The 57,542-nt window shown below is 62.8% G+C and carries 47 protein-coding genes (1 of these 47 running past the window's edge); 27 read left to right on the top strand and 20 right to left on the bottom strand.

The window, feature by feature from the left end:
• Positions 1–29 precede the first annotated feature (29 nt).
• Both CKO11_RS07945 and CKO11_RS07940 read left to right on the top strand, forming a co-directional pair.
• Complete coding sequence (locus CKO11_RS07945; RefSeq protein WP_223635954.1) at positions 30–2,927, top strand: ATP-binding protein; 2,898 nt, start codon at positions 30–32, stop codon at positions 2,925–2,927.
• Between the two features lie 139 nt (positions 2,928–3,066).
• Positions 3,067–3,864 carry a hypothetical protein gene (locus CKO11_RS07940; protein ID WP_223635951.1) on the top strand — a complete coding sequence of 266 codons (798 nt, stop codon included), beginning with the start codon at positions 3,067–3,069 and terminating at the stop codon, positions 3,862–3,864.
• Positions 3,865–3,879: 15 nt separating this feature from the next.
• Here the strand turns inward: CKO11_RS07940 and CKO11_RS07935 are convergent, their stop codons facing one another.
• Genes CKO11_RS07935 through CKO11_RS07925 form a run of 3 tightly spaced genes read right to left on the bottom strand, consistent with a single transcriptional unit; the run spans position 3,880 to position 6,956 of the window.
• Positions 3,880–5,076, bottom strand: a complete 1,197-nt coding sequence (locus CKO11_RS07935; protein ID WP_223635947.1) for a DegT/DnrJ/EryC1/StrS family aminotransferase — start codon at positions 5,074–5,076, stop codon at positions 3,880–3,882.
• Positions 5,069–6,289 (bottom strand): MFS transporter, encoded by a 1,221-nt coding sequence (locus CKO11_RS07930; protein ID WP_223635944.1) that lies wholly within the window; start codon positions 6,287–6,289, stop codon positions 5,069–5,071. Before CKO11_RS07930 ends, CKO11_RS07935 begins: the two co-directional genes overlap by 8 nt.
• Positions 6,282–6,956 carry an HAD-IA family hydrolase gene (locus CKO11_RS07925; RefSeq protein ID WP_223635941.1) on the bottom strand — a complete coding sequence of 225 codons (675 nt, stop codon included), beginning with the start codon at positions 6,954–6,956 and terminating at the stop codon, positions 6,282–6,284. The genes CKO11_RS07930 and CKO11_RS07925 overlap by 8 nt, the downstream gene beginning before the upstream one ends.
• A 93-nt stretch (positions 6,957–7,049) precedes the next feature.
• Between CKO11_RS07925 and glmU the strand changes: the two genes are divergently transcribed.
• The 3 genes from glmU to CKO11_RS07910 are packed head-to-tail and all read left to right on the top strand — an operon-like array spanning position 7,050 to position 11,044.
• Positions 7,050–8,396, top strand: coding sequence for a bifunctional UDP-N-acetylglucosamine diphosphorylase/glucosamine-1-phosphate N-acetyltransferase GlmU (gene glmU, locus CKO11_RS07920; protein ID WP_223635938.1), 1,347 nt, complete (start codon positions 7,050–7,052; stop codon positions 8,394–8,396).
• Entirely contained in the window at positions 8,397–10,211 is a 1,815-nt protein-coding gene (gene glmS, locus CKO11_RS07915; RefSeq protein ID WP_223635935.1) for a glutamine--fructose-6-phosphate transaminase (isomerizing), read from the top strand.
• Positions 10,211–11,044: a DNA alkylation repair protein gene (locus tag CKO11_RS07910; protein ID WP_263298423.1), complete on the top strand. Its 834-nt coding sequence runs from the start codon at positions 10,211–10,213 to the stop codon at positions 11,042–11,044. The genes glmS and CKO11_RS07910 overlap by 1 nt, the downstream gene beginning before the upstream one ends.
• Positions 11,045–11,048: 4 nt before the next feature.
• On the opposite strand, the gene CKO11_RS07905 is transcribed toward CKO11_RS07910, so the two are convergent.
• Both CKO11_RS07905 and CKO11_RS07900 read right to left on the bottom strand, forming a co-directional pair.
• Positions 11,049–11,819 carry a gamma-glutamyl-gamma-aminobutyrate hydrolase family protein gene (locus CKO11_RS07905; RefSeq protein ID WP_223635932.1) on the bottom strand — a complete coding sequence of 257 codons (771 nt, stop codon included), beginning with the start codon at positions 11,817–11,819 and terminating at the stop codon, positions 11,049–11,051.
• A 90-nt stretch (positions 11,820–11,909) separates the two neighbouring features.
• On the bottom strand, positions 11,910–12,338 hold the full coding sequence (locus tag CKO11_RS07900; protein ID WP_223635929.1) for a SufE family protein: 429 nt from the start codon (positions 12,336–12,338) through the stop codon (positions 11,910–11,912).
• A 137-nt stretch (positions 12,339–12,475) separates the two neighbouring features.
• Here CKO11_RS07900 and CKO11_RS07895 point away from each other — a divergent pair, with 137 nt between their 5' ends.
• Positions 12,476–12,973, top strand: coding sequence for a hypothetical protein (locus CKO11_RS07895; RefSeq protein ID WP_223635911.1), 498 nt, complete (start codon positions 12,476–12,478; stop codon positions 12,971–12,973).
• Positions 12,974–13,068: 95 nt separating this feature from the next.
• Here the strand turns inward: CKO11_RS07895 and CKO11_RS07890 are convergent, their stop codons facing one another.
• A complete protein-coding gene (locus tag CKO11_RS07890) occupies positions 13,069–14,949 on the bottom strand; it encodes an elongation factor G (RefSeq protein ID WP_223635908.1) in 1,881 nt (626 codons plus the stop codon).
• 145 nt (positions 14,950–15,094) lie between these two features.
• On the opposite strand from CKO11_RS07890, the gene metZ reads away from it, so the two are divergent.
• The 3 genes from metZ (at position 15,095) to CKO11_RS07875 (ending at position 20,249) form a co-directional block, all read left to right on the top strand.
• Positions 15,095–16,273 (top strand): O-succinylhomoserine sulfhydrylase, encoded by a 1,179-nt coding sequence (metZ, locus tag CKO11_RS07885; RefSeq protein WP_411741997.1) that lies wholly within the window; start codon positions 15,095–15,097, stop codon positions 16,271–16,273.
• A gap of 310 nt (positions 16,274–16,583) precedes the next feature.
• Positions 16,584–17,675: a GTP cyclohydrolase FolE2 gene (gene folE2, locus CKO11_RS07880; protein WP_223635902.1), complete on the top strand. Its 1,092-nt coding sequence runs from the start codon at positions 16,584–16,586 to the stop codon at positions 17,673–17,675.
• A 216-nt stretch (positions 17,676–17,891) separates the two neighbouring features.
• Entirely contained in the window at positions 17,892–20,249 is a 2,358-nt protein-coding gene (locus CKO11_RS07875) for an ATP-dependent helicase (protein ID WP_223635899.1), read from the top strand.
• 7 nt (positions 20,250–20,256) lie between these two features.
• On the opposite strand, the gene CKO11_RS07870 is transcribed toward CKO11_RS07875, so the two are convergent.
• Positions 20,257–20,643 carry a cell division protein ZapA gene (locus CKO11_RS07870; protein ID WP_223635891.1) on the bottom strand — a complete coding sequence of 129 codons (387 nt, stop codon included), beginning with the start codon at positions 20,641–20,643 and terminating at the stop codon, positions 20,257–20,259.
• The gene (locus CKO11_RS07865; protein WP_223635887.1) at positions 20,636–21,238 is read right to left on the bottom strand and encodes a hypothetical protein; all 603 of its coding nucleotides are present in this window, start codon (positions 21,236–21,238) and stop codon (positions 20,636–20,638) included. The genes CKO11_RS07870 and CKO11_RS07865 overlap by 8 nt, the downstream gene beginning before the upstream one ends.
• A gap of 251 nt (positions 21,239–21,489) precedes the next feature.
• Between CKO11_RS07865 and tkt the strand changes: the two genes are divergently transcribed.
• Both tkt and CKO11_RS07855 read left to right on the top strand, forming a co-directional pair.
• Positions 21,490–23,508 (top strand): transketolase, encoded by a 2,019-nt coding sequence (tkt, locus tag CKO11_RS07860; protein WP_223635884.1) that lies wholly within the window; start codon positions 21,490–21,492, stop codon positions 23,506–23,508.
• 104 nt (positions 23,509–23,612) lie between these two features.
• Positions 23,613–24,545, top strand: coding sequence for a DMT family transporter (locus CKO11_RS07855; RefSeq protein WP_223635881.1), 933 nt, complete (start codon positions 23,613–23,615; stop codon positions 24,543–24,545).
• On the opposite strand, the gene CKO11_RS07850 is transcribed toward CKO11_RS07855, so the two are convergent.
• Positions 24,523–25,476: a DUF1223 domain-containing protein gene (locus tag CKO11_RS07850; RefSeq protein ID WP_223635878.1), complete on the bottom strand. Its 954-nt coding sequence runs from the start codon at positions 25,474–25,476 to the stop codon at positions 24,523–24,525. The genes CKO11_RS07855 and CKO11_RS07850 overlap by 23 nt on opposite strands.
• Before the next feature lie 226 nt (positions 25,477–25,702).
• Here CKO11_RS07850 and acnA point away from each other — a divergent pair, with 226 nt between their 5' ends.
• From acnA to CKO11_RS07830, 4 genes are all read left to right on the top strand, one after another.
• A complete protein-coding gene (acnA, locus tag CKO11_RS07845) occupies positions 25,703–28,456 on the top strand; it encodes an aconitate hydratase AcnA (protein WP_223635875.1) in 2,754 nt (917 codons plus the stop codon).
• A 166-nt stretch (positions 28,457–28,622) separates the two neighbouring features.
• Complete coding sequence (locus tag CKO11_RS07840) at positions 28,623–29,642, top strand: methyl-accepting chemotaxis protein (protein ID WP_263298422.1); 1,020 nt, start codon at positions 28,623–28,625, stop codon at positions 29,640–29,642.
• Between the two features lie 153 nt (positions 29,643–29,795).
• Positions 29,796–30,392 carry a CAP domain-containing protein gene (locus tag CKO11_RS07835; RefSeq protein WP_223635869.1) on the top strand — a complete coding sequence of 199 codons (597 nt, stop codon included), beginning with the start codon at positions 29,796–29,798 and terminating at the stop codon, positions 30,390–30,392.
• A 59-nt stretch (positions 30,393–30,451) separates the two neighbouring features.
• Positions 30,452–30,760, top strand: coding sequence for a TM2 domain-containing protein (locus CKO11_RS07830; protein WP_223635866.1), 309 nt, complete (start codon positions 30,452–30,454; stop codon positions 30,758–30,760).
• A 90-nt stretch (positions 30,761–30,850) separates the two neighbouring features.
• On the opposite strand, the gene mprF is transcribed toward CKO11_RS07830, so the two are convergent.
• Both mprF and CKO11_RS07820 read right to left on the bottom strand, forming a co-directional pair.
• The gene (gene mprF, locus CKO11_RS07825) at positions 30,851–33,451 is read right to left on the bottom strand and encodes a bifunctional lysylphosphatidylglycerol flippase/synthetase MprF (RefSeq protein WP_223635862.1); all 2,601 of its coding nucleotides are present in this window, start codon (positions 33,449–33,451) and stop codon (positions 30,851–30,853) included.
• Positions 33,452–33,693: 242 nt separating this feature from the next.
• Positions 33,694–34,110: a DUF6314 family protein gene (locus CKO11_RS07820; protein ID WP_223635859.1), complete on the bottom strand. Its 417-nt coding sequence runs from the start codon at positions 34,108–34,110 to the stop codon at positions 33,694–33,696.
• Between the two features lie 86 nt (positions 34,111–34,196).
• Between CKO11_RS07820 and purB the strand changes: the two genes are divergently transcribed.
• The 5 genes from purB to CKO11_RS07795 all read left to right on the top strand — a co-directional run bounded on the left by purB (position 34,197) and on the right by CKO11_RS07795 (position 38,708).
• Complete coding sequence (gene purB / locus CKO11_RS07815; protein ID WP_223635856.1) at positions 34,197–35,501, top strand: adenylosuccinate lyase; 1,305 nt, start codon at positions 34,197–34,199, stop codon at positions 35,499–35,501.
• Between the two features lie 358 nt (positions 35,502–35,859).
• Positions 35,860–36,915 (top strand): flagellar motor switch protein FliG, encoded by a 1,056-nt coding sequence (locus tag CKO11_RS07810; RefSeq protein ID WP_223635853.1) that lies wholly within the window; start codon positions 35,860–35,862, stop codon positions 36,913–36,915.
• Positions 36,916–37,034: 119 nt separating this feature from the next.
• A complete protein-coding gene (locus CKO11_RS07805) occupies positions 37,035–37,178 on the top strand; it encodes a hypothetical protein (RefSeq protein WP_223635850.1) in 144 nt (47 codons plus the stop codon).
• A 174-nt stretch (positions 37,179–37,352) separates the two neighbouring features.
• Positions 37,353–38,354: a type I glyceraldehyde-3-phosphate dehydrogenase gene (gap, locus tag CKO11_RS07800; RefSeq protein WP_223635847.1), complete on the top strand. Its 1,002-nt coding sequence runs from the start codon at positions 37,353–37,355 to the stop codon at positions 38,352–38,354.
• A 189-nt stretch (positions 38,355–38,543) separates the two neighbouring features.
• Positions 38,544–38,708: a DUF1127 domain-containing protein gene (locus CKO11_RS07795; protein ID WP_223635844.1), complete on the top strand. Its 165-nt coding sequence runs from the start codon at positions 38,544–38,546 to the stop codon at positions 38,706–38,708.
• A gap of 63 nt (positions 38,709–38,771) precedes the next feature.
• Here the strand turns inward: CKO11_RS07795 and CKO11_RS07790 are convergent, their stop codons facing one another.
• From CKO11_RS07790 to CKO11_RS17485, 3 genes are all read right to left on the bottom strand, one after another.
• Complete coding sequence (locus tag CKO11_RS07790; RefSeq protein WP_223635841.1) at positions 38,772–39,713, bottom strand: phosphoadenosine phosphosulfate reductase; 942 nt, start codon at positions 39,711–39,713, stop codon at positions 38,772–38,774.
• Positions 39,714–39,909: 196 nt separating this feature from the next.
• Entirely contained in the window at positions 39,910–40,968 is a 1,059-nt protein-coding gene (locus tag CKO11_RS07785; RefSeq protein WP_223635838.1) for a glycosyltransferase family 2 protein, read from the bottom strand.
• Between the two features lie 26 nt (positions 40,969–40,994).
• Positions 40,995–43,472 carry a glycosyltransferase family 2 protein gene (locus tag CKO11_RS17485; RefSeq protein WP_263298421.1) on the bottom strand — a complete coding sequence of 826 codons (2,478 nt, stop codon included), beginning with the start codon at positions 43,470–43,472 and terminating at the stop codon, positions 40,995–40,997.
• A 152-nt stretch (positions 43,473–43,624) separates the two neighbouring features.
• On the opposite strand from CKO11_RS17485, the gene CKO11_RS07775 reads away from it, so the two are divergent.
• Entirely contained in the window at positions 43,625–45,850 is a 2,226-nt protein-coding gene (locus tag CKO11_RS07775; RefSeq protein WP_223635835.1) for a hypothetical protein, read from the top strand.
• 239 nt (positions 45,851–46,089) lie between these two features.
• Here the strand turns inward: CKO11_RS07775 and CKO11_RS07770 are convergent, their stop codons facing one another.
• Together CKO11_RS07770 and infC are read right to left on the bottom strand one after the other, a co-directional pair.
• Positions 46,090–46,677: a L,D-transpeptidase gene (locus CKO11_RS07770; protein ID WP_223635832.1), complete on the bottom strand. Its 588-nt coding sequence runs from the start codon at positions 46,675–46,677 to the stop codon at positions 46,090–46,092.
• A gap of 189 nt (positions 46,678–46,866) precedes the next feature.
• Positions 46,867–47,406, bottom strand: a complete 540-nt coding sequence (gene infC, locus CKO11_RS07765) for a translation initiation factor IF-3 (RefSeq protein WP_411741999.1) — start codon at positions 47,404–47,406, stop codon at positions 46,867–46,869.
• Positions 47,407–47,627: 221 nt separating this feature from the next.
• On the opposite strand from infC, the gene CKO11_RS07760 reads away from it, so the two are divergent.
• Positions 47,628–48,608 (top strand): hypothetical protein, encoded by a 981-nt coding sequence (locus CKO11_RS07760; protein ID WP_223635826.1) that lies wholly within the window; start codon positions 47,628–47,630, stop codon positions 48,606–48,608.
• A 75-nt stretch (positions 48,609–48,683) separates the two neighbouring features.
• On the opposite strand, the gene CKO11_RS07755 is transcribed toward CKO11_RS07760, so the two are convergent.
• Positions 48,684–49,121, bottom strand: a complete 438-nt coding sequence (locus tag CKO11_RS07755; RefSeq protein ID WP_223635823.1) for a peptidoglycan-binding protein — start codon at positions 49,119–49,121, stop codon at positions 48,684–48,686.
• 222 nt (positions 49,122–49,343) lie between these two features.
• Between CKO11_RS07755 and hisC the strand changes: the two genes are divergently transcribed.
• Entirely contained in the window at positions 49,344–50,435 is a 1,092-nt protein-coding gene (hisC, locus tag CKO11_RS07750) for a histidinol-phosphate transaminase (RefSeq protein ID WP_223635820.1), read from the top strand.
• Positions 50,432–51,361, top strand: coding sequence for a prephenate/arogenate dehydrogenase family protein (locus tag CKO11_RS07745; RefSeq protein WP_223635817.1), 930 nt, complete (start codon positions 50,432–50,434; stop codon positions 51,359–51,361). Before hisC ends, CKO11_RS07745 begins: the two co-directional genes overlap by 4 nt.
• A gap of 8 nt (positions 51,362–51,369) precedes the next feature.
• Here CKO11_RS07745 and CKO11_RS07740 read toward each other — a convergent pair whose 3' ends face one another.
• The gene (locus CKO11_RS07740) at positions 51,370–52,353 is read right to left on the bottom strand and encodes a DUF2125 domain-containing protein (RefSeq protein WP_223635814.1); all 984 of its coding nucleotides are present in this window, start codon (positions 52,351–52,353) and stop codon (positions 51,370–51,372) included.
• 61 nt (positions 52,354–52,414) lie between these two features.
• Here CKO11_RS07740 and CKO11_RS07735 point away from each other — a divergent pair, with 61 nt between their 5' ends.
• Genes CKO11_RS07735 through CKO11_RS07725 form a run of 3 tightly spaced genes read left to right on the top strand, consistent with a single transcriptional unit; the run spans position 52,415 to position 55,615 of the window.
• Positions 52,415–52,966, top strand: coding sequence for a gamma-glutamylcyclotransferase (locus tag CKO11_RS07735; protein WP_223635811.1), 552 nt, complete (start codon positions 52,415–52,417; stop codon positions 52,964–52,966).
• Between the two features lie 60 nt (positions 52,967–53,026).
• Positions 53,027–54,220 carry a biopolymer transporter ExbB gene (locus CKO11_RS07730; protein ID WP_223635807.1) on the top strand — a complete coding sequence of 398 codons (1,194 nt, stop codon included), beginning with the start codon at positions 53,027–53,029 and terminating at the stop codon, positions 54,218–54,220.
• Positions 54,221–55,615 carry a peptidoglycan -binding protein gene (locus tag CKO11_RS07725; protein ID WP_223635804.1) on the top strand — a complete coding sequence of 465 codons (1,395 nt, stop codon included), beginning with the start codon at positions 54,221–54,223 and terminating at the stop codon, positions 55,613–55,615.
• Between the two features lie 3 nt (positions 55,616–55,618).
• On the opposite strand, the gene CKO11_RS07720 is transcribed toward CKO11_RS07725, so the two are convergent.
• Positions 55,619–56,689 (bottom strand): Hint domain-containing protein, encoded by a 1,071-nt coding sequence (locus CKO11_RS07720; protein WP_223635801.1) that lies wholly within the window; start codon positions 56,687–56,689, stop codon positions 55,619–55,621.
• Positions 56,690–56,810: 121 nt separating this feature from the next.
• Positions 56,811–57,542 carry the 3' portion of a lipid A-modifier LpxR family protein gene (locus CKO11_RS07715; RefSeq protein WP_223635797.1) on the bottom strand. The gene runs 216 nt beyond the window's last position, so only the last 732 of its 948 coding nucleotides appear in the window; its start codon lies off the right edge, out of view — the gene reads right to left on this strand; the stop codon is at positions 56,811–56,813.

Genomic DNA, 57,542 nt, shown 5'->3' with positions numbered 1-57,542 from the left:
CTGCGCCCAGAACCGCCCCCGAAGAGCTGATGCACGAAAGTCGAAACCCGTTCCGCGATCCTCCGCAGCCCTGGCGCAACCTGCTTTTCGCGGGTCTTGTGGTGTTGCTGTTTGGCGCGGTGGCCGGGCTTTATCGCTATGGCGTTTCGGTCCGCTCAGAGATTGACCATCTGGCGATCGCCAATTCTGACAGCCTGCAATGGACGCTTGCGCAACTCGAGGTGGAATATTTCCACATGGATGCGGCGCTGTTGCGTGCCAACCCAGCGGACCCGAAAACGCTGGCCGATTTCGTACGCAACTTCGATATCTTTTATGCGCGCGTGCAGACGATTACCGAAGGCAGCGGCTTTGCGGATGTGCTGATCTCGCCCCCGGCGGCAACGGCGCTCGACCGGATCGAAAGCTTTACCGAAGAGACGGCCGCCCGGATCGACGCCGGGCCCAAGACATTGGCCGCGGCCTTGCCCGAGTTGCGCGCCACGACCACCGCAGTCATGCAAGATGTCCGCACCCTGTCGCTTGATGGGGTGCGCGCCTTTGCCGAGCGCGCGATGGAGCAGCGCGAGCAGGTGTTTGACTCGCTGATCCGGCTGGCCACGTTAACGGCCGCGCTTCTGGCGACGGTTTCGGCGGGCTTTGTCGGAACATGGTGGCTGTGGCGCTATGGGCGCAATCAGACGCAATCGCTTTCCTCCGCCAAAGCACGGCTTGAAGCGGTGATCGGCACCTCGATCGATGCGGTGATCGTGGTCGATCAGGATGCGCGGGTGATCGAATTTAATGGCGCTGCCGAAAAGGTCTTTGGCTACAGCCGCGAAGAGGCGATCGGCGCGCCGATGACCGAGTTGATCGTGCCCCATCACATGAAATCCGCGCATGACTCGGGCTTCAAACGCTATCGTGCGGGGGGCGTGCCGCGCATCGCCGGGCATGGGCTGATTGGCCTGCAGGCGCGGCGCAAGAACGGCGAATTGTTCCCGGCAGAGCTGTCGGTCACCGCAACGCGGATCGGCAAATCGGAAATTTTCGTGGGATATCTGCGCGACATCACCGACCGGGTGGCTGCCGAGCAAGAGTTGATCGACGCGCGCGATGCCGCGATGGCGGGCGAACGCGCGCAATCCGAATTTGTCGCGGTGATGAGCCACGAGATGCGCAACCCGCTCAACGGGCTTTTGGGCACGGTCGACCTGCTGAGCGAAACCGAGCTGGATGACACCCAGCGCCGCTTTGTCAGCTCGATGCAGAAGGCGGGCGAAATTCTTCTGTCGCATGTCAACAACACGCTGGACGTGGAACGGCTTGATGCGGGGAAATTCTCGCTCACCCGTGCGCCCTATGCACCGATGGCCGTGGCTGACGAGGTGGTGCAGATGCAGGCGGGCACCGCTGCCGCGCGCGGCGACCGGCTTTTGGCCCATGCCGAGGGCGATCTGCCCGCCGCAGTCGAAGGCGATGCGCTGCGTATCCGGCAAGTGCTGATCAACCTCGTCAGCAATGCGATCAAATTCACCCGCGACGGGACCGTGTCGATTGAGGTGGAATATCACCGCGACCAGAACACGCTTGAATATCGCGTGATCGACACCGGGATCGGCATTCCGCCCGATCAGACGGAACGGATCTTCGACGATTTCGTGACGCTTGACCCAGAATTGTCGCGCGAGGCGACGGGGACCGGTCTTGGCCTGTCGATTGCCCGCCGTCTTGTGCGGGCGATGCGCGGCGAAATCGGCGTCGAAAGCGAGCCGGGTCAGGGCGCGGCTTTCTGGTTTACCGTCCCCGCGCCGGTGGTTCTCAAGGTGCCCGAGACGGCCCCCGCCGCCACATCCGCGCCCAAGCCCGCCCCCCTCAATTGGGGGGACGAACCCGAAGCCCCGATCCATGTGTCGGCCGATACGCCCTTGGTCTTGACCCCGCGCCGCGCCGAACCGGCCGCCGGCAACGGTGAGAGCGCCCCCTCCGGCCCCCAAACGCCGGCCCAAGGCCCGATCGAAGGCCCGATCGAGGTTCTGGTGGTCGAGGACAATGACATCAACCGTGTCGTGCTGTGCGAGATGCTGCGCCGGGGCGGCCACCTTTTCGACGAGGCGCGCGACGGGATAGAAGGCGTCGAGGCGGCGCAGAAACGGCGCTTTGACGTGATCTTGATCGATTTGAACATGCCGCGCATGAACGGGATCGAGGCGACCGAGGCCCTTCGCGCGGGCGATGGTCCCAACAAGCATACACCGGTGATCGCGGTCACCGCCAATGTCTTGCCAGAGGCGCGGGCGCGGCTGGAAGCGGCTGGCGTGTGCCGGGTGATTGCCAAGCCGATCACGCGCAAGATCCTCGAACAGGTGCTGGCCGACGAACTGCGCGAGGGCGGGCGGCTTGCAAAGACCAGCGCCGCGCCCAAGCCCGCCGCCCCCGCGCCGCAACCGGCTGTTGCGCTCACGCCCCCGGCACCGACGCGCGTGCCCCTGCCCCGAACCAGCCCAACCAAGCCCAATGGCACCGCCAGCAACGGCTCCAAGGCGCCCGCCGCCGATGCGCCCTTGCTCAATATCGAAACCCATACCGACCTTGCGCAATCTCTGGGCGACGAGCTGATGGCGCAAACGCTCAACCAGTTCATGAACGAAGCCGAGGCGATGCTGCCGCGCCTTACCGCCGCGGCGGCACAGGCCGAACCGGCGGCCACGGCGGCCCTTGCGCACAAGCTTGCGGGCTCGGCCGCCTTGATGGGCGCAGAGCGGCTGCACCGCACGCTGAAGGCGATCGATACGCCCTTGCGCCATGCCGCGCCGGGCGCGCCGCCCAGCGACCCGGTGGCCGCCGCCTTGATCGCCTTGCCCGCCGTTTGGTCCGCGACACGCGCAAGGGTTGTACCCCCCAGCACCCCCGGGGCCCCACAAAATCAGGCCAATGCAGGCGCATAAACCAAGGGCGGAAGCTCCCCATCCCTTACTTTTGTAGCGCTAAACTATACTTATGAGTGTATTTTGACCCCCTCAGACCCCTTGCCAGATTTCCCTAACGCCAATTAACCTTGCAATTAGGTTAAAGAAGGGACGTCCCATGGTCTGGCTTCACAGTACCCCGCATCCCGCGCAGAACGTTTCCGCGCTTGGGCCGTGGTTTGGGCGGCTGGCCGCGCGTCTTCGGGCCCCTTTTGCAACCACCTCCACCTCGGTGAGCAAGGAACAGGCCCAACGCGCCGAGCGGGCGGCCTATCACCGGGGCTTCAGCGAAGGCTTCAGCGCGGGGTTCACCCGCGTGACGCCCCTGCACCGGCTGCCGATGACGCCGGCGAAGACCGATGTCGCGGATCTCTCCTCCGAACTTTCCCCCGAGGCGGCCCCCACCGCCGAGCTCTCCGCGCAGGACACCACCACACAACCGGCTTCGGCGTCGCTTCCCCAAGCGGCGCCGAAGTTCCACGCACTTGATGTCGACGATGTTTCGCTGGTTTTGCTCCTGTCGCGCCGCGCCGGGGCCGATCTGCCCTGTGTCGAATGGATTTCTGAACACGGTCTGCCGTTCCGCCGTATTGCCGCGCTGCACCCGACTTCGCCGATCTGGTCCGCGCCCCATGGCGCGCTGTTGATCGTTGACCTTGACACGCTGGGCGGCGTGGCGACGATGGCGGAAAGCCTGATGCGCCTGCGCGAAGGCCGCCCCGACATCTCCATCGTACTGATGTCCGAAGAAGTGGCGGGCCATGATTTCGGTCTGGAGCGTCTGGCGCTTGCCGATATCACGCTGCGCCTGCCCTGTGCCTTTGCCAGCTTTGAATTCGCGCTGGCCGAAGCGCCGATCAACAATGCGATCTGGCAAGAGCGCATGGCCGAAGCCAATATGGCCTCGGGCAGCTAACCCGACCGCGGCGGATCACATCCGCCGAACCTCCTGATCCAAAATACGGGCGATGGTCGCCGCATCCGCCTCACAGAAGGTGAGCGGCAGACGCAAATCGAGCAGTCCCGCGAGAACGTGATCGGTGCGCGGCAGATGCTGCGCGGGGGCATAGCGCCAGCTTTGATGGCGCGAGGTGAAGGCAACGGGTTCCTCGGCCCCGAACCATTTCAGCTCGACCCCGCGCGCAGCGCAGCGCGCCACGAGCGACAAGATACGCGGCGCGGCCCAGCCGGGCAGCAGGAACTGGAAAGAAGAGCCCACAAAGGTCTCTTCTTGGGGACGCGGGATCACCCGCAAACCCGGCGTGGCAGAAAGCCCCGCCTCCAGCGCGCGGTAAAGCGCGGTCCAACGGGCAATCTTTTCCGGCAATTCGGCAATTTGCGGGCGCAAGATCGCGGCGCGCAGATTGTCCATCCGCCCCGAGACATTGGGCGTGTTGTATTTCAAGCCCTCAAACACCTCGGGCGGGGGCGTGGCGCGGTGCCGATCAAAAAGCATATAGCTGCCCGACAGCAAGATCATCCGCGCCATCGCCACCGGATCGTCGGAAACGATCAAGCCGCCCTCGCCGGAATTCATATGCTTGTAGGTCTGGGTGGAATAACACCCAATGATCCCGTGTCGGCCAGAGGGCGTGCCGCGCCACGCAGCCCCCATCGTATGCGCGCAATCTTCAATCACCTGCAGCCCGGCGGCCTCGGCAATCTCCATCAACCGGTCCATATCGCACAAATGGCCGCGCATATGGCTTAGCATTAGCACTTTGGCCCCGGCGGAGGTGGCCTTGTCGGCCAAATCATCGAGATCGATCACCAGATCCTCGGTCACCTCGACAAAGACCGGCTCGGCCCCCAGCGCGGCAATCGCCCCCGGCACCGGGGCAAGCGTGAAGGCATTGGTCAAAACCCGATCCCCCGGCCCCACGCCAAGGGCGCGCAAAGCGCAGCCCAACGCATACCCCCCCGAGGCCACGGCAAGACAATAGCGCGCCCCGGTAAATGTTGCAAAATCGACCTCTAGCGCCGCCACCTCGCCAATTTCACCCGGTGAAATGTTGTATCTGTGTAAGCGACCAGATTGCAAAACCGCCAGCGCCGCAGCGATCCCGGCCTCGGAAATCGGCTCTTGTTGGGTGAAATTGCCGCTAAAGACTTCCAAAGTGTCATCCATCGGCGGGGTCCTTTTGCAAGGCAAAGATCAAACAAGGCACCGCAAGCACAAGCGCGGCAATGAAAAAAGCAGCATCGGGGCTTTGCACCGGCGCGGCGTCTGAGAGGAAATAGCCAAAAACCTGCGCAAAGAACAAGGTCCCTGCCAGCATCGCCAGGCTGCCCAGTGCGCCGATGCCGCCTTGCAGGGCACCTTGTTCTTCTTCAGGCACCGCGCGCGACATCATCGCTGTGAGCGCGGGCTGGGCAAAGCCTTCAGGCCCGTGAAACAGCAACAGCAAGACCACCGCGCCGATCCCACCCGCAAACCCATAGCCAGCAGCGGCAAGCCAAGCGATCATCAGCCCCAAAAGCGCGGCGCGCCGCTCCCCCAGCCAGGCAACGGCGGGGCCGGTCAGCACGCCTTGAAAGACCGCCCAAACAATGCCGAATGCAGCCAGGGACAGGCCGATCACCGCTTCTGACCAGCCGAATTTCGCGATCCCCCAAAACGGCCAAATCGCCGGATAGATGGCCGAGCCGAAGGCATAAATCACAAAGACCACCAGAAGCCGCGTGGTCCCCCGCGCCCGGCGAAACACCGCAAAGACGCCAAAGGGGTTTGCCTCACGCCAGCGGATCGCACGCCGTTTTCCGCGCGCAAGCGTTTCGGGCAAAAAGAAAATTCCCCAGACCAGGTTCATCCCCGCCAAGCCCGCCGCCACCCAAAACGGCACGCGCGGCCCCAAGGTGCCCAAAAGCCCGCCAAGGGCTGGCCCCATCACGAAGCCCAAACCGAGCGCCGCGCCCAAGCGCCCAAAGGCGCGCGCACGCTCCCCTGCCGGGGTAATATCGGCCACATAGGCATTGGCGATCACCGGCGTCGCCCCGCAAATGCCTGCGGTAATTCGCGCGACGAACAGCCACGCCAAATTGGGCGCCAGCGCATAGAGCAGATAATCGACGCAAAGCCCCGCCAATGCCAACAGCAACAGCGGACGCCGCCCGAACCGATCCGACAGCGCCCCCATCAAGGGCGCGGCCGTGAATTGCGCCAGCGCATAGCTGGCATAAAGCCAGCCCCCCACCTGCACCGCATCCGAAACCGCGATGCCGCCCACCTCTTCGATCAGCCGGGGCAAGACCGGGATAATCAGCCCCAGCCCCGCCATATCGATAAAGACCACAGCCAGGATGAACAGCCCGGCCCGGCGCGGAAGGGCGCGCTCAGCCATGCAAAGGCAAAAGCCGTGCCATCACGCCCGACAGATCGGCATAGCTGTCCAGCATCGCTTCGGGGGCCAGCCGAGAAATCGCCCCCCCTTCAGGACCAAAGCCCACCAACACGCAGGGCACCCCCACGGCGCGCGCGGTCTCGCGGTCGGTTTCGGTATCGCCAATCAACAGCGAACGCGCCACCACCCCCCCCGCACGCGCCACCGCCGCGTGATACGGCGCGGGATCGGGCTTGCGGGTGGGCAACGTATCGGCCCCGATCAAGGCATCAAAGAGGCTGGCCACGCCCAGTTCATCAATCAGATCCCGCGCCAGCACCTCTGGCTTGTTGGTGCAGATCGCGGTGCGATACCCCGCGCTGCGCAACGTGGCCACCGCCCCCGCCGCGCCCGGATAAAGCCTTGAATGCACGCAAATATGATCGGCGTAATGGGCCAACAGGCGCAGGTAATCCTCTTCGATCAGGCTCGCGGCATCGGCGGTGCCATGGCGCGCGTGGCCCAACGCCAGCATCGCCCGGCCCCCATGAAAGGCGGTTTTCGCATCCGCTATCGGGTCGAGCGGCGTGCCCATGCCGCGCGCGGCGAAGCAGGCATTCGCCGCCGCCACAAGATCGGCCGCAGTATCCACAAGCGTGCCATCCAGATCGAAAACCACCGTCGCCACTGTTACGCCCCCGAAAGATTGTGTGATCCCCGCCCTCTTGCGAGGAGATATGGTATCGGTAAAACAGGCCAGAGCAGAAGAAAAGGGATCCTCATGGCAGTTGCGCTTGTCGTCTTGGCCGCGGGCCAAGGCACCCGCATGAATTCCGACCTTCCCAAGGTATTGCATCAGATTGGCGGCGCGCCGCTGGTGGCGCATGCTTTGGCGGCGGGCGGGCGGCTGGCACCCGAAAAATCGGTGGTGGTGGTTGGCCATGGGGCCGAAGCGGTGGCGAAGGCGGTCGCCAAATTCGACCCCGAGGCGGAAATCGCCTATCAGCCCGAGCAATTGGGCACCGGCCATGCGGTCGCCCAAGCGCTTTTGCAGATCCCAAGCTTTGAGGGCAAGGTGGTGGTGCTTTACGGCGACACGCCTTTCATTCGCCCCGAAACGCTTGAGGCGCTGACCGAAAGCACCGCCGATGTGGTGGTGCTGGGCTTTGAAGCCGCCGATCCGGGCCGCTATGGGCGGTTGGTGGCCACAGGAGACCGGCTTGAACGCATCGTCGAATACAAAGATGCGACCGAGGCGGAACGCGCGATCACCTTGTGCAATTCCGGGGTGATCTGCTGCGATGCCTCGTTGCTGGCGCTTTTGGTGCGCGAATTGAAAAACGACAATGCGGCGGGCGAATACTATTTGACTGACATCATCGCGGGGGCACGCGAAAAAGGCTATGTCGCCGAGGTTGTGCGCTGCGCGGAAGAAGAGACTTTGGGCATCAATACGCGCGCCGAACTGGCCCGCGCCGAAAGCCTGTTTCAGGCCCGCGCCCGCGCCGAGGCGTTGGAAAACGGCGTCACCATGGTCGACCCGGCAACGGTTTATTTCGCGCTGGATACATGGATCGGGCGCGATGTCGTGCTGGGCCCGAACCTTGTCTTTGGCCCCGGCGTGACGGTTGAAAGCGGCGCGCGGATCGAAGCCTTTTGCCATTTGGCAGATTGCCATATTTCGCGCGGCTCGACGATCGGCCCCTTCGCGCGACTGCGCGGTGGCACCGAACTGGCCGAAGATGTGCATATCGGCAATTTCGTCGAGTTAAAAAACGCCGCCCTTGGCGAGGGCGTGAAAGCGGGGCATCTGAGCTATCTGGGCGATGCCGTTGTGGGCGAGCGCACGAATATCGGTGCGGGCACGGTGACGTGCAATTATGACGGGGTGTCCAAGCATCGCACCGTGATTGGCGCCAATGCGTTCATCGGCTCTGACACGATGCTGGTCGCGCCGGTGACGGTGGGCGATGGCGCGCTGACGGGGTCCGGCTCGACCATCACCGAAGATGTGCCTGCTGGGGCTTTGGCACTTGGTCGCGCGAAACAAGTGACCAAACCCGGTCTGGCCACGAAACTGTTCGAGATGTTGCGCGCGAAAAAGGCCGCGCAGGGTAAGGGGGCGTAAATGTGCGGCATCATTGGCATTTTGGGCAAGCACGAAGTCGCCCCGCTGTTGGTCGAAGCCCTCAAGCGGCTTGAATATCGCGGCTATGACAGCGCAGGCATCGCCACGGTGAACGCGGGCCGGCTGGACCGGCGTCGCGCGGTGGGCAAACTGGCCAGCCTGTCCGACCTTTTGGTGCATGAACCGCTTGCGGGCCGGATTGGCATTGGCCACACCCGCTGGGCGACCCACGGCGCCGCCACCACCGGCAATGCGCATCCGCATCGTTCGGGCCCGGTGGCGGTGGTGCATAACGGGATCATCGAGAATTTCCGCGACTTGCGCGCCGAACTGGCTGGGGCAGGCATCACCCCCGAAACCCAGACCGATACCGAAACCGTGGCGCTTTTGACGCGGCTGCATATGGATCGCGGCATGGACCCGCATGCGGCGGCGATTGCCACCTTGAACAAGCTTGAGGGGGCCTTTGCGCTTTTGTGGCTGTTTGAGGGGCAAGACGATCTGATGATCGCGGCGCGCAAAGGCTCGCCGCTCGCCATCGGCCATGGCGAAGGCGAAATGTTTGTGGGCTCGGATGCGATTGCGCTTGCCCCCTTCACTGACCGGATCACTTATCTTGAGGAAGGCGATTACGCCTTTGTCACCCGCGCGGGCGTCGCGATTTTTGACCATGACGGCGTGGTCGTGCAGCGCGAGCAAACCGTGGTCAACAGCAGCGCCACGCAGGTGGAAAAGGCGGGCTACAAGCATTTCATGGCCAAGGAAATCGCCGAGCAACCCGTGGTCTTGGGTGACGCTTTGCGACATTATCTAACGGCAGACGGCGTGAATCTGCCCCAAGACTTAGACTTTTCCAACATTGAGCGGTTGACGCTGGTGGCCTGTGGTACGGCCTTCTACGCCTGTTCGGTGGCGAAATACTGGTTTGAAAGCTTGGCCGGCCTGCCCTGTGAAATCGATGTCGCCTCGGAGTTTCGCTACCGCGAACCGCCGCTGCCCAAGGCCAGCTTTGCGCTGTTCGTCAGCCAATCGGGCGAAACCGCCGATACGCTGGCCGCGCTGCGCTATTGTGCGGGCAAGGTCGACAAGACAGTGGCGGTGGTCAATGTCGCCACATCGTCGATCGCGCGCGAAGCCGACGTGGCATTGCCGATCCTTGCGGGGGTCGAGGTCGGCGTCGCCTCGACAAAAGCGTTTACCTGTCAATTGCTTGCGCTTGCCGTAATGGCCCTGAAGGCCGGGCGCGACCGGGGTAAGCTGACATCGGCAGAATTTGGGGCGCATCTTGATACATTGCGCGCCCTGCCCGGCCTGATGAATGCCGCTCTGGCCACCTCGGACGAGATCGCCAAGCTCGCCGGACAATTGGCCGAGGCGCAGGATATTTTGTTCCTTGGGCGCGGGCCGATGTATCCGCTGGCCTTGGAAGGGGCGCTGAAACTCAAGGAAATCAGCTACATCCATGCCGAGGGCTATGCGTCGGGCGAATTGAAACACGGTCCCATCGCGCTGATTGACCGCACGGTGCCGGTGATCGTGCTCGCCCCGCATGACCGGCTGTTCGACAAGACCGTGTCAAACATGCAAGAGGTTATGGCGCGCCACGGCAAGGTGCTTTTGGTGACCGATGGCAAAGGCGTCAACAGCGCGGCAGAGGGCACATGGGCGCATCTGCGCCTGCCCGAAGTGGCCGAGCCCTTTGCGCCGATCCTTTATGCGCTGCCCGCGCAACTGCTGGCCTATCACACAGCCATCGCCAAGGGGACCGACGTGGACCAGCCGCGCAATCTCGCCAAATCGGTGACGGTGGAATAATGGGCCGCAAGCGCCGCAGCCGGGTGATCGTGGCCGAAGACCGCCCGATGACCGAAGAAGAGGCACGGCTGGCCGCCGAAGCTGCCGCCTATGCGGCCTCTGATGCAGAATATACGCAATATGCGGAGGCCGAGGAGGAAGACCTTGGCCCGCCGCCAAGTGTCGAGGAAGCCCTCGCGACGCTGGAAAGCTGCGGTGACGCGGAACGGGCAGCGGGGGCCGCCGCCTATCACAAGATCGACCGGCGCTATCTGGGGATCACCGTTCCGCTGATCGAAGACATGGCGCGGCTGTGGCGTGCGCAATGCACGCTCGACGAACGGATCGCGCTGGCCGAAGGGCTGTGGCGGTCGGATGTGCATGAGGCGATGATTGCCGCCACGAAACTGCTGACCCAAGCGCGCATCCGCCCTGACGATGCGGTGTGGGATCTGATCGCAAGCTGGGCGCCGGATTTTCAGGGTTGGGCGGTGGCCGATCATGCCTGTAATGCCGGGGGTCGGCGGCTTCTGGCCGTGCCGGAGCGGATCGATCACGTTGAAGGCTGGTTGCAGAATTCGAACATGTGGACCCGGCGCGCTGCGCTCGTCATCACATTGCCCTTTACCAAATCGAACAATCCAAGCGCGGAAGAGCAGGCGATCCGCGCCCGCGTTCTGGGGTGGTGTGAAACGCTTGCCCCCGAACGGGACTGGTTTCTTCAAAAGGCCATCGGCTGGTGGCTGCGCGAATTGTCCAAACATGATGCGCAAGCGGTGCGCGACTGGCTGGCCGCCCATGGCGACAGGCTCAAGCCCTTTGCCCGCAAGGAAGCCACGAAATACCTGACATGAGCGTTTAGCCGCGTTTCGCGGCCGCCCAAGCCCGCACCGCATCGCCAAAAGCTTCAAACAACGGCCGCGACACCGGGTCTTGCGATGCATTCCATTCCGGATGCCATTGCACCGCGAGCGCAAAGCCCGGCGCGTCATCGACATAGATCGCCTCTGGCGTGCCATCTTCGGCGCGGCCCTCGATCACGATGCGCGGCCCGGGCTGGCAAATTCCCTGCCCGTGCAAGGTGTTGGTCAATACCTCATCGGCCCCGAAAAGCTGCGCAAACTTTCCGCCCGGCTCCAGAAAAACCTTGTGACGCAAGGCGAAAGCCTCTTCCAACGTGCCTTCGGGCGGCATGCGATGGTTCATCCGGCCCGGCAATTCGCGAATTTCAGGGTGCAGCGTGCCGCCCATGGCCACGTTGACCTCTTGAAAGCCACGACAGATCCCAAAGAACGGCTGACCGCGTTCGACACAGGCGCGCACCAAGGGCAGCGTGATCGCGTCGCGCGCGCGGTCGAAAGCGCCGTGTTTCTCGGTCGGTTCTTCGCCATATTCCTCGGGGTGGATGTTGGGACGCCCGCCGGTGAACAAAAACCCGTCGCAGACCTGCATCAACTCTTCAACACTGACCATCTCGGGGTCGGCGGGGATCAAGAGCGGAATGCAATTGGACACATTCGCCACCGCACAGGAATTCATCTGCCCGCCCTCATGGATCGGGTAGTGGTCGTTCAAAAGACCGCGGTTGCCAATGATCCCGACGACCGGGCGATGTGCTGCGCTTGCCATGACATGCTCCTTTGCGCACAAGCTAATGGCTCGGCGCAGATGCGCAAGGCTTTCGGCATGCGCAGCTTTTGTGCATCAACGCAGGGGTGGTTAGGCGGCGGCGACCTCGGCGGCCAGTTTGCGGATCCGCTCGACCATCGCGGCCAAACCGTTGGAGCGTTGCGCGCTCAAATGCGCATCAAGCCCCAGCCGACCCATTTCCGCCTTGGCATCCACCGCACCCACCTCGGTCACCGTCAGGCCCGAATAAAGCGCATGCAGCAACGCGATCAGCCCTTGCACGATCATCGCGTCCGACGCGCCCTCAAAATCGAACACGGCCTGCGGCCCGGTGCCATCGATCCGCGGCATCAGCCAGACTTGGCTTGCGCAGCCTTCAACCTTGGTTGCGGGCACCTTCAGCGCGTCATCCAGCGGCGGCAACGCCTTGCCCATTTCGATCACATGGCGGTAGCGGTCTTCCCAATCGTCAAGGAAGTCAAAGGTTTCGGCGATCTCTTCGAAGGCGGGGCTGGCCATGGCTCTCTCCGGTCTTGCTGCGGTGCAACATGGGTAGCCTGCACAGGCCCAGCCGTCCAGTGCGCCATGTGCCGCTTTTCAAAGCGCGCGCAATAAGCTACCCAGAGACAACCCCAAGCCGCACGACCGGAGTGCCCATGACCCTCATCCGCCGTTCCGCGCCCCTTGCCCTGCTGCTGGCCAGCGCGCTTGCCCTGTCGGCCTGTGGCTGGCGCGAAAGCCGGATCAATCCGTGGAACTGGTTCCAGAAAGAGGAGGTGGCGACAACGCTGGCTCCCAAGGAAGGCTATCCCGAGATTGCCGATGATCCGCGCGAATTGGTGGCAAGCGTGACGAAACTGGAGGTCACGCGCAGCCAAGGCGGCGCGATCGTGGCGGCAACGGGCCTGCCGCCGACCCAAGGCTGGTGGGGCGCCGATCTGCTGGCTGAAAATGACGGTGTGCCGGTTGACGGTGTGATGACCTATCGCTTCGTCGTGGCGTGGCCCAATCCCGGCAGCCCGGCCAGCCAGCGCAGTGGCCGCCCCGAATCGCGCGAGGTCACCGCGGCAGCCTTCATCAACAGCGTAAAATTGGCGGGCGTGCGCAAGATCGTGGTGATCGGTGCCGCAAACCAACGCGCGATCAGCCGCTAATCCCCAAAGATCGCGCCAAAAGCAAAGGGCGGCTCTTGCGAACCGCCCCGCTTTGGCCCCGGTGCGCGCCCATGCTGGCGCCCCGAAGCCGGTCTTCAATACTGCTCTTCGTAGTGATCAAGCATCGCGGTGAAGCTGGCCGTGCCCCGCGTTGCCCCGCCAAGGCTTTGGAAAAGCTCGGTCAATGAAGAGGCGGGCATCAGCGCCTCGAACAGATCCCAGCCCTTGGCCCCCGGATCGGCTTCAAAGCCAAGCACCTGCCCTTTGAGACCAGAGACCAGCGGCGACAGCCCGCCAGAATAGACCGAGGGCACCGAGATCGTGACTTTGCACACCGGCTGCAAGACGACCGTGCCGACCGTGCTCAGCACCTCGCGCAGCGCCATTTTGCCCGCCGTGCGGAAGGCATGGTCGGAACTGTCCACCGCATGGTGCTTGCCATCGGACAGGTTTACCGCAAGGTCCACGACCGGATGCCCCTTCGGCCCTGCCGCGAGCGCGTCACGCGCGCCCGCCTCGACCGAGGGGATATAATTGCGCGGCACCGCGCCCCCTTTGACCGTTTCGGTGAACTGGAAGCCCTCGCCCCGGCCCAAAGGTTTGACCTCAATCACCACATCGGCAAATTGCCCCGCACCGCCTGATTGCTTGCGATGGCGGTAGTGGTTCTGCCCGGGGCCTGTGATGGTTTCGCAAAGCGCTGTGCCTTGCGGCGCGGTCACCGCCTTGATGCCAAAATCGCCGTCAAGCTTTTCAAGCACCCGGCGCAGATGCAGCGGGCCTTGCGTGCCCAAAAGCGTTTTGCCGGTGATTGGGTCGGTTTGCAGCGCAAGCCCCGGATCGATTTCCATAATCTTGGGCAAAGCGGCGGCCAACCGGGTTTCATCGCGCTCGTTTTCGGGCTCAATCAACAGCGCATGGTTCGCCGCATGGCAGGCCATCCACGGCAGATTTTCCAAGCTGCCTTCGGTGGTGTAAAGCGGCGCGCCCAAAGACAGGTGATCGGTCTTCACGGTCAGGCCGATTTCACCGGGTGCCAAGGCGCCGATTTGCGTTTTGGCATCAATATCGGTGATCGAGCCGATATTCGCCCCCGCAAGTTTTGCACCCGGAGCAACGCCTTCGCCCAAAGCCCGCACCAGCACGGTTTTGCCAAGGTGTTTGACGTTATCGGCCAGCGCACCCACGGCCAAAGCCCCCACCCGCGCGGCGGTTTCCTCAACCCCCGGCACTTCATGGCGCAGGCTTTTCATCAGCCGCATCATGCCATTGCCGTGGCTCGCCGAGCCCAAAAGCGCGGGCAAAAGATCGTGATGCTGCAAGACTTTGGTCGACACCTCATAGACTTCATCGGTCATCGGGGCCTGATCTTCGATCAGTTCCGTCAGCAGCACTTCGTCGAAATCGGCCAGATGTTCCAGCAATTCGGTCCGCGCCTCTGCTTCGCGGTCCATGACCGAGGCGGGCAATTCCATCAGCGACGAGCGCGCATGATCGTGATATTCCCAAGCGCGTTCGGAAATCAGATCGACGGCGCCGATCACTTGCCCGTTTTCCCGGATCGGGATTTGACGCAGCACGATCCCATGCGGGCAGTAATTCTGCAACGCCGCCACGATTTCACTGGTGCGGTCCTGCGCGGTGTCGATTTTGTTGATGAAGATAAAGGTCGGCAGATCGGCCTCTTCCACCAGCCGCAGATAGGGTGCGACCAGCACCGCCGCCTCGGCATCGGCGGGCACGCACAAAACCACCGCGTCAGAGGCCGCCAGCATCGGGGCCAGTTGCGGCAGGTGATCGGCGCCCCCGGGCGCATCCAAGATCGCCCAGTCTTCCTCCATGAATTTAAACTTGGTCACGGCGGCATCGCCGAAAAGGACATGCTTGCGCGGCTTCCCGCCTTCAATGGTCGCCAGGGCATCGGCCAGCGTCGATTTGCCGGCCTGAGATGGGCCTACGATGGAGACGACTTTCATTTTGGGAATCCTCCTCGACTGTATCCGCGCCGCGCCAGATTGCAGGGCGCTTGTCCCTTTCATAGCGCAGCGAATCTCGCCCCACCTTGACCCATGCCAAACAGGGGCTTATCGGGCGGGTCGTGACAGACCGCCGCAGGAGAAGATGATGGCCGACCGCAAGATTCGCACGAAACTGGTGCATGAGGGCATTCGCCGCAGCCAGTATGGCGAGATGGCCGAGGCCATGTTCTTGACCCAAGGGTTTATCTACCCTTCGGCCGAGGCCGCCGAGGCGCGCTTTATCGAGGCGGGGGAGGATGAATTCATCTATGCCCGTTACGGCAACCCGACGACGCGGATGTTCGAAGACCGCATGGCTGCGATTGAGGGGACCGAGGATGCCTTTGCCTGTGCCTCTGGCATGGCGGCGATCAATGGCGCGCTGATGTGCACGCTCAAGGCGGGCGACCATGTGGTGGCCGCGCGGCAAATGTTTGGGTCATGCCTGCATGTGCTGAAGGTGCTGGCGGGCTTTGGCGTCGAGGTCACGATCATCGATGGCGCCGATCTGGAAAACTGGCGCGCCGCCGTGCGCGCCACCACCAAGATTTGTTTCTTTGAAAGCGTCTCCAACCCCGGGCTGGAGGTGATCGACATTAAAGGCGTGGCCGAAATCGCCCATGCCGTCGGTGCGCTTGTGGTGATCGACAATGCCTTTGCCTCGCCGATCTATTCGCGCGCGGTGGAGCTGGGCGCCGATGTCGTCGTCTATTCAGCCACCAAGCATATTGATGGCGGCGGGCGCGTGCTGGGCGGCGTGGTTTGTGGCACGCAGGAGTTCATTCGCGGCCCGCTCGAAACCTATGTCAAACATACCGGCGGCGCGATGAGCCCGTTCCATGCCTGGATGCTGCTGTCGGGGCTGCAAACGCTTGATCTGCGCGTGCGCGCGCAAGCCGCCAGCGCGGCGGCCGTGGCCGAAGCGGCGCAGGGGCATGCCAAACTTGCGCGCTGCGTCTATCCGGGCCTGCCCAGCCACCCGCAACATGCGCTTGCCATGGCACAAATGGGCGCGGGCGGCACGATGCTGGCGCTCGATATGGCGGGCGGTAAGGACGCGGCCTTCCGGTTCCTCAATGCGCTTGAGATCGTGTCCATTTCCAACAACCTCGGCGATGCGAAATCGATTGCCACCCATCCGGCTACGACAACACATAAAAACCTGTCCGAAGAGGAACGCAGCACCATTGGCATCACGCCGGGGCTGGTGCGCATTTCCTTCGGCATAGAGGATACCGCCGATTTGCTGGCCGATGTGATAGGCGCGCTTGACGCTGCCTGAGCCTGCGGCGCGATCTCCCTTAAAACCGGGCAAGGGGCTGTTCCCTTGCCCGCACGCCTGCACGGCCTGACGCCCTTGGCCCTTCGGCGCCGTTTCCGTTGAGGTTGGATCGGGAACGGGGGTGGCGTGAGCCCCCATAAAGGGCGCAAAGACGTCCTGAATGCAAAGGCGCGGGATCTGAAGAATTAGGTTTTTTCAACCAACGCCGCAATTTCGGGCAATAATGTCGTTTCGGCTGCAACTTTTCTTGGACATTCCCCGTCTCACTCCCATATCGAAACCATGCGCCACTGGGCGAGAGGGAGAGGCCATGAACATCCAAGGACGCATCGGAACCCCCGACACCGACGAGGCGCAAGCCGCGCTCGAAACTTTGCGCCTTTGGGCGGCAGAGGCCCATCCGGCGGAAATCACCGCGCTGGATCCGGCGATTGCGCGGCTTTTGCCCGGCGCGCCCGACAGCTACCCCGATCTGGCGCGCGACTATGATGCCGATTTTCGCCCCGATGCGGCCTATAAGGCGGCAATGCCCGATCTGCAAAACGGCCCCTCCTCGCTGATCGTTGGCGCCAAGGCGCGCATCGAACATGTGGGCATTTCCAACTTCCGCCTGCCGATCAAATACAAGCTTCGGGACGGCGGCGAAGTGGTGCTGGAAACCTCGGTCACGGGCTCGGTCAGCCTTGAGGCCGAGAAGAAGGGCATCAACATGTCGCGCATCCTGCGCAGCTTCTATGCCCATTCGGAACGTGAGTTCTCGTTCGAGGTGATGGCGGCGGCGCTGGATGATTATGTCGAAAACCTTGAAAGCTTCGACGCCCGGCTGATGATGCGCTTTTCGCTGCCGCTTCAGGTGGAAAGCCTGCGCTCAGGCCTGAGCGGCTGGCAATATTACGACATCGCGCTGGAACTGGTGGAAAGCGCGGGCGTGCGCACCAAAATCGTGCATCTGGATTTCGTCTATTCCTCGACCTGCCCCTGCTCGCTCGAACTAAGTGAAGATGCACGCATCCGCCGGGGCCGCATGGCCACGCCGCATTCGCAACGCTCGGTCGCGCGTATCTCGGCGGTGGTGGAACCGGGCCAAACCTTGTGGTTTGAAGACCTGATCGAATTGGCGCGGGCCAATGTGCCCACCGAAACGCAGGTGATGGTAAAGCGCGAAGACGAGCAGGCTTTTGCCGAACTCAATGCCGCGAACCCGATCTTTGTCGAAGATGCGGTGCGCGCCTTTGCCGCCGGGTTGATGGCAGAGCCGCGCGTGGGCGATTTTCGCGTGATTGCCAGCCACCAAGAAAGCCTGCACAGCCATGATGCGGTGGCGCTGTTGACCGAAGGCCCGACCTTCGCGCAAACGAGCCTTGATCCGCAGATGTTTGCAACGCTCATTCATCGCGGCTAACCGGGTCTGGGGGGCGCTGCCCCCCGGGATATTTCGACAAAGTCGAAGGCAAGGCCATGTTGCCGCTTCGGCTTTGCGCAAATATCCTCGGGGGTGAATTGGCGCCAAAGCGTTCAAAGGGGGCAGACAGGCCCCCTTCTTTTTACCTCGCAAAAACAAGAACAGATACAGAACATGGGCCTTTCCCTTGGCTGAACCGCAAGATAAAGTGCGGGCATGAGTATTCTGGATGATGACGACGATTTCAGCGACCTGAGCCTGTCGCAGCGCGCCATGATGGGCGCGCGCGCGGCTGTGGCGGTGCCCGATTATCTTGGCGGGCTCAACCCCGAGCAGCGCCGCGCGGTCGAGGCGATGGATGGCCCGGTGCTGATGCTGGCAGGCGCCGGCACCGGCAAAACCAAGGCGCTCACCACGCGGATCGCGCATCTGATCCATTCAGGCCGCGCGCGCCCCAATGAAATTCTGGCCGTGACCTTCACCAATAAGGCCGCGCGCGAGATGAAAGAGCGTGTGGGGCGGCTTTTGGGCCAAACGCTTGAGGGGATGCCGTGGCTTGGCACCTTTCACGCGGTTTGCGTAAAGCTCTTGCGCCGCCATGCAGAGCTTGTGGGGCTGAAGTCGAACTTCACCATTTTGGATACCGATGACCAGATCCGCCTGCTCAAGCAGTTGATCATCGCCGCCAATATGGATGAAAAGCGCTGGCCCGCGCGGCAGTTGGCCGGGCTGATCGACAGTTGGAAAAACCGCGCGCTGACGCCTGAACGGGTGCGCGGCGCGGAAACGGCGCATTTCAACAACCGTGGCAGCGAGCTTTATGCCGCCTATCAAGAGCGGCTGAAAACGCTCAACGCGGTCGATTTTGGCGATTTGCTCTTGCATATGGTGACGATCTTCCAGCGTCACGAAGATCTGCTTGCGCAATATCAACGCTGGTTCAAATACATCCTTGTCGACGAATACCAAGACACCAATACCGCGCAATATTTGTGGTTGCGGCTTTTGGCGCAGGGGCACCGCAATGTCTGCTGTGTGGGCGATGATGACCAGTCGATCTACGGCTGGCGCGGCGCCGAAGTGGGCAATATCTTGCGGTTTGAAAAGGATTTTCCGGGCGCGGTCGTGGTGCGGTTGGAACAAAACTACCGCTCCACCGAACATATTCTTGCCGCCGCTTCGGGGCTGATTGCGGCCAATAGCGACCGTTTGGGCAAAGAGCTTTGGACCGCGGAGCAGGGCGGCGAAAAGGTCCGGCTGATTGGCCATTGGGATGGCGAGGAAGAGGCGCGCTGGATCGGCGAAGAGATTGAGGCGCTGTCGCGTGGCACGCGCGGGCATGACCCTGTGCCGCTGAATGGTCAGGCGATTTTGGTCCGCGCCAGCCATCAGATGCGCGCCTTTGAGGACCGCTTTTTGACCATCGGCCTGCCCTATCGCGTGATCGGCGGCCCACGCTTTTACGAGCGCCAAGAAATTCGCGATGCGATGGCCTATTTCCGGCTCGCCGTTTCGCCCGACGACGATCTTGCGTTTGAGCGGGTGGTGAATGTGCCCAAGCGCGGTTTGGGCGACAAGGCGCAGGCGAAAATCCAGACAGAGGCGCGCACGGCGCAATCGGGCCTTGTGATGGGGGCGAAGGCCGTGTTGCAGCAGGGCGCGCTTGGCGGCAAAGCGGCGGGCGGCTTGCGCAACTTCATCGAGGGCGTCGGGCGCTGGCATGCGGCGGTGCTGGACGGCGCCGATCATGTGCGTCTGGCCGAAACAATCTTGGAGGAATCGGGCTACACCGAGATGTGGCTCAATGACAAAACGCCCGAAGCACCCGGGCGGCTTGAAAACCTCAAGGAACTCGTCAAAGCACTGGAACAGTTTGAAAACCTGCAAGGGTTTCTCGAACATGTCGCGCTGATCATGGACAATGATAAGTCTGAATCCGAAGACAAAGTCTCGATCATGACGCTTCATGCCGCCAAGGGCTTGGAATTTCCCGCCGTCTTCCTGCCTGGCTGGGAAGAGGGGCTGTTTCCGAGCCAGCGCGCTTTGGATGAAAGCGGACGACGCGCGCTAGAGGAAGAACGGCGGCTGGCCTATGTCGGCATCACCCGCGCGGAAGAGATTTGCACCATTTCTTTCGCGGGCAACCGCCGCGTCTATGGGCAATGGCAAAGCCAGCTCCCCTCGCGCTTCATTGATGAATTGCCCGCGCGCCATGTGGAGGTGCTCACCCCGCCCGGCCTTTATGGGGGCGGCGCGGGGGCGGCAGCGCAGGTCACGGGCTTTGGCAATTTGGAAAGCCGCGCCGCGCGGGCCGATGTTTATAACTCGCCGGGCTGGAAGCGGATGGAAAGCCGCGCCACGGGCGCGCCCAAACCCAAGGCGCGCACGGTGACAACCGTCGATGCGGTGGCCTTTGGCGTGGGGGATCGGGTGTTCCACGTCAAATTCGGCTATGGCGCGGTGATCGACCTAGAGGGCGATACGGCACAGGTCGAGTTTGAAAAAGCGGGCGCGAAACACGTCAAGGCCGGTTTCCTGCAACCGGCGGACAAGGCGGGCGACGTGCCGTTTTAAGCCCCGCTTATTCCGGCGCCGCCACGTCTTCGACCTTGTCGGCCATCGCCTCGGCACGGGCGGCAATCTCGGCCAATGTATCGGTGACCGTGGCAGGGATCACCGGCACTTCAACGCGCTGCGGATGCGCCTTGGCCTCGGCCAGCGCGGCCTCCAATTCTGCGATACGTTCGCGCAACTGGCGCATCGTATCCTCGGTGCCCGCGGCCTTATCAGCCAGCATCAACCCGGCCATCAGCAGCATCCGGTTTTCAGGAATGCGCCCCATCTGCCCCGTCAAGACAGAGGCTTCGGCATCCAGCATCGCAGCCGCCGCTTGCAAAAAATGCTCTTCGCCTTCTTGGCAAGAGACTTCGAAATCACGTCCACCGATGACAATACGCAAGTCAGCCATGCTCGGCCCCCTCTTGCGCCGCGCCACGCGCAGGCGCCTTGGCATGCGCCGAAACGATCGGCTCCAGCCCTGCCAGTATCTCGGCCAATTCCGCCATTTCCCACGCCCGGGCGGCGCGCAAGGCTTCCAATTCCGCCTGCATCGCCCGATTGACCAATTGCCCGTTGGCCTGACCACCGGCCTCGACCACGGCGCGGTTCACCTCGATCAATTCGCCATTGGCGCGTTTGAGCCGGTTCGCTTCGGATTGCACCGCTTCAAGCGCCTTGGTCGCCTGCGCCAAGCGCCGCTCCAGCGCGGCCAGCGTGGTTTCCTGTTTTTCGCGGATCGCGCGCACCCGCTCGGTCAATTGCGTATTGGCGGCGCGTTCGGCCTCAAGCGCGGCCTTTTCGGCGGCCAAAGCCGTGCGTTCGACCGCCAGTTCGGCCTCCAGCGCCTCGATCCGCGCGGTATCTTCGATCACCACCGGTTCGGGCGGCGGCTCCACCACCGGCTCGGCCACAGCGGCACGGCGCTCGGACAATACATCCACCCCGCGCCCAATCCGCTCGAGCGCATAAGAGATGCGGCGCTCATATTCTGCCAGTTCGGTCATTCTCTGCCTCGCGTCTCGTCCTCTACCCGTCACGGACACCTGTATCTTCCTGTCACGGGCGGGCGTCCCTGTGCAACCCCACATTGCAGGCGCGGCGAATCGCGCGCGCGCGGGCCTTCAAGGCCAGTCTAGCCGCTGCGACAATCTTGTCCCAACCTTTTGCTTCAAGCACTTGGGGGGCGCGCTTGATCTTGCCCCGATCCCTGCTATCACGGAGGCCGACCTTCCGTTCCACAAAAAGGACGCCCCTCATGGATATCGCCGCGCTGCGTGCCGCTCACCCCGACCATTGGAAGCTTGCCACCGCAATCCGCGTATTGGCGATTGATGCTGTGCAAGCGGCCAATTCCGGCCACCCCGGCATGCCGATGGGCATGGCCGATGTCGCCACGGTGCTGTATCGCAACCATCTGAAATTCGACGCGAAAGCCCCCAATTGGGCGGATCGCGACCGGTTCATTCTGTCGGCCGGCCACGGCTCGATGCTGCTTTACGCGCTGCTGTATCTGACCGGGTATGAACAGGCCACGCTGGACGAAGTGAAGAACTTCCGCCAATGGGGCGCGCGGATGGCGGGCCACCCGGAATATGGCCATCTTGAGGGCGTCGAAACCACCACCGGGCCGCTGGGCCAAGGCATTTCCACCGCCGTCGGCATGGCGATTGCCGAAAAATCGATGAAGGCGCGTTTTGGCAAAAGCGTCGTCGATCACAAGATTTGGGTGATCGCGGGCGATGGCTGTTTGATGGAAGGCATCAGCCAAGAGGCGATTGGTCTGGCGGGCAAGCAAGAGCTCGACAACCTGATCGTGCTTTGGGACAACAACAATATTACCATTGATGGCCGCGTCACCGTGTCGGACAAAACCGATCAACGCGCGCGCTTTGCCGCCTCGGGCTGGGAAGTGCTGAGCTGCGATGGCCATGACCCCGAAGATATCGACCGTGCGCTGACGGCTGCGAAAAAGGCCAAAGGCCCGGTTCTGGTCGATTGCAAAACCCTGATCGGTTTTGGCTCGCCCAACAAGGCCGACAGCTATGCCGTGCACGGTGCGCCGCTGGGGGCCGAGGAAATCGCCGCCACCCGCGAGGTGTATGGCTGGAACCACGGGCCGTTCGAAATTCCCGCCGATGTGAAAGCGGAGTGGGAAGCGATTGGGGCCAAGGGCGCTGCCGATCATGCCGAATGGACCACCCGTCTTGAGGCGCTGTCGGCCACCAAAAAGGCCGAGTTTGAACGGCAAATGTCGCATGGCGTGCCGAAAAAGCTGGCCTCGGCGATCCGCGCCTTCAAGAAAGCCAATTCCGAAGCCGCGCCGAAAGTCGCGACCCGCAAAGCCAGCGAAATGGTGCTGGGCGCGATCAACCCGGTGGTGCCCGAAACCATCGGCGGCTCGGCGGACCTGACCGGCTCGAACCTGACCAAAAGCGCGGATATCTCGGATTTCATGCCCGATAACCGCAAAGGCCGTTACATGCGCTATGGCATTCGCGAACATGCGATGGCGGCGGCGATGAACGGCATGTATCTGCACGGCGGCGTGCGCCCCTATGGCGGCACCTTCTTCTGCTTCACCGATTATGCGCGCGGCGCAATGCGGCTGTCGGCACTGATGGGGGTGCCCACCGTCTATGTGATGACCCATGACTCCATTGGCTTGGGCGAAGACGGGCCGACCCACCAACCGGTCGAGCATCTCGCAATCTGCCGCGCGACGCCCAACACTTGGACCTTCCGCCCGGCGGATGTGATCGAAACGGCAGAAGCTTGGGAATTGGCGCTGTCGTCGGAAAAGACGCCTTCGGTTCTGGCGCTCAGCCGTCAAAACCTGCCCACGTTGCGCACCACGCATAGCCAGAAAAACCTGTCGGCCCAAGGTGCCTATGTGATCGCCGAGGCGGAGGGCAAGCGCCAAGCGATCCTCATGGCGACGGGGTCCGAGGTGGAAATCGCGCTCAAAGCGCGTGACATCCTTCAGGGCGAAGCGATTGGCACCCGTGTCGTGTCGATGCCCTGCATGGAGCTGTTCGCGGCCCAGCCCGAAGCCTATCGGCGCAAAATCCTGCCGCCCGGCGCGGTGCGCGTGGCGGTGGAAGCGGCGATCCGTCAACCGTGGGATCGTTGGCTTCTGGGCGAGCGCGGGTCCGAGAAAAAGGCAGGCTTTGTGGGTATGGACGGCTTTGGCGCCTCCGCCCCGGCGGATCGTCTTTACAGCGAATTTGGCATCACCGCCGAAGCGGTGGCCGAAAAGGTGAAAGCCCTGCTGTGAGCAACGGGCCAGACCCGGATCAAACGTCAAACGGGGGGCCGGACACGGCCCCCCGTTCCATTGCCCCCACAGATCTTGCGCCGGCCGATCTTGCAGGCCCCGATATGCCTGCACCGCCCCTGCCCGCCCCGGAAAAGTCGTTGATCGGCAAGGGCATCGGGCTTTTGCTGGTAGCGCTTGTCTTTTTCACATTAATGGATGTGGCGGCGAAAAAGCTGGGCCAAACCTATGCCCCTGCGATGGTGATCTGGGCGCGGTTCGCGGTCAATCTGGCGCTCGTTTCGCTGATCTATCGGGGCAGTTTCGTGCAACATGCCCGTTCGCGCCAGCCGGGGCTGCAGCTTCTGCGCGGTGCGTTTCAAATGGCGACCGTGGCGCTTTTCTTTCTGGCGATCCGCTCAATTGGCTTGGCTGAGGCCGCCGCACTGACCGACCTGAACCCGGTGCTGATCACCTTGGGCGCGGCGCTCTTTCTGGGCGAGAAAATCGGCCCACGCCGTATGGCGGGGATTTTCGTCTCGTTCCTTGGGGCGCTGATTATCTTGCGCCCCGGCGCGGGCGTGATGGACCCAGCCGCGCTTTTCGCACTGGCAGCGGCCTTCACCTATGCAGGCGGCGCGCTGATGACCCGCGTGGTGCGCCATGACAGCACCGCCACCTCGGTCATCTGGTCGGCGGGGGTGGGCACGGTGCTGACCTCGCTTGCGCTGCCCTTCTTCTGGCAAGAAGTGGCGCCCATCGATCTGCCGCTGTTCCTTGCGGTGGGCGCGCTTGGTGCGGCGGGACAAGCGGCGCTGATCGTCGCCTTTCGACATGCCCCTGCGGGCGTTCTGGCACCTTATGGCTACCTTGGGCTGGTGCTATCATCGCTGTGGGGGTGGATTTTCTTCAACAACCTGCCCGATTTTTACACCGTGGCGGGGGCTGCCGTGATCGTTTTGGCCGGGCTTTGGGTCTGGCGGGCCGAGCGGCGCGCCGACCGCAAGGCCGATCAAATGAAAGCAGACGGGCAGATCAACGCAGACGGGCAGCGCTAAGGATCGGGCCGGGCAACGGCGCGGCTTTGCCCGGCAGCGCGGCTTGCACGATCACCACCGCCGGTTCGCCCCCGTCGATCTTGGCATTGAGCCGCAAGGGCGCCTGTCCATCCCATTCGGCCACCGCATGCCATGCCGTGACAACATTGGCGAAATCCAGCACCTTGCCCGCATTCTCGCCACGCAGAATTTCCACCTGCGCTTGCGGCACATAACGCACGATCTGCACCACGGTTTCATGCTTGAGCGGGCGACCAACCGGGGCAAGATCAATCACATACTGGCCCGCCTCTTCCCCTTGCGAGACCGCCATCGCCACCTGCGGCGGGGCCGCCGCCTGTGCGGCGATCATCCGGTCAAGCGCCCCGGCGGCGGGTGCCGTCAGCGATTGCGCGCCGCCCACGATCACCTGCGGCGTGTAAAGCGTGCGCCCGCCCGCCGCGCGGACATAGCCGCGTTGGCGCGCGGTAAAGGCGGGTTGGGCAAAGGGGTCTTCCCAGCCCAGATAATCCCAATAATCGACATGCAGCGACAGCGCGACAACATCGGGTCGCTCGGCCACCTTGGCCAAAAGCGCATCCGCTGGCGGGCAGGCCGAACAGCCTTGCGAGGTAAAAAGCTCCACCACCACCGGCGCGGGCTTGGGCGGCGCCGAGGGCGCGATCAGCGTATTGATGGCAGGTTGCGCGGCGCGGGCGCCTTGTGGCGCGGCCAAGGCACGATCCAGCGCCCGATTGAGGCTTTCGATCAGCGACGGGCCAGGCAGCGAACCGGGCGCGGGCTGGGCGATGCCGGACCCGGGGGCCATCGGCAGGCCACCGGCGCGACCCGCGGGCCCTGCCCCCCCGTCTTGCGCCTGCACCGGCGCGGCAGCGAGAAGGCCAAGAACGATCAACCCACCGATCGCGGCGCCAAGTTTCGCACTTGCCATGTTGCCTCGTTTCGTTTCGTCCGTTTTTCCTAAGAGGAACCGCCCACAAAAGCCAATCAAGGTTTTGCGATGTGTGCCCTTAAGGCCGCAGCCCCGCGCGGCGGCCTGCCCTGCGACAATTCAGTGTGCAACGGTATACAAAAAATGCTCACGCCCCCTTGATCGACTCCGCGGCATGGGGCACATACCGATCAAGACATCCTTTACAGCCACGGGAGGCCCCCAGATGACCGTTGTCACCGGCAAGGACACCGCCAAGACCCGCCGCCAGCTTAACGTCGGCGGTGCGAGCTACGCCTATTATTCGATCCCCGCCGCGCAAGAGGCGGGACTGGGCGACTTCTCGAAGCTGCCCGCCGCACTCAAAGTGGTGCTTGAAAACCTGCTGCGCTTTGAAGATGGCGGTTTTTCGGTCTCGGTCGAAGATATCAAAGCCTTTGGCGATTGGGCGAAGATGGGCGGCAAGAACCCGCGTGAAATCGCTTACCGCCCGGCGCGCGTCTTGATGCAAGACTTCACCGGCGTGCCCGCCGTGGTCGACCTTGCCGCGATGCGCGATGGGATCAAAGCGCTTGGCGGCGATGCGAAAAAGATCAACCCGCTGGTGCCGGTCGATCTGGTCATCGACCACTCGGTGATGATCGATGAATTCGGCACCCCGCGCGCCTTCCAACGCAACGTGGAGCTGGAATATCAGCGCAACATGGAGCGGTATCAGTTCCTCAAATGGGGCCAAGGCGCGTTTGAAAACTTCCGCGTGGTGCCGCCGGGCACCGGCATTTGCCACCAAGTGAACGTGGAATATCTGGCGCAAACCGTTTGGACCGACACAGACCAAAACGGCGATATGGTCGCCTATCCCGATACGCTGGTGGGCACCGACAGCCACACCACCATGGTCAACGGCATGGCCGTTCTAGGCTGGGGCGTGGGCGGGATCGAGGCCGAAGCCGCGATGCTGGGCCAGCCCGTTTCGATGCTGATCCCCGAAGTGGTGGGCTTCAAGCTGACCGGTGAAATGGTCGAAGGCTGCACCGGCACCGACCTTGTGCTGAAGGTCGTGCAAATGCTGCGCCAACATGGCGTTGTGGGCAAATTCGTCGAATTCTGGGGCCCCGGCCTTGATAAACTGCCGCTCGCGCAGCGCTCGACCATTGCCAATATGGCGCCCGAATATGGCGCGACCTGCGGCTTCTTCCCGATCGACGATGAAACCCTGCGCTACCTGCGCCAAACCGGTCGCTCCGAAGAGCGTGTCGCGCTGGTCGAAGCCTATGCCAAAGAAAACGGCTTCTGGCGCGATGCGGATTATGCGCCGATCTATTCCTCGACGCTTGAACTTGACATGTCGACCATCGTTCCGGCGATCTCGGGCCCGAAACGCCCGCAAGATTACCTGCCGCTGACCGATGCGAAAACGACCTTCGCGAAGATCGTCGCCGATTATCGCGGCGTGGATATGACCTCGGAAGGCAAGGAAATGGCCGCCGAGGGGGGCTTGCCCGTCGCGCCGAAAACCGGGCTGAAATCGGTTCCGGTCGAGGGCAAAGACTATGAAGTGGGCGATGGCTCGGTGGTGATTGCCTCGATCACGTCGTGCACCAACACGTCGAACCCCTATGTGCTGATTGGGGCGGGCCTTGTGGCGCGCAAAGCCCGCGCGCTTGGCCTTTCGCCCAAACCTTGGGTGAAAACCTCGCTCGCGCCCGGGTCGCAGGTGGTTGAAGAATATCTCAAAGCTGCCGGTCTTCAGGACGATCTGGACGCGATGGGCTTCAATATCGTGGGCTTTGGCTGCACCACCTGCATCGGCAACTCCGGCCCGCTTGGCACGCCCGAAATCTCCAAGGCGATCCACGACAATGACCTTGTCGCCGCCTCGGTTCTGTCGGGCAACCGCAACTTCGAAGGCCGCATCAGCCCCGATGTGCGCGCGAACTTCCTTGCCTCGCCGCCGCTCGTCGTGGCCTATGCGCTGGCCGGGTCGATGAACGTGGATCTGTCGTGCGAGCCGCTGGCGGAAACGCCCGACGGCAAGCCAGTCTACCTCAAAGACATCTGGCCGAGCGATGCCGAGATTGCCGATCTGGTGGAAAAATGCGTCACCCGTGAAGCCTTCATTGCGAAATACGCCGATGTGTTTAAGGGCGATGCGAACTGGCAAGGTGTCGAAACCACCGAGGGCGAAACCTACGATTGGCCCGCCGCCTCGACCTACATTCAAAACCCGCCCTATTTCCAAGGCATGGCCAAGGAACCGGGCACGATTTCGAATGTCACCGATGCGCGCGTGCTGGCGGTTCTGGGCGATATGATCACCACCGACCACATCTCCCCCGCTGGCTCGTTCAAACCCTCGACGCCCGCGGGCAAATATCTGACCGAACGCCAAGTGCAGCCGAAAGACTTCAACAGCTACGGTTCGCGCCGCGGCAACCACGAGGTCATGATGCGCGGCACCTTCGCCAATATCCGCATCAAGAACGAGATGCTTGATGGCGTCGAAGGCGGCTTCACCAAAGGCCCGAATGGCGAACAGACCACGATCTACGACGCCTCGATGGATTACCAAGCCGCAGGCACGCCCTTGGTGATTTTTGGCGGCAAGGAATATGGCGCAGGCTCGAGCCGTGACTGGGCCGCCAAAGGCACCAACCTGTTGGGTGTCAAAGCCGTGGTGGCCGAAAGCTTTGAGCGCATTCACCGCTCCAACCTGATCGGCATGGGGGTCATTCCGTTCGAGTTCACCGATGGCGCGAGCCGGAAATCTTTGGGCCTGACCGGCGATGAAGTCGTCACGATCGAGGGGCTGGAAGGCGATATCAAACCGCTTTCGCTGGTGCCCTGCACAATCAAGCGCGCCGATGGCACCGAGACCAAGATCATGCTGAAAAGCCGGATCGATACCGAGGTCGAGATCGAATATCTTAAGAACGGCGGCGTGCTGCATTACGTGCTGCGCAACCTGTCGAAAAGCTGAGGCAAGCCCAGCCACAAAGACGATCAAGGCGGCTCGCAAGAGCCGCCTTTTTCATCAGTGCTGTGGCAATTCCGCCCGGCCAAAACAAAACGGATCGGTTTACACGCTTGGTTAACCTGCCGCAGGTTTTGTGCCCCCAAAACCACTGCCAAGACTTGAGGTTCTTATGAGCGCCGCACCGACCCTAGATGCCATCGCCACCGAAACCCGCGACGCCTCCGAGCTGACCGGGGTGACCGTGGATCGGATCGCGCAAATCACCAAACAAATGAATGTGCTGGGCCTGAATGCCCGGATCGAGGCGGCGCGGGTCGGCCAACAAGGCGCGGGCTTTGCGCTGGTGGCCGAAGAGGTGCGCAAGGTCTCTGGCCAGATCGGCGATATCGCGAATGAACTGGGCGATACGTTGAAGGCGCGGCTCTCTGGGCTGGAAAACATGGTCAGTGCGCTGTCGGTCGCGGCCACCGGCACGCGGCTGGTGGATTGTGCCTTCAATGCAATCGATCTGATTGATCGCAACCTTTATGAACGGTCTTGCGATGTGCGCTGGTGGGCGACCGATGCCGATCTGGTGCATGCCGCACAAACGCGCAGCGATGCCGCCCTGCGCCAAGCCTCGGCGCGTCTGGGCGTGATCTTGGATGCTTATACGGTCTATTCCGATATTTGGCTTGTCGGGATGGACGGGCGGGTTTTGGCCAATGGCCGCCCCGAAACCTATGCCGTCGCCGGGGCCGATGTGACCCGCGCAAGCTGGTTCGACGCCGCTTGCGCCGTGACCGACGGTGATGGGTTCGTGGCAGGCGATGTCGAAACCTCGGCGCTGCTGCGGGGAAAAAAGACGATGGCCTGGGCCACTCCGGTGCGCGCAGGCGGCGCGCGCAATGGGCAGCCGCTTGGGATTTTGGTCACGCAATTCGACTGGGCCCCGCAGGCCGATGCGGTGCTATCGAGCCTGCGGTTTTGCGCCAATGATGGCGTGATGCGCAGCTATTTGGTCGATGCAGATGGGCGGGTTCTGGCCGCACATGGCCCTGACGCAGAGAAGGTCACCCAGCTGACACTGCCCGCCAATACGCCCCACGGCTGGGCGGAAAACGGCACCGTGCTGACCGGCTTTCACCGCACCGAAGGGTTCGAAACCTGGGCGGGCAAGGGCTGGTATGGGGTGATCGAGCGGCTTTGAACGATGCGCCGCCCCCGCGCCATGCCGCAGCCGCAGTTTTGCCGCCGCAGGGGCGCAGCGTGGATCGGCCCGGCGGATCTATGCTAGGGTTCCCGCATTGGGCTGGCCGCATCGCCGCCCGCCCCAATTTCTGCGCATCTGACGAGGTTCGCCATGAAACGTCTGTTCCCCGCCCCGATGCTGCTGGCGCCCGCGCTTTTCGCGCTGGCCGCCTGTGTGCAAACGCCCGCACCACAAGCCCCGCCGGAAAGCGCCGCCACCGCACCGGTGCCGAAACTGCCCGGCCGCGTCATCTGGACCGATGGCCATGCGCCCGTTGCCGTGGCGCAAGCGGGGCAGGCCGATTGCCAGCCCACATCTGCAGAGCAGGCCGCGCGCGGGCTTGCCGCCACCAATGCCACGCGGCACGAGGCGGGGCTGGCGCCGCTGGTGGGCAACCGCAAACTAGACCGCGTCGCCGCCGATCACGCCTGTGATATGGCGCAGCGCGGGCTGATGACCCATACCGGCAGTGCCACCGCCGGGCCTATGGCGCGCGCCCGCGCGCTTGGCTACCGGCCCCGCATCATTGCGGAAAACATCGCCGCGGGCCGGTTCGAGATCGATGGCACGCTGGCGCAATGGAGCGCCTCGCCCAAGCACCGCGCAAATATCACGATCCCCGAACTGCAGGAATTCGGCCTTGGCATGGCCACCGCCGCCGATGGCAAGACCACCTTCTGGGCTGCGGTTTACGCCAAGAAGATGTGAGAGGGTCTTGAACCGGCGCGCTCACATCCCCATCTCTCGCTCATGTTAAGGAACTTCACATGAGCGACCGCGCCCTATATATCGAACAACGTATCGCCAACGAAGGCCCCTCGGCGCTTGTTGCCTATTTGCTGTGGCTCTTTGTCGGATTTTTCGGTGTGCACCGGTTCTATCTGGGCCGGTGGATCAGCGGGTTGATGCAGCTTGTGCTATTCGGCATCGGCTCGGCGCTGACCTTCCTTCTGGTCGGCTATATCCCACTGGCGCTGGTGGCGCTGTGGTGGGCGTTGGATGCGCTGCTTATTCCCGGAATGATCGCCACCGATCGCGCGATCTTGCGCATGCGGCTGATGCAAGGCTGGGACTGAGGCGGCGAACCCAAGGCCACCGGCCCCCCCAAAAACAGCCAGCTTGCCGAAAGTGCTTTGCAGCATGCCTCGCTTGGGCCCGCGCGGCCCCTATTTGCGCCCCAACCGCCGACGTCGTCCCCCCGAAATCAGCATCGTCACATCGGCCATCGCCACCATTGGCGACACCCCGACCGGCAATGCAATATAGCGCGGACGCCATTCCGGGTTAAATTGCGCCTTGAAGGCGCGCAGCTCTTCGAAATTGGAAAATGCCCCGCCGTGGCGGAACATCAGCGCGCCGAACCGGCTCCACAACCGTGCCGTGCGCCGCGCGCTCAGCCCCGACAAGGGCGCCATGCCAAGGCTGAACTCTTCGGCCCCCGCGCGCTGATAGTGATCGATCAGCGACAGGAACAGAAATTCGATCATGCCCGACGCATCTTCGGGCCGGTAGCGCATCAAATCCACCGCCACCCGCTTGCCCTTGCCCGGCGCCATGATCGTGGCGAAGGCAACCGGTTCCGCGCCACGCCGGGCCACCGCAATCGGGAAATGGCGCAGATAGGCCGGATCGAAGCGCCCGACAGAGAAGCTTTTCTCATGCCCCACCTTATCGCCCAGCCAAGCTTCGGAAATCGGGCGCAACGTTTCGATCAAGTCGGGCGCATGGGGCGGCTGGCAAATCTCGACCGTCATCCCGTCGCGATGGGCTTGGTTGAAAGCCGTGCGCAGGGTTTTGAACCGCGCGCCCGACAAGGTGAAGTTGCCCAGCTTGATCACCGCCTCTTCACCCACCTTATGCGCGGCGAGCCCCATTTCGATCATCCGCGGCAATTGCCGTTCCGAGATTTCATAAAACACCGGGCGGCAATTGGCCTGCTGTGCGGCCTCGACAAAATCCCAGCCCAGATCGTCGAAATAGCGCATATCCCCCACCGGATCGCCCAGCGCGACCCAGCTTTTGCGTCGCCGCGCAAACATCACAAAGGCAGAGGCATCGGCGGAAAAAGTAAGCTCCTTATCCCCCGCCAGCGCAAGACAGGCCGTCGGGTCCGATTGCGCACCAATCACCTTGCGCGCGGCGATCAACGCCTCGGTTGGGGTGCGTGGGCTGCGCCGTGCCAAAGGTTGCAGCGCGACATAGGTGGTGAAAATCACCAAGATGGCCGATCCCACAAGCCCCGCGCGCAGCGAGCGCGGCGTATTGGCGTTTTGCGCGAAATCGATCCAAAGGCTGTGCGAATAGGGCGTGGCCGCATGCACAAAGATGAAAAACAGCGACACAGCCATAATCACGGCGGTGACCATGGCGATCCAAGCCGGCCCCAAGACGCCTTCGGTGATCTTGGCCTCGCGGTAGAACTCCTGCCGGAACGGCCAAAGCAGCAAAGCCCCCGCAATCAAAAGCGCCGCGCTTTCATAGTCGAAATTGTTGAGCAGCACCGAGACGACCCCGCCCCCGATGGCCACCAGCGTCAACCAAAACGCCCCCGCCACACGGCGAATGAGCCCATGCGACAAGATCAAAAGCACCGCCCCCGCGACAGAGGACACCAGCGTGCCGCCCTCTAACAAGATCGCGCCGACAAGATCATCATTGTCATGCAGCGTCGGCACCGAGGGCAGCAGCGACAGCGCCAGCAAATAGGCCCCAAGACCAAAGGCCCAGGCGCCCGAAAGCCATGGCACCATGCCCGCCACCGCGTTAAAGGCGGGCCGCATCGGATCGGATATTTCACCAAACAACCGCACCGCCCAGCCGCCCGCCAAGCGCGCCTCGTTCAACGAGACGATAACGAAAGCCAGCGCGAAGGGGATGAGGTAATAGATCAGGCGGAACATCAAAAGCGCCGCCGCCACATCGCCCACCGCCGTGCCGGCCGGCATCGCCGCCATCACCACGGTTTCAAAAACGCCAACGCCCCCGGGCACATGGCTCATCACCCCGACCATGGTGGCGGTGGCATAGATCGCCAAGAAGGTGACAAAATCGGGCGCGCCCGCGGGCAAAAGCACATAAAGCGTCAGCGCCGCCATCGTGCTGTCAAACAGCGCAACGACCATTTGCCCCGAAAGAATGGCCGGGCGCGGCATCGCGATTTCATATTTGCCCAGCCGCAGCACCTTGCCCGAAATGCCCAGCCCAAACAAAAGCGCAACCGTCGCCAAGCCCCCCGACAGCGCCAAAAACCGCACCATCTCCTCGGTGAGTGGCAACAGACCCGAGAGGGCGGCGGGATGCGCGGCCAAGGCAAATACGCCCACAAGTGACAGCCCCGTGCCCATCGCGATGGCGATATAGGAGGCCAGCGCGGCCACCTCGAAAGCGTTGAGACCAAAGGCAGAATAGATCCGGTAGCGCACGGCCCCGCCGGACAGGACGGAAATCCCGATCGTGTTGCCGAAGGCGTAGCCCAAAAAGCCCCCCAGCGCGACCACGCGCAGGGGCAGCTTCTTTTCAAGATATTTCAGCGCCCAAAAATCATAACCAATCAGCGCGGTATAGCCCAAGGCGGTGGCGCCCAGCGCAATGGCGAAGACATAATTCGGCGTGGCCTGAATTTGGGTGTAAATCTCATCGGCGCTGACTTCCTTCAGCAGGTGGTGCAGCGCCCAGATGCCCAGCCCAAAAAGCGAAAACCCCAGCAAAACCGGGCCGAGATGGCGCAGCTTGCCCGGGCGTGTCGCACCGGCCTCGCGCTTGCTCATCGCGTCTCTCCCTGCCTTCGGTCTTCCTTGCCTTCTGAGTTACCGATTTTGCCCCAAGTTACAAGCGCCCTGCCCCACTGCACAGCGGCAAGGCACTGTCTCGATGCAGCATCGCGACAGTCAGGAAACAAAGGGGGCACACTGCCCCCCCGGAGCTATCGGGTACGAGAGCTAAGTCGCCATCCCTCGATCCGACCGGAGGCGCTCCGGGGGGGCCTCTGCCGGGCGGCAAAGACCGGTGTTCACGCGCGAGTGTAACGCGAGATCATTTCGTAATCCTTGTGCGGGCCTTTTACCCGCCATATGGCCTGCCAGGCGGGCCAATCGGTGAACTCGTATTCCGCCCGATAATCGTCGGGCGCGCACCAATGCGCCGCCGTGGCCGCCCCCGAAGGGTCAAAACCGTGAAACGGACGCCCGTCTTCAAAGAACACCTCGATCCGCGGCGGCGCCGGGCGCCAGTAATAAATCCGCGTGGCCTTGATCGGGGCGTCCTCTCCCAATGTCAGATAGCCACTTTCTTCCCATTTCCAAGACCCATCCCCACAAGGAATTAGGGTTGCCGACCCTTCGAAAGTCGCTTTTTGCCCCCCGAAGCGATCATCGATGCTGCGGCTGATCTGCCAAGTGCCTTCAAAATCCGTGATTGTCCGCGTCATTCCCGCCTCTATCTGCCACATCCCTTGCCCAAGGGGCCGCGCCAGTCTATCAACCGCCAACCCCGTCACAAGCAAGAGGCCTATCCATGATCCCGCGCTATGCCCGCAAAGAGATGGTCGACATCTGGGAACCCGCCACCAAGTTCAAGATCTGGTATGAGATCGAGGCCCATGCCTGTGACGCGCAGGCCGCCCTTGGCGTGATCCCGAAAACGAATGCGGACGCGGTCTGGAAAGCAAAGGATGTTGAATTCGATGTGGCCCGGATCGACGAGATCGAGGCCGTCACCAAGCATGACGTGATCGCCTTCCTGACGCATCTGGCCGAACATATCGGCTCGGAAGACGCGCGCTTTGTGCACCAAGGCATGACCTCGTCGGATGTGCTGGATACCACGCTGAACATTCAGCTTGTGCGCGCCGCCGACATTCTGCTTGCCGATATGGACCGGCTTCTGGCCGCGCTGAAAAAGCGCGCGCTCGAACACAAGGAAACGGTGCGGATCGGGCGCAGCCACGGCATTCATGCCGAGCCCACCACGATGGGGCTTACCTTCGCGCGCTTTTATGCCGAGATGGACCGCAACCGCGCCCGTTTGGTGAATGCACGCGAAGAAGTCGCCACCGGCGCGATTTCCGGCGCCGTCGGCACCTTTGCCAACATCGATCCCAGCGTCGAAGAACATGTCTGCGCGCAACTTGGCCTGAAGCCCGAGCCGATCTCGACCCAAGTCATTCCGCGTGACCGCCACGCGATGTTCTTTGCCACCTTGGGCGTCATTGCTTCGTCGATCGAAAATCTCGCAATCGAAATCCGCCACATGCAACGCACCGAGGTGCTGGAGGCCGAAGAGTTTTTCTCGAAAGGCCAAAAAGGCTCTTCGGCGATGCCGCACAAACGCAACCCGGTCTTGACCGAAAACTTGACCGGCTTGGCGCGCCTTGTGCGCATGTGTGTGGTGCCCGCAATGGAAAACGTCGCCCTTTGGCACGAGCGCGATATCTCGCACAGCTCGGTCGAGCGCGGCATCGGCCCCGACGCGACCGTGACGCTGGATTTCGCGCTGAACCGTCTGGCGGGCGTGGTCGAAAATCTTGTGATCTATCCCGAAAACATGCTGCGCAACATGAACAAGTTCAAAGGCTTGGTCATGTCGCAACGGGTGCTTTTGGCGCTGACGCAAGCGGGGGTTAGCCGCGAAGACGCTTATCGTCTTGTGCAACGCAATGCGATGAAGGTCTGGGAACAGGGCGCCGATTTCAAAGAAGAGCTTTTGAAAGACGCCGAGGTGACCGCCGCGCTCAGCCCTGCCGAGATCGAAGAGAAATTCGACCTTGGCTACCACACCAAACATGTCGACACGATCTTCAAACGGGTGTTCGGCGCGTAAGCGGCGCGCCCAAGACTTGGGCGGCGCGGGGGCAAGACAGGGCCGGCGGGCAAAAGTGATTTGGCGCTGCAAGGCGATTCGGGTGACGCTTTTCCTTTGACAGGGAGATGCCGATGACACCGAAAAGCCTTGCAGCGCTCTTACTTGTGACGGGCCTTCTGGCCGTCCCGTTTCCGGCGCTGGCGCGCGATTGCCCGGACCGGGTGACATTGTCCTGCCCCGAGGGACAATCTTGGGACGAAAAGACGAAAAGTTGCATTATTCCCTCTAGTTGAACGGTGCGGAACTGCAGAACCGATAACCGCCCTTTAACTGGCGGCATGGCAGTTTGGGTGCGAACAGAAATTCGGAGTCGCGCGTGAACGCCATCGCCCCCCATGCAGCCCTCGGCCCGCTGACCCGGCCCGGGGCCTCTCGTCCGGTGCTGTCGCGCCGCCAAAAAGCGGCGGTCGTGGTGCAGCTTCTTGCCACCGAAGGGCTGAAGCTGCCGCTTGATGAGCTCACCGATGACCAGCAGACGCAATTGGCCGAAACGATTGCCGAATTGCGCCTGATCGACCGCGATACGATGGTCGAGGTGGTCGAGGAATTCTGCGCCGAATTGGACGCGGTGGGCATCGCCTTCCCCGGCGGGATCGATGGCGCGCTGAAATTGCTTGATGGGCAATTGTCCGCCTCGGCGGCGACACGGCTGCGCCGCATGGCCTCGGGCACTTCGCGCGCCGATCCGTGGGAACGTATCACCGGGCTGTCAACCGACCTTTTGCTGCCGGTGCTGTTGGAAGAAAGCATCGAGGTGGGCGCGGTCATGCTGTCGAAGCTGACGGTCGCGCGCTCGGCCGAGCTTTTGTCCAAGGTGCCGTCGGAAAAGGCGCGCAAACTGGCCTATGCCGTGTCGCTCACCGGCAATGTCGCGCCTGAAACCGTGCACCGGATCGGCACGGCACTCGCCAGCCAGCTTGATGCGCAACCTGCCAAGGCATTTGAAACCGGCCCGGTCGAGCGGGTTGGGGCGATCTTGAACTTTTCGCCCGCCGCGACGCGCAATTCGGTGCTGGAGGGGTTGGAAGAAGAAGACAAGGTCTTTGCCGATCAGGTGCGCAAAGCGATCTTCACCTTCGCCAATATCCCGGCGCGGATCGAAACCCGCGATATTCCCAAGGTGCTGCGCGCCGTGGATCAGGCCAAGCTGATCGTCGCGCTGGCCGGCGCTAAGGGCGACACCGAGAAATCGGCGGAATTCATCTTGTCGAACATGTCTCAGCGCATGGCGCAAAACCTGCGCGACGAGATGGCGAACCTGAAGAAACCCAAGGAAAAAGACGTGGAAGAGGCGATGAACGAGATCGTCGCCGCGATCCGCGAGCTGGAAGCCAATGGGGAAATCTTCTTTGTCGCCGAGGATGGGGAATAGGCGCAGCCCGCGCGCCCCCACGACCCTCTGCTCCCTCGGTCCTTGCCGAGCAGTGGCTTTTCCCCGCGCGCAGCTTCGTCTATCGTCGCGGCGCGCGCGAACCGCCACAGGAGAGCTTGATGACCAACACGATCGCAATCTGGCTGGCGATGCTGGTGATCGTGTTCTTTTCGGTCGATGCGGTGGTCTTTGACGGGGTTTCAAGTCTGTTTCTAGCGCAAGAATTGATGCTTCTGACCGAATGGGTGGCCTTTTGGCGCTAGGCCGCGCCGGTGCCGCTATCACGGCCCGGCTGTGATCACAACTTCATGGAAACGCCCTCAAAAGCGCCCCAAAAGCCCGCAAAATAGGGGCTTTGCGCCAGTCTCCTGTTGACCTTTTCCCCGTCTTGGCAAAGGGTGCGCGCGACCTCGGAGCTAGTGTCAAAGGAGACGAAGATGGCGGTTAAGGTGGCGATCAACGGATTTGGTCGGATTGGGCGCAACGTGTTGCGGGCGATCATCGAATCGGGGCGGACCGATATCGAAGTGGTGGCGATCAACGACCTCGGCCCGGTCGAGACCAACGCGCATCTGCTGCAGTTTGACAGCGTGCATGGCAAATTCCCGGCGACCGTGACGACCGGCGAAGACTGGATCGATGTGGGCCGTGGCAAGATCAAAGTGACCGCAATCCGCAACCCCGCCGAACTGCCTTGGGGGGATGTCGATATTGCGATGGAATGCACCGGCATTTTCACCTCCAAGGAAAAATGCCAAGCCCACCTGCAAAGCGGCGTGAAACGCGTGCTGATCTCGGCGCCGGGCGATGGCGCAGACAAAACCATCGTGTTCGGGGTGAACCACGAAACGCTGACCGCCGATGACATCGTCGTGTCGAACGCCTCGTGCACCACCAACTGTCTGTCGCCGGTGGCGAAAGTCCTCAACGATGCGATTGGCATCGAAAAAGGCTTCATGACCACGATCCACAGCTACACGGGCGATCAGCCGACGCTCGACACGATGCACAAAGATCTGTATCGCGCCCGCGCCGCCGCGCTGAGCATGATCCCGACCTCGACGGGCGCTGCCAAAGCCGTGGGTCTGGTTCTGCCGGAACTCAAAGGCAAGCTTGATGGCGTCGCGATCCGCGTGCCCACGCCGAACGTCTCGGTGGTGGATCTGGTGTTTGAAGCCAAGCGCGACACCACGGTGGAAGAAGTCAACGCCGCGATTGAGGCCGCTGCCGAGGGCCCGCTCAAAGGCGTTTTGGGCTACACCAAGCTCAAGAATGTCTCGACCGACTTCAACCACGACCCGCATTCCTCGGTCTTCCACATGGACCAGACCAAGGTCATGGAGGGCAAAATGGTCCGGATCCTGTCGTGGTATGACAACGAATGGGGCTTTTCCAACCGCATGGCGGATACCGCCGTTGCGATGGGCAAGCTGATCTGATCGCGGCGCAAGCCGTGAACACGCAAGGGGCGGCTTTCGGGCCGCCCCTTTTGCATGGCCGGGTTGCCAGGTGCACAAGCCTTGCAGATGCGGCATCGCGGCAATACCGGATCGGCGATTGTTGCGCGGGCGCGAAAGGCGCATTCTGCGGTCAGAAAAACTGACCACCTGACCGCGAAAGCAAGACCGATGTCCGCCCTTCTCAGCCGCCTGTTCGATGTCGTTGAAAAACGTGCCCGCTACACCCACACCCGCAACGAGATTGCCCGGCTGTCGCCGCGGCTGTGCTGCGATTTGGGGATTTGCCCGGACGAGGCCGCGAAACTGGCGCATCGCGCGGTTTATGGCGCCTGAGACAACCGCCGTGACAGGCACATGGATCGGGGGCCTTCGGGCCCCCTTTTCATTGGCGGCGCTTTAGGCGTGTTCGCGCAAAGGCAGGGGCGCGGGTAAGGCGCGGCCTTGCGCCTCAAGCTGCGCTTCAAGCGTGGCCAGCCGGTTGCGAAACCGCGGCCCGCCCAGCCGATGCACCACATTGCGGCACAAAAGCGCCTCAAGCCAATGGCGCTTGCGCGCATCAAGCTGCGCCGCCAAGCCACGCAGGTAGCGCGGTGAATTGCGGCGCGCGCGGTAAAGCCGCCAAAAGCTCGCCGCATCCAGCGTGCCCGCGCAAGCCTGCACCAGCATCTGTTCCAGCACATCCATTTCGCTAAGCGCCGTTTCAACCGCCCGGCCCAGATTGCGGCAAGGCAAAAGCGTCACCTGCGGGCGCGCCATCAGCGCGGCATGCATCGCATCAAGCGTTTGCAGCGGGTCATAGACCACATAGCCCTGCCCCGCTCCGTCCAGCATGTCGGGCGCATAGCCATAGCGTGAAGTGAAATCGAGCCGCCGTTTGCGCAAAAACCGGTTGTCCCAGCTTGCGCGGCGTGCCGATAGCGTGGCTTGCGGCGCCAAGGTCACGACCGTGGCGCCGGGCGCCGTCACCGAAAAGGCCGCCGCCGCATAGCCGCAACTGCCCGCGCCGTAAAACACCACGCGGTCGAAATCTTCAAAGAAAGCCTCGTCCACCAGCCGGTCGAAATAGGCATAAACCGCCGGGTCACGAAACCAGCTTTCCTCCTTGGCGATCAGCGTCAGGCTGGAATGTTCTGCCCCTTCGGCCAAGGTAAAACCCAGCGGCAATTGTTCCTCGGATCGGGTGCGGATCGTGGCGCGGGTTTCAAAGCTGACCAAAAGCACCGGGCCCCGGTCGGCAAACAACGCCGCATGCGCTGCGCCCAAAGGCTCGAAATAGCCTTCAAGCTCACCGATCTCTTCGATCCGGCTCAGCCAGTCGTTGTTATCGAGATCCCGCATGCGCTTTGGTTCCGTTGCTCCGCCATCCATGACCGATTCCTCTTGCCTTCGGCGAGAGTGGCCCCACAGGGTTAACGTAGCACTATGGACGCGCGGCGGAAATGCAGCTTTTACAAGGAAATGCAGGACATTGTAGGCGATTAGGCACCGGTGCTGCGCTCAGAAGCATATTGTTTCCCGCAGGGCGCGATGCATGTCATCCTTGGGACGACGCGCCCTTGGCCAAAGCCGCCGCCACCCCCAGTGCGCGCATCCGGTCCGCCAAGGCGGGCGGCAAGGGGCGCGCGGGCGGGGTCAGCATCAACCGACCGAAAAGCGCGCGAAACGGTTCCTCTGCCATTAATTCGGTAAAGCGCGCCTGCCGCCAAGCGACGCCCGCGCGGTGCAGCCGGTCCACCTCGGGATCGGCGCGCAAGGCGGCCAGACCTGCCGCCAAAGCGGGGGCATAGCGCGCGATCGAGCGATCTTCATCGTTGCAGAAATTGCGCTCCACCCAATAGCTCATGTCAAACGTGGCCGCATCTCGATTGGCGCGGCCCCGATCGCATTTGAGCACGTAAGATTGCATCGCCCCCAAAGCGTAGTGGTTCAACTGCACCAGCCCATAGGGGTTTTCGCCCAAGGGCGTGAACAACCGCGCCCTGCGATAGCTTTCGGGCAGCTCGCGCCCCGCCCCGTCAACCCAACGTGTTTGCGGCAGTTTTTCTTCGACCGGCGCGCGGGGCCGATGCACCCCCAGTTTGCGATAGCTGCCATCGTTGCGAAACAGCGTCTTGAACAGGCTGGCGCGCCACGGCCACAACATACCGGGCGGCGCGGCGCGGGTGAATTGTGCGCTCACCGGCGCGTCGGTGTAATCGACCACACCGCAATTGCCAAACATCCGCCACGTCAGGGCAATCGCCGTGGCCTCGGGCACGGCTTCCAAAAGCGCCGACAGCGTGCCATCGCCCAGGTGAATGTTGACGAATTCATCCACATCGCAAAACAGCACCCAATCGGCCTGTGCCTTCAGCGGGTGCTTGTCGGCGGCCTTGAGCGCGGCCCATTGCGGCCCCTCGGGCCACGGGCCGGGATTGGGCACATGGGTGAGTTGGCCCAGCGCCTGCAACCGATCCAGCAAGGCATCGGTGCCATCGGTGCAATCGTTGGAAAAGACCAGAAAATCCGTGAACCCAACGGCGCGGTGATGGGCAAGCCATTCCAGCAAAAAGGCCGCCTCGTTCTTGACCGTCAGGATCGCCAGCGCCCGCATCGCTCAGGCGCCTGTCTCAAAGGGGCTCAATGCTCGGCCTCCCCGCTATGTTCGACGGTGAAAAAGAAATTGGGCGGCAAATCCCGCTGATGCAGGTCTTCGGGCACCACGCCCGGCCCTGCATTGAAAACCGCCGATCCAAAATGATGCAGCATGCGCGAAAGCTTCTCAAACCGCTCCGAACACAATTCGCCATAGAATTTTTCGTAGTTTTCGGTGGCACGCAGTTCCGCGATTTTGGCGCGGTGCGCGGCGACGGAATATACATGCGCGGCCTTGATCTCGGGGTCCGCCATCAGCCGGTCCCATTCTGCGCGCAGCTTTGGCAGCATCCGCTGGATCGAGCGATCCTCGACCGCATTATGGTTCATCCGGAACCAGTAATTCAGCCCCTGGTCGCGATCGACATGGTTCACCCGGCCCCGGTCGCGCTTGACCAGAAAGCTTTCGGCAGAGCGGACCGCATAATGGTTCAACTGCACCCAGTCATAGCCAAAGGTGTCAAGCGTGGAGCGCCAGCCGTTGCGGAACATCTCCTTTGGCATCGGCTTGCCGGACCCGTTGAGCCATTTCACCTGATCCCACAGATCGGGGATCAACCCTTTGGGCCGGTGCACGCCCAGCTTCTTGTATATGTCGATATTGCGAAACAGCGTTTTGAAGCCCCACGCCTGATGCGGCTTGCGCACCAATTCGGGCGCGCAGGTGGTGAATTGCTCCAGCAAGAACCGGTCTTGGTATTCATGCACGTCGCAATTGCCAAACAGCCGCCATGTCAGCGCGATCATATTGGCCTCGCCCATCGCCTCATAAAGCGCCTTGAGCGTGCCGTCACCGATCTTGATATCGATGAATTCATCGACATCCATGCAGATCGCCCAGCCCGCATTCTGGATCAGCGGCTCGCTTTCAGCCGCCTGAAGTGCGGCATGCTGGGGCGGCATATCCATGGTGCGAAACGGGTTTTCGCGGTGCTGGCAGAGCCCCTTGCGCTCCAGCAGATCAAGCATCTCATCGGTGCCATCGGTGCAGTCATTCGTGTAGATCAGGAAATCATCTACGCCGATGGCCCGATGATAGGCGATCCATTCCATGATGAAGGGGCCTTCGTTCTTCATCGTGGTCACGATGCAGGTGCGCCCCGCATCGACCGCGCGTTTCGGCGCCGCTTTCGGGGCGGAAACCGGCGGGCGGATCGGCTTGGCGCCCCAGACGCGGGTGGCCAGGTCCAGCAGCTGCGCATCTTCGATCAACGAGGTTTTGGGGGCGAGTTCAGAGGCCGCACGCCCTGGGACCCGCAGCCCCATCGCGCGCCAAAACAGATAGACCGTGTTCGGGTCGGGCTTGGCATAAGACACGCGCATCGCCCGCCATGTGGCCTCTAGCCCGGCCTTTTCGGGGGCCACACCCCAGCGCGCAATCCCACGCCGCGCATCGAACTGGCGGCAGATATGATCCGAGAAATGTTCGGGCTGGCCATTGCGCACCCGCCACGGGTAGATGCGCCGCCCGACCAAAAGCACAACCCCCGATTTCGCCGCGACACAGGCCTCAAAGGCCGAGGGCGCCCCATGCCGATGCGGCGTCAAAAGATCGGTCACATCCAGTGTCAAAAGCGCCCGCGCCTGCGCAAAGAACCGCCATTTCATCGCCTCGAACACCAGCCCCTGTCCCAAAGGCGCGCGCCACGGATCGGGCGCAGGCGGCACCATCCGGTCCTTGCCCGGCGCATCGGGGGCCAAAAACGGATGGCTTTCGGGCCCCATATCGGGCTTGCCGAGCGGCAAAGGCGCGGTGATCACCACAACGGTCATCGCCAGTTCGCGCGCCTCTAGCCCCGCGCGAAGGGCATTCGCCAGCGCGTCGCCGCGCAAAGCCTTGGTGTCGGGCGGGGACCGGTCCAGCACCACCGCCGCCTGCGCACCGTGGTAGTCATGGTGCCAACTCAGCCAATCAAGCAGCGTTTCCGCGCTTTCTTCAAGCCGCTGGCCAAACAGACAGTTCTTGCCCGCAAACAGATCACGATCAGGCAGATCGGCGGCAAAACGCACCACCACCGCCGCGCTGTCGCCCCCCGCGCCGGTGCCATCGACCTCCAGCGCCGAAGGATCGGTGCCCGCCAGATAATCGGCCACGGTCACCTCGTCGCCCAACGCGCTTTCGGACGTGGCCTCCGGCCCCGGTAGCGGCGGCGGCACAGGCCCCGCCTCGGCGATCAGCGCGATTTGCAAAGGACCCTCGGGGGCGGCGCGGCCCACCACCATCAGCCCGCCCGACACCTCGCGCCGTTCCAACACCTCTAGACAGCCCTCGGGCTGCTGCGCGGCCACCTGCACCGCCCGCGCGGGATTGGCCAAAAACAGCCGCACCATGCGCACAGGCCGACCGTCGTGCGCCTCGGGCCAAGCCACAGCGTCCAGAATACGCGGCGCCAGATCGGCCGCCCCGCACATCTGACGGGTTTCCACCCGCGCCATGGTGTCGCTTTGCTGCCCTGCCGTCATGCGCGTCTCCGGTCGTTTGCTCCTTCCTACCAGCCCCGCCGCGCCCCGCAAAGCCCTGCCGCCAAAGCACATCGCTTTGCAGTCTCGCGCTTTAGCGTTGGAATGGCGCGCGCTCTTTGGCAATGTGGCGGCAATCAAACGGGCAGGTGAGCATGGCACGAGAACGCGAAGTCGGAACGCTCTGGATCGGCGGGGCGCTCAGCTGGATGGAACAGCTTTGCCTGAAAAGCTTTGTCGATGCGGGCCAAAAGATCACCCTCTTTGCCTATGAAGACATTCCCAATGTGCCCGAGGGCGTGATCTTGCGCGACGGGCGCGAAATCATCGATACCGACGATTTCATCAAATACGAAAAGAAGAACAGCTACGCGCTTTTTGCCGATTGGTTCCGGCTGCACATGATCGCGCAAAACCCCGGCATGATCTGGGTCGATACCGATGTCTATTGCCACCGCCCCATGGATTACGACAGCGATTATGTCATGGGCTATGAACTGCCCGACAGCGACCGGGTGAACAATGCGGTGCTGGGCCTGCCCGCCGACAGCGAGCTTTTGCACGCGATGCTAGAGTTTACCGCCGATCGCTATGCGATCCCGCCATTCTTGCGCCGGGGCCTGCGCGAAGACTATGCCGCGGCGGCGGCGGCAGGCACGCCCGTGCATGTCAGCCAGCAACCTTGGGGGGTCTGGGGCCCCTCGATGGTGACCCATTTCGTGCGCGCCTACGGTCTGGGCGACAAGGTGCAGCCGATGGAGGCGTTTTATCCCGTGCCCTTCCCCGAACGGCTGCGGATGATCCGCAAGGCGATCAAGGTGGAGGAACGTCTGACCGAGGCGACAACCGCGCTCCACCTATGGGCCTCGAACAAGCGCGAACTGGGCATTCGCTATAACGGTCTTCCGCCCGAAGGCTCCTATCTGGCAAAGCTGTTGCGTCAGCATGAGCTGCGGCCCGAATTTGCCCCGATCCGCAGCCGGGGACGGCGGGTCTTTACCTATGAAGACGAAGATAACAGTGCCGAACTGCTGGCGCGCACCGGGCTCGAACAGGTCGGATCGGTGGCCGATCTGGGCGGCACGGCGGCCAGCGTGGTGTTGGCCGCGCATGACCGCTGGGATTGCGATATCACGCTGATCGATTTGCGCCCCGATGGCAGTTGGGCCCAAACCCCATCGGATTGGGTCGCGGGCTATATCGCGCATTTGCAAGCGGCGGGCGTCGCCCAAGATCGTATTCGCGTGGTCGCAAGCGCGGCCGATCTGCGCCCGGTCGATCTGTTGCTGAACCTGTCGGGCTTTGGCGATGTGAACAAGGTCAAATTCCTTGAGCCGGTATTGCGCAGCGCGTTGCATGCCGACAGCCGGATGCTGATGGATATTCGCAAAGGCACCGGCAGTTTCCCCTTTCTCAAAGCCTTTGGCAGCTGCGAGAAGCTGCAAGAAACAAGCGAAGGCGGCGGCAAGAACACCCGGGTGCTGTTCACCCCCGATCCGCCGCGCGCCGAATCTGGCATAGATGACGGATGGGAAAGTTTGGCGCGCACGCTGGCCGGGCCAAAGGGGTTCTTCACCGGCAATGGCGCGCATAGTTTCTTGTATATTCCGCGCGGGCGCACCTTGGTGGTAACCTTCGACAATCTCGATATCGCGATGACGAAACGCGAGGACCGCCGTCCTTGGGGGTTTGAGTTCATCGAAAAACAGGGCTGGTCGATGCTGGGCGTGATGGCGGGCGGCTGGACCTGGTATCGCGACCCTTGGGTAAGCGATGAATTCGACCGGCTCGCCGCCGAGGGTTTCTTTGCGCAATTCGAACGCGTGGTGTTTTACGGAGCCTCGATGGGGGGCTATGCGGCGGCGGCATTCAGCGGCGCCTGCCCCGGCGCGGATGTGGTGACCATCTCGCCGCAATCGACGGTGGATCGCAGCGTCGTGCCCTTTGAAACCCGCTACAAAGTGGTCTGGAAGGCGGATTTTTCCGGCAAATATGGCGATGCGGCGCAAGTCTCGGGGGCGGCGCGCCGGGTCGTGCTGCTTTATGATCCCTATGAGCCGCTCGACAAAGGCCATGCGGACCGCTTCACCGCGCCCAATGTGATGAAGCTGCGCGCCTCGATGCTGGGACACCGGCTTGGATCCTCGCTCAACCAGATGGGCATTTTAAGCCCGATCATTCTGGCCGCGCTGGATGGCACGCTGACCGAGGCCGAATTTTATCGCCACCTGCGCGCACGCCGCGACTTCCCGCGCTATCAGCGCGAATTGTTCGAGCGCGCCGTGAAAAAGGGCCATATCAAGCTGGCGCGGCGGCTGGGGAATTGGGTTCTTGCGCGCGGCGACAACCGCGCGATCCGGCTGGCGATGCAGGCCTTGTGACGAACGCCGCGACTTTCGCCAAAATGTCGCAGCGCCCGGTCACAGATTCTTGACCTAGGTCAAATCCTTCGGCGCGCCCACCGCCTAGAAAGGGCCATCGGGTTTCGGATCTCCCTGAAACGGCGCAAGCCAGCGAAACCTGTGGCAGAACCCAGACGTTCTCCCTCGTCGGGTTCCAAATAACGCGCTGCGGGCCTCCCTCCCGCAGCGCTTTATTTTTATGGCTCAGGGCCCTTGCATTACAAGATCAGCACCTGCGTGCCGACCGGACACAGCGGATACAGATCCTCGACCTGTGCATTGAACAGACCGATGCATCCCGACGAACTTTTGCGCCCAATCTTGCGCGTGTCATGGGTGCCGTGGATGATATAGGCGGGCCAGCCAAGATACATCGCCCGCGTGCCCAGCGGGTTATCTGGCCCCGGCTCCATCGGATGCAGGCTTGGATCGGCGGCGATCATCGAGGCGGTGGGCGTCCAGCTTGGGTTTTCGCGCTTGCGCACGATCTCGGTATAGCCGGTTTTCGTCAGTTCGGGCGATTTCGGCACCGAGGTCGGAAACACCCGATAGTCAGCCCCCTCTACCGCCCAGTAATGCAACGCCTTGGAGCGGGTATCGGCAATCAGCGTCACCCGGCCGAGATTCTGAAAATGGTCGCGCCAGTCGATCTCGCGGAAGGACGAGATATTATGGCGTTGCGGAGGCGCGATGATCGCCGGCTGCTGTGCCATCGGCACATCTTGCGTGTCAGCGCGCGCCAAAACAGGCGCGAAAAGACTGGCGGCCCCGGTCAACAGGGCGGTGCGGCGGGTCATCAGGGGCATCGGGGCGGCTCTCGCTAAATCTGAATTTTGGCAGAATCATTTTCACGCCGCAGCCGCCTTGGCAAATCACCTACCCTCACACTCCGGTGACTGGCGCGCCCCCCTACTTGCCGCTTCGGCGCTGCCAAAGCGGACCTAAAACGAAAAAGGCCCTCCGAAGAGGGCCCATTCACATCTGGCACAACCGGCTTAGCGCGGCGCGATCATCATCACCATCTGGCGGCCTTCCAGCTTGGGCATGCTTTCGACCTTGCCCGCCTCGCCGACATCGGCGGCCACGCGATTCAGCAACTCCAGCCCAAGGCTTTGGTGCGCCATTTCCCGGCCCCGGAACCGCAAGGTGACCTTCACCTTGTCGCCTTCGCCAAGGAATTTCATCACCGAGCGCATCTTCACGTCATAATCATGCGTGTCGGTGCCGGGGCGGAATTTGATTTCCTTGACCTCGATGATCTTTTGTTTTTTGCGCGCCTCGGCCTCTTTCTTCTGCTGTTCATACTTGAACTTGCCGTAGTCCATAATCTTGCACACCGGCGGCGTCGCGGTGGGCGAGATTTCCACGAGGTCAAGGCCGGCTTCCTGCGCCATCATCATCGCGCGCTGCGGGGTGACCACCCCCACGTTTTCGCCATCAGCGCCAATCAGGCGGATTTCGGGCGCGCGGATGCGATCGTTGATCCGGGGGCCGGTGTCGCGTTGCGGCGGGGCATTGTGCGGTCTGCGGGCTATGACGGTCTTCCTTCTACGGTCCAAGAATGGCGGGCAAAATAGGGCCTGCAACCCTGTGTTTCAACCGGTTTATTGCGAATCAACACCGGCGTCATGAGAATCGATCCGCCGATCCGCCAAAGGCGGCAATGCGACACGTTTCCTTTCCGTGCCTTGCGGTCCATAACTGGCGGTATTGACGTGTTCCCAATGAGATTCCCAACAGCACAGAGGGGGGAAATATGAGCGATAAGAAAAGCTGGAAAGATCTGCCGCAGAACCAAAAGGTGATGCTGAGCGTTCTGGGCGGCGGCATCGTCCTTGCGGCGGTCCTTGGCGCCTCGGCTCCGAAATATGAGGTCAACTATGTGACCGCGCCGACCCCCGCCGCTGCTCCGGCTGAAGAAGCTGCTGCGCCGGCCGAAGACGTGGCTGTGGTCGAAGAAGAAGCTGCTCCGGTCGAAGAAGCCGCGGCTGAAGAACCCGCCGCCGAAGAAGCTGCTCCGGTCGAAGAAGCCGCTGCTGAAGAGCCGGCCGCTGAAGAAGCTGCTCCGGTCGAAGAAGCCGCTGCTGAAGAACCGGCCGCCGAAGAAGCTGCTCCGGTCGAAGAAGCCGCTGCTGAAGAGCCGGCCGCCGAGGAAGCTGCCCCGGTCGAAGAAGCCGTTGCTGAAGAGCCGGCCGCCGAAGAAGCTGCCCCGGTCGAAGAAGCCGCTGCTGAAGAGCCGGCCGCCGAAGAAGCTGCCCCGGTCGAAGAAGCCGCTGCTGAAGAACCGGCCGCCGAAGAAGCTGCTCCGGTCGAAGAAGCCGCTGCTGAAGAACCGGCCGCCGAAGAAGCTGCCCCGGTCGAAGAAGCCGCTGCTGAAGAGCCGGCCGCCGAGGAAGCTGCCCCGGTCGAAGAAGCCGCTGCTGAAGAACCGGCCGCTGAGGAAGCTGCCCCGGTCGAAGAAGCCGCTGCTGAAGAACCGGCCGCCGAAGAAGCTGCCCCGGTCGAAGAAGCCGCGGCTGAAGAACCGGCCGCCGAAGAAGCTGCCCCGGTCGAAGAAGCCGCTGCTGAAGAACCCGCCGCCGAAGAAGCTGCCCCGGTCGAAGAAGCCGCTGTTGACCCGGTTGCCGAAGCTGTTGCCGCCGCCACCGCTGCGCAAGAAGCTGCGACCAAAGCCAATGCGGCCGCCGCTGCCGCGCTTGCCGCGGCCCAAGCGGCTATTGCCGCCGCTGCGGAATAAGATCGCCCCAAATGGGTTTGAGAACGCCGCCCCTTGGGGCGGCGTTTTTCATGGCGATGATGCGTTGTGCCGCGCCTAGCGCTCGGAGCGGCGTTTGGCCAAGGCGGCCTGTGCATCCAACACCGGATCTTCGGACAGGAAGAACACCCGCTCGAACAAGCTGCCGCCGTAAAGCAGACGCCGATAGGCCCGCGCCCCCAAATCGCTCATAAAGCGCGAGGCCGCCGAGGGATTGTTGATCTTTGGGTGCAGCCGGTCGCCCGAGGCCAGCGCAATCGTTTCCACCGAACGGCGCAGCGCGCGCTCGGTTGCACTGTTCCAATGCCCATCGACCGGGGCAAAGAACAAATCCGCCCGCGCCAATTCACGTTGGACGGCGATCCGCTCTTCTTGGCTAAGCGCGTTGAACCCTTCGCGCAAACCGTCTTGCCCGGCCCAGACCGGACCAGTCAACGAAAACGCAACCAGCGCGGCGGCAAACAATTCGCGGGGCGGGCGTTTCATATCAGACATGACAAGCCTTTTTTCGGTTCCGGATCGGATAGTCTTCCCCCGGGATCGCGGCGAAATGCGGCACGATCATGGGCAGGATTCCAGCAATTCTTTGCGAATTTCCTAAAACTTTATCGATCGGGTGGCGGTGCCGCAGAACCACACCTTTTCAAAGCCGCCAAACAAGGCTTCCAAAGCACGATCTTGCCCGCTATTGAGGCCACGAGGACAAGGAATGCAGCCATGACCGACCCGATCCGCCCCCAACCCGGCATTCTCGATATCGCGCTCTATCAGGGCGGCGCCTCGCATGTTGCCGGGGTCAGCGATGCGATCAAGCTGAGCTCGAACGAGAACCCGCACGGCCCCTCTGACAAGGCGAAAGAGGCGTTCGGACGCTGCATGCACAAGCTGCACCGCTACCCCTCGACCGATCACGCCGCGCTGCGCCAGGCGATTGGCGAGGTGCATGGGCTTGACCCGGAGCGGATCATCTGCGGCGTCGGCTCGGATGAGATCATCCGCATGATCACCAATGCCTATGCCGGCCCCAAAGACGAGGTTCTGCATACCGAGCATGGTTTTTTGATGTATGCGATCGCCGCCAAAGGCGCAGGCGCGACCCCGGTGGCCGTGCCCGAACGCGAACGCACCATCGATGTGGATGCGATCTTGGCCGCCTGCACCAAGAAAACCAAGATCGTCTTCATCGCCAACCCCAACAATCCGACCGGCACGATGGTCGGGCTGGCAGAGTTGGAGCGGCTGGCGATGGGCTTACCGAAACAGGCGATGCTGGTGATCGACAGCGCCTATGCCGAATATGTCGATGGCTATGACGGCGGCGCCGAATTGGCCGAGCGGCTGCCCAATGTGGTGATGACGCGCACCTTCTCCAAGATTTATGGTCTTGGCGGGCTGCGGATCGGCTGGGCCTATGGGCCCAAGGCGATCATCGATGTGCTGTCGCGCATCCGCGACCCGTTCAACCTGTCCACCGCACAGCTTGAAACCGCCGAGGCCGCGGTGCGCGACCAAGATTGGATCGCGCATTGCCGGGCGGAAAATGCGCGGCTGCGTCATTGGCTGTCCGAGGCCTTGGCCGAACGTGGCGTGCCCAATGACACCTCGCTGGCCAATTTCGTTTTGGCGCGCTTTGGCTCGGAAGCCGAGGCCGAGGCCTGTGACGACTTTTTGAAAAAAGACGGGCTGATCGTGCGGCGCGTGGGCAGCTACGGGCTGCCGCATTGCCTGCGCATCACCGTGGGCGATGAACCCTCGTGTCGGCGCGTGGCGCATTTGATCGGGGTCTTCAAGGCAGGCGGCACCGTATGAGCCATTACGACCGCGTCGCATTGATCGGGCTGGGGCTGATTGCCTCTTCCATGGCCCATGCGATCCGGGCCAATGGTCTGGCCAATGAGATTGTGGGCCATGCGCGCTCGGCCGAGACCCGCGCCATCGCAAAAGACATCCGGCTGGTGGACCGCGTCTTTGAAACCGCCGCCGAGGCGGTGGCCGGGGCGGACCTGGTGGTTTTGTGCGTGCCCGTCGGCGCAATGGAGGCCATCGCGCGCGAGATTGCCCCGCATCTAGCGCCCGGCGCCACGGTTACCGATGTGGGGTCGGTCAAACAGGCCGTGGTCGAGGCGGTTGCGCCGCATCTGCCCGATCATGTGCAATTCATTCCCGGCCATCCGCTGGCCGGCACCGAACATTCCGGCCCGCGCTCGGGCTTTGCGACGCTGTTTGTGAACCGTTGGTGGCTTGTCACCCCGCTTGAAAGCAATGACCCAGCGGCAGTGACCCGGCTGAAAGAGTTTTTGACCGGGCTTGGGGCCAATGTCGATGAGATGGAGGTCACCCGGCACGATCTGGTGCTGGCGGTTGTATCTCATACCCCGCACCTGATTGCCTACACGATGGTGGGCGTGGCCGATCATTTGCGCCGCGTCACCCAAGACGAGGTGATCAAATATTCCGCCTCGGGCTTTCGGGATTTCACCCGGATCGCCGCCTCGGATCCGACAATGTGGCGCGATGTGTTCCTGACCAACAAGGAAGCCACGCTCGATATTCTGGGCCGCTTCACCGAAGAATTGTTCATGCTGCAACGCGCGATCCGCATGGGCGATGGCGACATGCTGTTTGACTATTTCACGAAGACCCGGGCGATCCGGCGCGGCATCATCGAGGCGGGCCAAGATACTGCCGCGCCCGACTTTGGCCGCACGCCGCCTGCCACCCCCACGAAAAAGTAACCGCGGGCTTAGCGCAAACGCGGGGCCGGGCCAATCGGCAGCCCCGCGAAAAACATCGTTCCCCCTGCAAAGCTAACCGGAAGCCGGATCACGCCATCCGCGCTTTGCCCAGCCAGCCCTTGTGCGAGCGCCGTAAGCATTCGCATTTGATCGGCCCGCAGCATCCCGGTGCCGCGCGCAAGCGCTAGCCAAGCTTGCCAATCGGATATGGCCAGCATCAGCGTGCCCTCGGGCCAGCCCGCCTCAGACACAGTCAGCGCGCCCGAAACCCCAAGCCGATACCCGCCCCAGACCAGTTCGCCCGCCGCGATATCGACCGCCGTCAGGCGCGGGGCGGTTCGCGCCAGAAGCGCAAGCGGCGGTTCGGTGGCCACACTGGCCGATAGCGAAACGCGGTCCAGCCGATCGGGAAAAAGCGCCTGCGGGCTTAGTGCGGCGGCGAGACGCGGCGGCAAGGTGATCGCCTGCGCTTGCCCCGAAATCTCATAGCGGCCCGCCCCATTGCCCGGTTCCACCCGCAGAAAGACGCTGTCCACCGCGATCGAAGAGACAGCGGCCCCCGCCCCGGTCAGGCTAAGCTCGCGCAAGGCCAAGCCGCCGCCGCGCAAGGGCAGATCGCGCCCCAGCCCAAGCGCCAGATCGAGCTTGGCCCCCTGCCCCGCAACAACAAAGGGCACCCCGCCCAGCAAAAGGTTTTGCGGCAAGGCCAAATCGGCTTGCCAATCCAAGGGGGCCCAAAGCGGTGCGGACAGGGTCAGGGCCGGAATCTGCCAATCGATCCCCTGTGCCGGATCGGTCAGGCGCACGCCCTGCAGCGCGGCCCCCATGGCAAGCGGAAAGCCCTGTGCCGCGACCGTCGCCACCTGCCCCTGACCGCGCGTCTCAAGCTGCGCGAACCCGCTGCGCACGCCCTGCACCAGCGCCGCACTGCCACCCCAGCTTGTCGCTGCCGCCAGCCCCGCCGCCAGCACCATCCAGCCCCAGATCCGCATTGCTGCCCCTTCCCAAAATCGCCCAATCCCTTTATGCCCCGCCGCGAAGGAGAGCCAGCCCATGACCGACGCGCACGACCATTCTGCCCCTTTGTGGATTTTTGGCTATGGCTCTTTGGTCTGGGATCCGGGTTTTACGCCCGCAGAGGCCGTGCCCGCGCGGCTTGAGGGCTGGCACCGCAGCTTTTGCATGCGCTCGATCCATTTTCGCGGCACGGCGGAAAACCCCGGCCTTGTCTTGGCACTGGATGCCCAGCCCGGCGCGCATTGCTGGGGGGTGGCGCTGCGCGTGCCGGAAAAAGAGCGCGAGCCGGTTCTGGCGCAGACCCGCGCGCGGGAATTGGTGTCGGACGCCTATCTGGAGCGGCGCCTGCCCGTGACCTTGCAAGATGGCCGCAAGGTCGAAACCGTGACCTATGTGATCGACCGCACCGGGCCACAATATTGCCAGATCGGGGTCGAGGAACAGGCGCAGATCATTGCCACCGCCGTGGGCGGGCGCGGACCGAACCGCGATTACCTGTTTAACACCGTCGCGCATCTGGCCGAACTCGGCCTTGAGGATGATGACCTTGTGGCGCTGGCAACACGGGTGCGTGTGCTGATCGACTGACCCTTGGCACGGGCCAATCTGCGGCATATCCTCGCGCCAAGAGCAGACGAGAGGCATATCATGCGCGCACCGGCCCGCCCTCAGGCCCCGCAGTTCTCGCAACCCGTCCGGCAAGTGGCCTCGATGCTCGCCGTCTTGGGCCTTATCGGTGCAGGCGGCTGGTTCGCCTATGGTCCGATTTCCGCGATCTTCCAAGCCAACCCATGGCTGAACGGGGTGATTTTCGCCGTGTTCGGGGCCGGGGTAATCGCCTGTTTTTGGCAAGTGGCCCAATTGATCAAGGCGGTCAGCTGGATCGAAAGCTTCGCCGCTGACCGTCCCGGGCGTCCGCACTACAAAGCGCCCCAGATGCTGGCGCCTTTGGCGGCCTTGCTTGGGGCGCGCGGGTCGTCACGCTCCATCGCAACCTCGGCGGCGCGCTCGATCCTTGAATCTGTCGGCACGCGGATCGATGAAGCCCGCGATATCACCCGATATCTGTCAAACCTTCTGATCTTCCTTGGCTTGCTTGGCACCTTCTACGGGCTTGCCACCACCGTGCCGGGCGTGGTGGAAACGATCCGGGCACTCGCCCCGCAACCGGGCGAAAGCGCCACTTTGGTCTTTGAGCGGTTGATGGGCGGGCTGGAAAACCAGTTGGGCGGTATGGGCACAGCCTTTTCCTCGTCGCTGCTTGGGCTTGCGGGCTCGCTTGTGGTGGGGTTGCTAGAGCTGTTCGTCACCCATGGGCAAAACCGCTTTTACCGCGAGCTTGAGGAATGGATTTCCTCGATCACGCGGCTCAGCTTTGCCGCGGCCGAGGGCGACAGCGGCGAAGCCTCTGCCGTGGCCGAGATCCTTGACCATATGGCCGAACAGATGGATGCGCTGCAAAGCCTGTTCACGCGCGCCGAACATGCCCGCGCCCAAACCGAAACCCAGCTTGCGCATCTGACGCAATCCTTTGCCGATTTCGCGGGCCGGATGAGCACCGAGGTCGAGCAGCGCAACGCACAGGCGCAATCGCTGTCGCGCATGGCCGCCGGACAAGACCGGCTGATCGGCGCTATGGAGGCGCTTAGCCAACGCGCCGAAGCGGACCAAGAGGCCGAGGTCGATGGCGAAATGCGCATGCGGTTGCGCTCTATCGATCTGCAATTGTCGCGGCTGTTGGAAGAAATGGCCGCCGGGCGGCAAGAAAGCATGGCCGAATTGCGCAACGATTTTGCGGCGCTGACACGGGCGATCCTGTCGCGCGGGCGCACGGGGGGCTAGATGGCGCTTTCGGCCCGGCGCGGCGGCGCGCGTTTTTCCACCAATGTCTGGCCCGGCTTTGTGGATGCGATGGCCGCGCTTTTGATGGTGCTGTTTTTCGTGATCTCGATCTTCATGATCGTGCAATCGATGCTGCGCGATACGATCACCACCAAAGATCACGAATTGTCTGCGCTGTCGCAGCAGGTGGCCAGCCTGGCGCAGGCGCTTTCGCTTGAAGAGGCGAAAACCGCACAACTGACCGGACGGCTTGAGGCTGCGGGCGCGCAAATTTCCGCGTTTGAGGCACAGGTCTCGGCCCTTTTGGCCGATGCCGAAGCCGCACGCGGCCAGATCGCCGCCCAAGAGGCGACGATTGCCAGCCAAAAGGCCGCGCTCGCTGATCGCGACACCCAGTTGGCCGACCAGCAGGCCCGGCTTGATGATCGCGATGCGCAACTGGCCGAACGCGCCGCGCGGATCGCGGGGTTGCAAGACGACCTGCAAACCTCGGAATCGGCGCTGACGGCGGCGCGTTTGCAACTGGAGGCCGCGCGCCAAAAGGCCGAGGAAACGCTGACGCTGCTGGCCGCTGCCGAAGCCGCGAAATCCGATCTGCAAGACAAGCTTGATGCGCAACTGACCGAAGCCGAACGGCAAGCAGGCCTGAAGGCCATGGCGGAAAAGACCCTGACCGAAACCCGCGCCGAGGCCGACCGCAATGCCGAACAGGTGGCGCTGTTGAACCAGCAGATCGCGGCGTTGCGGGGGCAATTGTCCGATCTGCAAGCGGTGCTGGATGAAGCACGCGACAAGGATGCCGCTGCCAAGGTGCAGGTCGAGGCCTTGGGCAGTCGGCTGAATGCCGCACTGGCACAGGTCGCGGCGGAACAAAAGCGCCGCGCCGAATTGGAAGAAGAGGCCCGCCAGCGCGCCGAAGCCGAAGCGCGCAATCTTGAACGCTATCGTTCCGAATTCTTTGGCCGCATGTCGCAACTGCTTGAAGGCCGCGCGGGCGTGCGGGTGGTGGGCGACCGGTTCGTGTTTTCCTCCGAGGTGCTGTTTGAACCGGGCTCTGCCGAACTGGCCCCCGAGGGGCAGGCGCAAATTGCCCGCGTGGCTGAAACCTTCCGCGATCTGGCCAGCGAAATCCCCCCCGAAATCGATTGGGTGTTGGAGGTGGATGGCTTTACCGATGACACGCCGCTTTCGGGGCTTGGCGAATTCAAGGACAATTGGGAATTGTCGCAAGCGCGTGCGCTGTCGGTGGTGCGCTATCTGATCGATACGCAGGGGTTCAACCCCAAGCGGCTGGCGGCGGCGGGCTTTGGCGAGTTTCGCCCGGTGGCCGAGGGCACGAGCGACGAGGCCCGCGCCCAAAACCGCCGCATCGAGTTGAAACTGACCGAGCGCTAACCCTCAGGCCGCCAGATCGTGGCGCAAGATCGCCGCTTCGGAGGATGTCAGCGCGCGCCGTGCAAAGGCGCCATAGCTAAGCGGGTCTTGCGCGGCCCCGGGACAAAGCGCCAAAAGACCGGCGCGTTGCGCGGGATCAATCATCTCAAAGGCGGTCGAGGCGGGATGAAAGCTTTCGCTTTCCACACCATTGCCCCAGATCACTTGATGGCGTTCAAACATCAGATGCATGTAATGCACTTCGGGCAGGCTGTGTTCGCGCCGCACCGACCCGCCATTCACCAGATCGAGCGCCTGCACCAGCACTTCGCTTTCGTTAAACAGCGCGCGCGCGGCCGGCCCCTTGACCAAGACCCGATGCTGCGGCGAAACCAGCAGATCGCCCGCAGGCTGTTCGCGGCCAAACGCGCCCGCACGGATGCGCACCGGGCGTAGATGCGGCAGCGCATAAAGCCGCGCGCCGCTCATCCGCCGTGACCCGATCCAGTGCAGCTCTTGCGCGCCATCGTCACGGGTAAAAACCTTGTCGCCCGGACGCAACGCCTCGACCGGGCGCTTGCCGTGGGGCTTGTCGATCAAAGTGCCCGGTGTAAAGCAAATCACCCCCGGATCGGGCAGGCGCAGGGCCTCGGGGCGGGTATCGACGGTGCTATCGACCAGCCACAAATCGGTATCGCGCGGCGGCACCCGGCCCGAAAACATCAACAAACGCGCCCGCGCCTCGGGCAAGGCGACCAAGGTGACCACATAGGCCTCGATCCCGTCGGTGATGGTGAAACTTTGATCGGGCAGATCGGGCAACTCCGCGCCCGTCAACAGCGTCTGCGCGCCATCGGGCTCCATCGCGGCGCCCAAAAGGCGGCGCACCACGCGCGCGGCGCGCAACCGCATCTCGGCCTCCCCCTCGGCCCCGGTCAGCAACAGCGGTGCCGAAGGCCCATCGATCTGCACCGCTTCTCCGGTCCAGCGCCAGCATGCCCCCGTGGAAAGCGCATCGACCGGCGCGCCCTCCGCGCCATCGATCTCTGTCTGCGCCCAAGAAATGACGAAAGTTCCGAGATAACTCGGTTTCATTGCCTGTATGTCCCGCGCCTCGTTTATATGGGCCTTTTGACCCTTCATTGCCGGTAACGCTAGCACGGGTGATTCGGCTTGGGAATCCCCTTTGTCACGGCAACCCAAAGCCGCCGCCCATTTAAAAATTAAGCCGCAGTCGCAGTGACCCGATCACCTGCCACTCGGGCTGGCCCTTGAACTCCTTAGATAGCCAGGTTGCGCCATAAAACACCCCAAGGGCACCGATCCGGGTGGTGACGCCCACACGCAGCCGCTTGCGGGTCGGCTCAAGCGCCACACCACCGGCTGCGGGAAAATATTGGCTGTCGAAGACATGGGCGATATCGCCGCCCAGCACAAAACTGGTGCCGCCTGCCTGCTGCCCCGAAATGCCCACATAGCGCTGCCCGGTCACCTCATCACGCAGCCACAGCGCCCCGCCTTCGCGGCGCCCAAAAGCCAGATCGGCCCCGGCGCGCACAAAGCTTTCATCGCCCGCACGCGCGGACACGAAGGGGCGCAGTTCCGCCACACCCAAGGCAATCGGGCGCGCCAATTCTGCGGTCGCCACCGGGTAAAGATGATTGGGCCATTGATTGGCCGCCACCACCGGGCGCGGCGCGGAAAGCACCCGATGCAAAAACTCTTGGATCTGCGACACCCCGTTGGAGGGACCGGTCCAGACAAGGCCAAGCCCCAGATCGGCCTCTAGCCCTGGCGCGGGCGCAAAGGGCGTGTGCACCGAAAACATCGACTTGGCCACATAACGCCGGTCACCCGGGCGCGGGTTGCGCAACCGCGCGGGCGCGACGATACTGCCCCCCAAACGATATTCCAGAATTTCAAACGGCTGTTGCGGCAAGCGCCCAGC

Origin of the sequence: Rhodobacter sp. TJ_12 (assembly GCF_020023995.1) — a bacterium.
Taxonomy (GTDB): Bacteria; Pseudomonadota; Alphaproteobacteria; order Rhodobacterales; family Rhodobacteraceae; genus Rhodobacter.
The sequence above is the reverse complement of the archived record's forward strand: the minus strand, read 5'-3'. Positions and strand labels throughout refer to the sequence as shown.

Excerpts from the sequence above, each read along its gene's own strand:
- CKO11_RS07730 (WP_223635807.1), top strand. The coding sequence starts at position 53,027 with ATGCGCGCACCGGCCCGCCCTCAGGCCCCGCAGTTCTCGCAACCCGTC.
- glmU (WP_223635938.1), top strand. The coding sequence starts at position 7,050 with ATGGCAGTTGCGCTTGTCGTCTTGGCCGCGGGCCAAGGCACCCGCATG.
- CKO11_RS07945 (WP_223635954.1), top strand. The coding sequence starts at position 30 with ATGCACGAAAGTCGAAACCCGTTCCGCGATCCTCCGCAGCCCTGGCGC.
- purB (WP_223635856.1), top strand. The coding sequence starts at position 34,197 with ATGATCCCGCGCTATGCCCGCAAAGAGATGGTCGACATCTGGGAACCC.
- CKO11_RS07795 (WP_223635844.1), top strand. The coding sequence starts at position 38,544 with ATGTCCGCCCTTCTCAGCCGCCTGTTCGATGTCGTTGAAAAACGTGCC.
- CKO11_RS07740 (WP_223635814.1), bottom strand. The coding sequence starts at position 52,353 with ATGCGGATCTGGGGCTGGATGGTGCTGGCGGCGGGGCTGGCGGCAGCG.
- CKO11_RS07735 (WP_223635811.1), top strand. The coding sequence starts at position 52,415 with ATGACCGACGCGCACGACCATTCTGCCCCTTTGTGGATTTTTGGCTAT.
- CKO11_RS07835 (WP_223635869.1), top strand. The coding sequence starts at position 29,796 with ATGAAACGTCTGTTCCCCGCCCCGATGCTGCTGGCGCCCGCGCTTTTC.
- CKO11_RS07940 (WP_223635951.1), top strand. The coding sequence starts at position 3,067 with ATGGTCTGGCTTCACAGTACCCCGCATCCCGCGCAGAACGTTTCCGCG.
- folE2 (WP_223635902.1), top strand. The coding sequence starts at position 16,584 with ATGAACATCCAAGGACGCATCGGAACCCCCGACACCGACGAGGCGCAA.
- CKO11_RS07865 (WP_223635887.1), bottom strand. The coding sequence starts at position 21,238 with ATGACCGAACTGGCAGAATATGAGCGCCGCATCTCTTATGCGCTCGAG.
- CKO11_RS07890 (WP_223635908.1), bottom strand. The coding sequence starts at position 14,949 with ATGAAAGTCGTCTCCATCGTAGGCCCATCTCAGGCCGGCAAATCGACG.
- CKO11_RS07900 (WP_223635929.1), bottom strand. The coding sequence starts at position 12,338 with ATGGCCAGCCCCGCCTTCGAAGAGATCGCCGAAACCTTTGACTTCCTT.
- tkt (WP_223635884.1), top strand. The coding sequence starts at position 21,490 with ATGGATATCGCCGCGCTGCGTGCCGCTCACCCCGACCATTGGAAGCTT.
- CKO11_RS07770 (WP_223635832.1), bottom strand. The coding sequence starts at position 46,677 with ATGCCCCTGATGACCCGCCGCACCGCCCTGTTGACCGGGGCCGCCAGT.
- CKO11_RS07895 (WP_223635911.1), top strand. The coding sequence starts at position 12,476 with ATGACCCTCATCCGCCGTTCCGCGCCCCTTGCCCTGCTGCTGGCCAGC.
- glmS (WP_223635935.1), top strand. The coding sequence starts at position 8,397 with ATGTGCGGCATCATTGGCATTTTGGGCAAGCACGAAGTCGCCCCGCTG.
- CKO11_RS07745 (WP_223635817.1), top strand. The coding sequence starts at position 50,432 with ATGAGCCATTACGACCGCGTCGCATTGATCGGGCTGGGGCTGATTGCC.
- CKO11_RS07755 (WP_223635823.1), bottom strand. The coding sequence starts at position 49,121 with ATGTCTGATATGAAACGCCCGCCCCGCGAATTGTTTGCCGCCGCGCTG.
- CKO11_RS07930 (WP_223635944.1), bottom strand. The coding sequence starts at position 6,289 with ATGGCTGAGCGCGCCCTTCCGCGCCGGGCCGGGCTGTTCATCCTGGCT.
- CKO11_RS07855 (WP_223635881.1), top strand. The coding sequence starts at position 23,613 with ATGCCTGCACCGCCCCTGCCCGCCCCGGAAAAGTCGTTGATCGGCAAG.
- CKO11_RS07720 (WP_223635801.1), bottom strand. The coding sequence starts at position 56,689 with ATGAAACCGAGTTATCTCGGAACTTTCGTCATTTCTTGGGCGCAGACA.
- CKO11_RS07760 (WP_223635826.1), top strand. The coding sequence starts at position 47,628 with ATGAGCGATAAGAAAAGCTGGAAAGATCTGCCGCAGAACCAAAAGGTG.
- CKO11_RS07805 (WP_223635850.1), top strand. The coding sequence starts at position 37,035 with ATGACCAACACGATCGCAATCTGGCTGGCGATGCTGGTGATCGTGTTC.
- CKO11_RS07910 (WP_263298423.1), top strand. The coding sequence starts at position 10,211 with ATGGGCCGCAAGCGCCGCAGCCGGGTGATCGTGGCCGAAGACCGCCCG.
- CKO11_RS07830 (WP_223635866.1), top strand. The coding sequence starts at position 30,452 with ATGAGCGACCGCGCCCTATATATCGAACAACGTATCGCCAACGAAGGC.
- acnA (WP_223635875.1), top strand. The coding sequence starts at position 25,703 with ATGACCGTTGTCACCGGCAAGGACACCGCCAAGACCCGCCGCCAGCTT.
- CKO11_RS07870 (WP_223635891.1), bottom strand. The coding sequence starts at position 20,643 with ATGGCTGACTTGCGTATTGTCATCGGTGGACGTGATTTCGAAGTCTCT.
- CKO11_RS07840 (WP_263298422.1), top strand. The coding sequence starts at position 28,623 with ATGAGCGCCGCACCGACCCTAGATGCCATCGCCACCGAAACCCGCGAC.
- CKO11_RS07850 (WP_223635878.1), bottom strand. The coding sequence starts at position 25,476 with ATGGCAAGTGCGAAACTTGGCGCCGCGATCGGTGGGTTGATCGTTCTT.
- hisC (WP_223635820.1), top strand. The coding sequence starts at position 49,344 with ATGACCGACCCGATCCGCCCCCAACCCGGCATTCTCGATATCGCGCTC.
- CKO11_RS07790 (WP_223635841.1), bottom strand. The coding sequence starts at position 39,713 with ATGCGGGATCTCGATAACAACGACTGGCTGAGCCGGATCGAAGAGATC.
- CKO11_RS07905 (WP_223635932.1), bottom strand. The coding sequence starts at position 11,819 with ATGGCAAGCGCAGCACATCGCCCGGTCGTCGGGATCATTGGCAACCGC.
- CKO11_RS07775 (WP_223635835.1), top strand. The coding sequence starts at position 43,625 with ATGGCACGAGAACGCGAAGTCGGAACGCTCTGGATCGGCGGGGCGCTC.
- mprF (WP_223635862.1), bottom strand. The coding sequence starts at position 33,451 with ATGAGCAAGCGCGAGGCCGGTGCGACACGCCCGGGCAAGCTGCGCCAT.
- CKO11_RS07725 (WP_223635804.1), top strand. The coding sequence starts at position 54,221 with ATGGCGCTTTCGGCCCGGCGCGGCGGCGCGCGTTTTTCCACCAATGTC.
- CKO11_RS07935 (WP_223635947.1), bottom strand. The coding sequence starts at position 5,076 with ATGGATGACACTTTGGAAGTCTTTAGCGGCAATTTCACCCAACAAGAG.
- metZ (WP_411741997.1), top strand. The coding sequence starts at position 15,095 with ATGATGGCCGACCGCAAGATTCGCACGAAACTGGTGCATGAGGGCATT.
- gap (WP_223635847.1), top strand. The coding sequence starts at position 37,353 with ATGGCGGTTAAGGTGGCGATCAACGGATTTGGTCGGATTGGGCGCAAC.
- CKO11_RS07875 (WP_223635899.1), top strand. The coding sequence starts at position 17,892 with ATGAGTATTCTGGATGATGACGACGATTTCAGCGACCTGAGCCTGTCG.
- CKO11_RS17485 (WP_263298421.1), bottom strand. The coding sequence starts at position 43,472 with ATGACGGCAGGGCAGCAAAGCGACACCATGGCGCGGGTGGAAACCCGT.
- CKO11_RS07785 (WP_223635838.1), bottom strand. The coding sequence starts at position 40,968 with ATGCGGGCGCTGGCGATCCTGACGGTCAAGAACGAGGCGGCCTTTTTG.
- CKO11_RS07820 (WP_223635859.1), bottom strand. The coding sequence starts at position 34,110 with ATGACGCGGACAATCACGGATTTTGAAGGCACTTGGCAGATCAGCCGC.